The following is a 57,671-nucleotide window of genomic DNA, read 5'->3' as shown; positions in this document are numbered from 1 at the left end:
TCTTATTGACATTTTAAGTAAACCAAAAGAAGATAAACAAATAAAATTAGATGAAATTGGGCGAATAAGAGATTTATTGGATTATGGTAATTTAGATATGGAAGAAGCCCTAAATACAATGAATCTATTGGCTGAAAATGTTGTTTTACAAGAAGATAATGATATTAAAGAGGCCATGTTAAACGCAATTTTAGAAGGAGAAAGTTCGTATGATTTAGATGTGGAAATTGATTTGAAAGATATCTTAGCCAATCTATCCATGTTTAATGACGAGTGTATAAGTTATATTTTAACGATGTTAGGCTACACTGGGAAGGAGGAATATAGAGAAATAATTCAGTCATTCAGTAATAATCCGAAATTATCCAGTGATGTAGAAGAAGCTTTATTAGAGTTGAACCACGCATTAAAAAAATGAATTAATACATTAGTCATAGAAAGGTTTTTCGTAAATTAATTAAACCAAGAGGGTTACGTACTCTCTTGGATACATAAGAATGACATCAAAACAAGCGACAGCTGCAGCGAAGAAATTAGGGAAAGCTTTATTAAAAGAAGTGGAGAGCGTTATATTGGATGAGCTTATAGCAATGTTGGAGTGTGCAATATCCAATAAAGACTTTGTCTGGATTGCAGATGAGTAAATAAAAGATGATGTAATTCATTCATAGACAAGAAGAAATGGTTAAAGAAAAATAATTTTAACACCAAGGGAAGTTTTATACTTCTCTTGGATACATAAAGAATGGACAGGTAAGATCAATGGATGGCGTGTTATTACCTAGATAAGATCAGTTTTACAGAAAGTGTGATTCATAAACAAGAAAGGAGCGGTTATCAGTGATAAATAAATTATTTCTATCCGTAAATGATCAGGATAGTCTAGAACTACATATACCAAGTACAGAAATTGATATTCACAGGTATGATGAAATCAAGATATTGCTAAAAACTCTTCACGATACCTTTACATTGTACAGTGATGATTTCATTATTGAAGCTATAGTGGCTCTAAAAAATCTTCTTGAAAAGGTATTAAATAACGAACTTGAAGTACCAGATTCATTATCAGAGCTAGAGATTGGAAGATTGAGCAATGATAGTTATCAAGATATAGAGGATGACTTGATTTATGAAGGCGCTAATTGGATTGGTACAAAATATAATGTATGGAGTACGAATAACCTTGAAACATGGCTATACAATAAAAAAGGAGAAATATATATACAAGTAACACCAGTTTACAGATGGCATTATGACGCGCCGAAAAGTAATGATAAATTCAGCTGCTATTCGCAATTTGTAAAAGAATATAAGATTATTTATAAAGCTAAAATAGAAAGAGACAACGCAATTCAGTGGTTAAATAAATGTAAAGAGATAATTAATATTATTGAAATGAATCAGAGGAAATCGGAGAAAGGAAGATTATGATGTCATATTTCATAGATTCTAATATTTATGTATATCCAGAATCTTTTCGGAAAATTGTAGAGTTAAATCTGGTAAATTTTGATCTCTGGTATCTATTAGAGTCAGAAGAAGTATCAAGGAGATATTATGATTTAAAACTTAGGTATCCCAAAAGAAATCTAGTGCCATTTGCTAAAAGAGATGATAATGATGATATTGTATGTTTTGAAATTGGAAAAGGAAACAGAGTTCAATTAGTCCATGATTTTTCTTCAGAAGGCTATGAGCAACGAGGAGAATATGAAGATTTTTGGTCATGGGTTAGAGTGGCGGTTAATGAAATGATAGAGTTTAATCGGGAAGATGGAATTGAGTGAACAGTAAGGCGTATTTGAAAAAAGCTACTCGATGCCTTTTCAGACTTCTTAAGTTCCAATAATGCTGAAAGAAATTCAATATTTTAAATTTGATTGAGGTGAGAGGGGATTTTACAAATGGAAGAGTTAGTCTTGGAAACAATAAACAGAATTTATCACAATAAAGATTATGATTTCTTTAAGCGGCAATGTGAAGCTGAATTAATTATCACAGACGATTTAGTTCGTTTAATCGAGTATGAAGAGTTTAAAGTTATGGTTCAAGATGTTGGGGTAGGACCTTCAATTAGATTTGCTATTGACTACCCAGAATTTGAGAAGGATGAAATGAAGGTTTCCTACAGTACGATGATTGATGTTTCAAAGATTATTCCTATTTTTTATGTTCAGCATGAATTTGAGGTAGAGAATATTGATGAAAATCGTATGGGGCCTGTGTTAGATGGATTTGGTGGACAGTCTTATACAATGAGTCAAGCTGATATATATGATAAAATCGTTACATTTTTGGAGAAGCAAGGCTATTCTGAGGTTTCATATGCAGAAATGGATATTGCGATTCCAGATATAAAAATGCCAGAAGATGTTTGGCTATTTGGGCCTCAATTTACAGTCCGAACTTGCTTGTTTCATGATATTCTAGATATTTGTGAGCTTTATGATTAATCTTATGTGGAGTATCGATATTTATATGCAGAAGAGCTAATATCCTTGTATCAAAGTATAGAAGATTGCGCTAGTGTAGACGCAAGGTGATATTTTATTTAGAGATGTGTTAGAAATCCTGCCTGATTAAAATTTGAGGTGAGCATAGATGAATTCATGCGACATAAAAATACAGTATGATTTTGCTGTGAAATTGGTAGTTTTAGATTGGAGTTTTATTCATTTCGGTATTAAAAATGGCTTCTTTGATGAAAGTGTTGCAATTGAATATGCAATATCGGAGGTAGAGGACGGAACAGTAACATTTGATAAGGTTTTAGAAATCAGCTTTTTGCTCAAAGGGGAATCGGTTTTTCCTTTTATTGAGGAATTGGCGAGTAGCGAATGCGTTCATGAAGACGAATTGAAAGAAAAGCTGCTATTCATCATAATGCAATGGTTGTTTGATACAAGACAGGAATTTGAAGATCCATTGGGAATGGTAGAAGAAATATACGCGGATTTTGATTATCCAGAGAAGATCGCGACAATTGTTCGATATATGCCAGGTTCTGAGGGAGAAACAGGTTTTGGAAAGGATAATCTTGAATTAAGATGGATCGAATATTTGGCTGAGGCGTGCGTTGAATATGGAAGGGAAAAGTAGAGACATCATTTCTTAAAACAACTAAAAGTCAGCCCAATATCCGAATTAATCTTGTTTGCAAGGAATAAATCTAAGTGAGAGTGCGGCAACGATTCTTCATATTCACTGTCATCGGTGTTTGATAAAAAGAAAATCATATCATTGTATAAATCAGTGTAGACGGTAGAACTTCCGCTGAGTAAAAGATAATTATTTACGTGATCTATATCTATTTTTATGCTTGTATCTTTATAGTAGTATTTGTCGTAAAAGACTTTTTCGGGTTCTAAAGTATAGTTTAGGCGAAATGATTCAGGCTTGATATACTTGATTTGGTTTAGCAGCTCTCTTAATTCCTTAAAACTGACTTGTTGTTTGCGATGCTTAATGATGATGTTCGTCGATTCCCAATCTTCTGGTGTTGAAATTAGTGGTGACTCCAGGTTTATGCCTTTTGGAGTTGGTATTATGAAGATTCCTGTTGTTGATGTGCTGAGATATTTTAATATACCGGCTAAATTGGTGTAAAATGATGAGGTTCCGCTAATCCAATAATCTGTCTTTTTATTGAGATACCATTCTTGTTGAAGGGAATCGGGAATATATAGATAAGTTTTTAAAGATTTGATGTAGTATTTTTCGCCTTGTAATGTGATTTTGATAATGTTCAACCCCTGAATGTGTTTTATCTTAGGGAAGAGCTAGCTCATGAATATATTTTACTACACACGTTTTAAATGAGCTAGAATTAAAAGGAGTGCTGACGCAATGCATGAATATCGAATTACAAAATATAATCCAAAGTATAGAAATGCTAAGGGAATTTTTGAACGAGAAGAATGAACCTCGTATTCTGACATTGGGCAAGTTTTTAATGGTACGAAATTAACAGCGAACGAAAAGTCCAATAATTCATGATTTTTCTTCGGAGGGATTTGATGAGCCAAAACCTAATATAATGCCAATGTAAAGGGAATAAGTCTTAAAAAATATTTAATAAAAAGGAGCACAAAATGCAAAGCAACCAAACAAAAAATAACCAATACCTGCTGAAAAAATGGATACCTGCAATCTTATCAGTGATTGCGGTTATTGCTATACTAATCTTGCTAATTGTAGTAAAATCAGATTTTCTGTATTTTTTTATCGCTATCATAGCTATTACAACGGGGTATGCGGTTATCATGAATAAATACCAATATCGAAAATACAAAGAAGCTTGGCTGAAACCAACAGCGACAGAGGCGGCGAATGCGATGAATCGGCGGCTTGTGGGGCTGAGGGATAAGAAACTCAAAGATGTAATTATGGCTGCCAATACTGGGATTGTTTGCTTGGTTTACGGAGAGCGTGATAAGGCGCTTACGATTATTGATAACTTTAACTGGGGTGCCACGACTCCATATCAGCATTCATTTAAGTATACGATGATTGCACTGGATAATTATTTGTATGCAGATAATCACCATAATGGCCTATTTGCCGCAAATAAAGCCAAGGAATTAGCTACGATTTCCACTAAATTTCCGGGATCAAAAGAGACTATAGCAATGTACAATTTGTATGTCGTCATTGGAAAAATATTGACTGAAGGTACCGCTAACGAAAGTTTAGCTGAATTAGAGGAACTATATCACGATTCGAAACCAAATAAAAAACCAAATATGATTGCAGAATGGGCGCTGGCAAACGCTTACTACGAACTTGGCGACCATGCCAAATCCGCCGAAATGCTAGAACGATGTAAAAAAACTGCCCCATTCGGCGTTATGCTACACAAAATAAAAGCTTAAATTTTAAATAACAAAGGGGCAGCGGAATGAAAAATAAACAAAAGACAAACAACGCATATTTATTAAGAAAATGGATATTTAGGATAATTTCATGGTGCTTTGGATTAGCTATTGTGACGTTCCTCTTTAGCTTAAACACTTTTATAGGGTATATGCTTGGAGGTCTAATTATCATCCCATATATACAGGCTGGAATTACAATTATATATCGTAAACGAAAGCATAAATCAACTTGGCAATATCAATCAGCGGAGGATGTTATCAAAGAATCTAATCGCAAAATGCCGAAAATTGAAGATGAACAGTATGCAAGAGTAGCGTCTGTCTATCAGGATTCTTTGGTGTACTTATTTTATGGAGAGCGTCAGAAGGTAAGTGCTGTGCTTGAAACAATCGATTGGAGTATTTGTGATTCCTATCAGCAGTCACTTAAATATATCATTATTACACTTGATAACTATCTTTATGAAGCTGGAAATTTCGAAGGCCTAGTGGCGGCAGAAAAAGCCAAGGAACTAGCAACTAGTATGGACTCTCCTTTAGATGAACGCGCGATAAGAACTCTTGATACGAATATTATGATTGGAAAAATATTAACGGAAGGCAGCTCTAGAGAATACGTAGTGGCATTGGAAAGGCTTTATTATGAATCCAAACCGATGTATAACCCAAATATAATTGCGGAATGGGCGCTGGCGATTGCGTACAAACAAATTGGAGAAGATACAAAATCCGCCAAAATGTTAGCACGATGCAAGGCTAGCGCACCATATGGCGTTATGCTACACAAGGTTTCCTAAATTACCCGATCTTCAAAATACCCCAACAAAAAATCACGGAACAGTGTCTCAGACGGCGACATGTTCCGTCTTTTTGTCGTGATTATCCCAACCGACCGCCGTAATTCCTGGTCCATCAACGCAATACTCCGCGTCTCTTTAAATATCGCCCCATCCAAAATCATCTCGGGCAAAATGCTGATGCCGAGTCCTGCACCAACCAATCCCTGAATTGTGTGGAAATCGCGGCTTTGAAAAATTGTCTCGAGTTCAATGCCTTTCATCCGCGCTGTATCTTCCACTAAATGATACAAATCGAAATCTTGCGGGTACAAAATAAATTTCTCGTCTGCCAAATCCTTGAGCGCAACGGAATGTTCCCCAGCTAACCGATGCCCACTTGGTACAATCAATCGCAACTTCTCATCAAAAAAGCGATGCGGCATAATCTCGTCATCTTCTTCTGGCACCGGCGATAAAAACGTCACATCAAGCGCGCCAGTCACCAACATCTGCTTCAAATCGCGATTCGAACCTTCCATAAAACGATACGTGATTCGCGGATACTTCTCCCGAAACGCAGAAATAACGGCGGGCAGAACTTTTGTAGCAATCGAGTTTGGCAGTCCAATCCGAATCTCACCAATCGTCGGATCCGCGTACTCCTCCACGATTGCCTGGGCTTTTTGCAATTCCTGTAGGCCGATTTTGGCTTGGCGCAAGAAATCCTGACCTACCGCTGTCAGTTGCATGTTGCGGCCAATACGGTCGAACAGCTTGATTCCGAGCTCTTCCTCGAGTTTCGTTATCTGTCTACTCACGGCAGATTGGGCGACGTGTAAATTTTCCGATGCTTGGGTCATATGTTCGACGCGCGCGACTTCAATAAAGTACTTTAATTGTCGTAATTCCATTGCTTGTCTCCGATCTATCTCGAAATGAGATTGTTTTATTCTATTATATATATTGTTTCGATAAATGAAAAGGATTAAAATAGACATTACACCAAAACGTTACAAACTAGAAATTAATGGGTAGAATATAGAACAGGATACATAATTATAACTTTAATTATCTGAAATCTTAAATAACGGCACGAGGAGGAATTAGGATGAAACAGACGAATATGCCTGAAAAACATGGGTTGTACGATCCGAAAAATGAACATGACGCTTGTGGTATTGGTTTTGTAGCGAATATTAAAGGGCGTTCTTCGCATAAAATTGTCGAGCAGGGAATTCATATGCTTTGTCAGTTGAAACATCGTGGCGGCGAGGTTGGCGGCGATACGGGCGATGGTGCGGGGATTCTTCTGGAAATTTCGGACGACTTCTTCCGCGATGCTTGTGCGCACATCGATATTGTATTACCTGAAAAGTATCATTATGCGGTGGGGATGTTTAATTTCCCACAAAACACGGCACAACGTAAAATTTTACAGGCGGCGACGGAGTGTTACATCGAACAAGAAGGGCAAACATTCTTAGGATGGCGCAAGTTGCCAACGGACGTGACGAAGGTTGGGCTGGGGGCGCAAAAAACGGAACCGGCGGTGTATCAACTTTTTATCGCGAAGGATGAGACGTTGGATGAGGAAGCTTTTGAGCGGAAATTATACTTAATTAGGAAACAAGTCGAGAATTTTGCGATGGGCGATGCACGGATTACGGAAACGTTTTATGTGCCGAGTTTGTCGACGCGGACGGTTATTTTTAAAGGGATGTTGACGCCGGAGCAAATTAATCAGTATTATTTGGACTTGGCGGATCCTGCTTATACGTCGGCTTACGCGCTGGTGCATTCACGTTTTAGTACGAATACGTTTCCGAGTTGGGAACGGGCGCATCCGTATCGTTATTTGATTCATAATGGGGAAATTAATACGCAGCGCGGGAATTTGAATTGGATGAAGGCTCGTGAGAAGCGCGCGGAATCGGATTTGTTTGGCGCGGATTTGGCGAAGCTAATGCCTGTCATTGATGAGGATGGAAGTGATTCGGCGACGCTTGATAATGCGCTGGAATTCTTGGTGCAGACGGGGAGGACGTTGCCTCACGCGGCGATGATGTTGATTCCGGAGCCTTGGGATAAAAATAAGGCGATGACGGATCCGAAACGGGCGTTTTATGAGTATCATAGTACGCTGATGGAGCCTTGGGATGGGCCGACGTCGATTTCGTTTACGAACGGGCGCGTGATTGGAACCATTTTGGACCGGAATGGCTTGCGTCCTGCGCGTTATTATGAGACGAAAGACCACACGATTATTTATTCTTCGGAGACTGGCGTTGTGCCTGTTGCGCCGGAGGAAGTGATCCGCAAAGTGACGGTTGGCGCGGGTACGATGCTGCTGATTGATTTGGAAAAAGGCGAGATTATTTCGGATGATGTGATCAAATCGGAGTTGACGACGAAAAAGCCTTATCGTGAATGGCTGGACGCGGAGTTGACGGAGATTGGGACGTTGACGGACAAGGATCGTTTGGAATATATTTCATTGAATAAGAAGGACTGCTTCAAGTTGCAGCGGGCGTATGGTTATACGCAGGACGAGCTCAGCAAAATCTTGATTCCGATGGTGACGGAGAAAAAGGATCCGATGGGGGCGATGGGTTACGATGCACCGCTTGCTGTGCTTTCATTCCGACCGCAGTTGTTGTTTAACTATTTCAAGCAATTATTTGCGCAGGTGACAAATCCACCGATTGATGGTTTGCGTGAGGAGTCAGTTATTTCGACGATGACGTTGCTTGGAAATGAGGGCAATATTTTAAATCCGACGGCGCAAAATGCGAACCGAATCCGTTTGGAGACGCCGATTTTGTCTCGGAAACAATACGCTTCGATTGCGCTTCAGAAGAAATTTGCGAAACCGACGGCGTTTATTAATGCATTATTTAGAGCGGAAGAAAAAGAGAATTTGGCGGAAGTACTGGATCGACTTTTTGCGGAAGCCGATGCGAAAATTGAGGCTGGCGCGGAGTTGCTTGTGCTTACGGATGACGGCACAAACGATGAGTTTATCGGGATTCCGGCGCTGCTCATGACGAGTGGATTGCATCATCATTTGGTGAGACGGGGTACGCGGATGAAGGTGAGCTTGATCGTGAAAACAGCGGAGGCTCGCGACGTGCATCATTGTGCGATGTTGGTTGGCTACGGTGCGGACGCGATTTTCCCGTACTTGGCGATCGATATGTTTGCGAATTTGATTAAAGATGGCCGGATTAAAGGTTTTACGGTCGATGAGGCGGAGTCGCGTTACATTCAGGCGATTACGGACGGGATTTTGAAGGTCATGTCGAAAATTGGGATTTCTACCGTGCAAAGCTATCGGGGCGCGCAGATTTTTGAAGCGATTGGTATTGGTAATGATGTGATTGCGGATTACTTCCCAGGAACGGCGTCGCAACTCGGCGGGATTCCGCTGGAAGTCATTGCGCAAGAGTCATGGTTGCGTCATCGCGAGGCGTTTCACGATATCGGTTTCCAAGAGTTCACGCTGAACACGGGTGGCGAGTATCAATGGCGCTCGAACGGCGAATATCATGTTTTCAACCCGCTCGCGATCCATTCTTTGCAACAGGCGACGCGTGAAAATAATCGCGAAACGTATGATTTATATTCCGATTTAATGCAGAATCAAAATAACGCCTTCCTTCGTGGTTTGCTGACATTCAATTCGCTCGGTCGCAAGCCGATTCCAATCGAAGAAGTCGAGCCTGCCGAAGCCATTTTCAAACGCTTCAAGTCGGGCGCGATGTCTTACGGTTCCATCAGTCAAGAGGCGCACGAGTCGCTCGCGATTGCGATGAACCGAATTGGCGGGAAAAGCAACAGCGGGGAAGGCGGCGAAAATCCAGACCGGTTCGAGCGTGATGCAAACGGCGATTGGCGTCGGAGTGCGATCAAGCAAGTCGCATCTGGTCGGTTCGGCGTGACGAGTCACTATTTGGTAAACGCCGACGAGCTGCAAATCAAGATGGCGCAAGGCGCGAAACCAGGCGAGGGCGGTCATTTGCCAGGCGAGAAAGTATATCCGTGGATTTCGAAAACCCGCGGATCAACGACGGGCGTAGGGCTCATCTCTCCACCACCACATCATGATATCTATTCCATCGAGGATTTATCCCAACTTATTTTTGACTTGAAAAATGCCAACAAAGACGCGCGAATTAACGTGAAACTCGTATCGAAAACGGGAATTGGCACGATCGCAGCGGGTGTTGCGAAAGGATTTGCCGACGTGATCTTGGTCAGCGGTTATGAAGGCGGAACAGGTGCGGCGGCGCGGAGCAGTATTCGCCATACAGGTGTTCCGTGGGAAATTGGCTTGGCGGAGACGCACCAAACGTTGCTGCTGAACGGTTTGCGTAATCAAGTGGTCGTGGAAACGGACGGCAAACTGATGACAGGAAAAGACGTACTAGTTGCCGCTATGCTTGGCGCGGAAGAATACGGTTTTGCGACGGCACCGCTTGTAACGCTCGGTTGCGTGATGATGCGCGTGTGCCATATGGATACGTGTCCCGTCGGAGTGGCGACGCAGAACCCAGAACTTCGTAAAAAATTTGGTGGTTCCGCAGATTACGTCGTGAATTTTTTCAACTTTATTGTTGCTGAAATGCGTGAAACGATGGCCGAACTTGGTTTCCGCAGCCTTGAGGAAATTATCGGGCACAAAGAATATTTGGAGACCCATGAACGCAAGGAATCGCATTGGAAAGCGAAACATCTCGATTTTTCCAATATGCTATACACGGACGAATTTTACCAAAAACAAGTCCAGTTCTGCACGAAAGAACAAGACCATAAAATCGACCAAACGCTGGATATGCGCGAGTTGAAAGCCGTTGTGGCGCCTGCGATTGAACGCGGTGAGAAAGTCACTGGACGCTTCCCAGTTCGCAATATTGACCGCGCGATTGGCACGATTACCGGTTCTTATATCAGCAAGAAATACGGCGCGGCTGGCCTCCCAGAAGATACGATCGACCTAACCTTCACGGGCGCGGCTGGTCAAAGCTTCGGTGCCTTCGCTCCAAAAGGCATGACGCTGCGCATTGAAGGCGACGCGAACGATTACTTCGGAAAAGGGCTATCCGGCGCGAAACTCATCGTATCACCAGACGCGAAAACACCGATTGTAGCGCATGATTCCGCGATTGTCGGAAACGTAACGCTTTACGGTGCGACAGACGGTGAAGCGTACATTCATGGAAAAGCCGGTGCACGTTTTGCCGTCCGTAACAGTGGCGCAGACGTGGTCGTCGAAGGAATTGGCGATAACGGCTGTGAATATATGACTGGCGGAACCGTGGTTGTCCTCGGCGAAACCGGTGAGAATTTTGCAGCAGGGATGTCCGGCGGTGTGGCTTACGTTTACGCCCCAGACCAAGCCCATTTCAACGCAAAAGTGAATCCAGAACTCGTGACGTGTCGAGGGATTACGACACCGCGCGAAGAACGGAAACTACGCGAACTTGTGGAAAATCACGTGCGCTATACTGACAGCGAATTTGCCCGCCAACTACTTGCAAACTGGGAACGCGAAATCACGAATTTCGTTTACGTCATCCCGAACGAATTTGAAATCATGCTAACCCGCATCGAAAAACTAGAAGGCGAAGGCCAAACCCACGATGCCGCGGAGTTACAGGCTTTCTATGAGCACAAAGACGGACTTTTAGTTGAGGTAAGCAAATAGGAAGCAGAATCCGCTCGTTCAGCTCTGAAAAAAACTGGAGCGGCCGAGATGAACGAATGCTCCTTTCGGTCGCACTCATATTGATGTTCTAAGAAAATAAAATACTTTTCTAAGAACCTCAACAAGTTTTCGAAGAGCTAGCGGATGAAGCTAGACTGAGAACACTTGAAAGAGGCGCAGAGCTCAGAATAATTTCAAAATAAGGAGCTGAAAAACAATGGGAAAAGCGACAGGATTTATCGAATATGACCGAATTCCAAGCCCAGTCCGCGATCCACTAAAACGGACGCGCGACTGGAACGAATACAATTTACCGATGCCCGTAGTCGATTTACAAATACAAGCCGCGCGTTGCATGGACTGCGGCGTACCATTTTGCCACACAGGCGAAGAAATCAAAAACGGCGTGTCTGGATGCCCGCTACACAACCTGATTCCCGAGTGGAACGACGCCGTGTACCGCGGAGAATGGCGCGAAGCCTTAGATCTCCTTTTAAAAACAAATAACTTCCCAGAGTTCACCGGCCGCGTTTGTCCAGCACCATGCGAAGGCTCCTGCACAGTCGCAATCTCAGAGCCCGCAGTCGGCATTAAATCCATCGAAAAAGCGATTATCGACCGCGGCTTTGAAGAAGGCTGGATCAAAGCCCAAGCACCACAAAAACGAACCGGAAAACGCATCGCCATCATCGGCTCCGGTCCAGCAGGACTCGCGTGCGCTGACCAACTAAACAAAGCCGGCCACAACGTCACCGTTTTCGAAAAAAGCGACCGAATCGGAGGCTTGCTCATGTACGGCATCCCGACGATGAAACTCGAAAAAGACTCGATTAACCGTCGCGTCAACCTGATGGCCGAAGAAGGCGTCGAGTTCGTGACCAACATCGAAGCCGGGAAAGACATCCCAATGGCGCAACTAAAAGCCGAATACGATTCCGTCGTGCTAGCAACAGGTGCTGGAAACGCCCGCGACGTCAAGCTTCCAGGCCGCGACGCAAAAGGCATCCATTTCGCCGTTGACTACCTCACACAAAGCATCAAAGACAACCTCGACAATGGCGGCGTCCAAACCCTGTCCGCAGAAGGCAAAAACGTCATTGTGATCGGCGGCGGCGACACAGGCGCCGATTGCGTAGCCACAGCTTTGAGACAAGGCGCGAAAAGCATCTACCAATTCGGCCTACGCGACAAACTTCCAGATTTGCGAGCCATTCAAAACCCGTGGCCACAATATCCAAAAGTGTTCCAAATGGATTACGCCCACAGCGAAGCAGAAGCAGTCTACGGCGCCGATCCACGTCAATACTTAGTAAACAGTACCGAATTCATCAAAAATGAAAAAGGAGAACTCACAGGATTACGCACTATCGACGTTGACCACGTTGACGCCGAGCGAAACCTCGTTGAAGTTCCCAATTCCGAGAAGATTTGGGATGCCGACATCGTGCTAATCGCAATTGGATTCGCCGGTGCGACCCCATCCATTTTCAAAGATTTCAAAGTGGCCAAAACAAACCGCCACACCATCGAGGCCGCCAAAGGATTTTACCGTACCGACGTCGAAGGCATCTTCGCATGCGGCGACGCAAGATATGGCCAAAGCCTCGTCGTAACCGCGATCAACGAAGGACGCGAAGCCGCCCGAGAAGTCGATTTCTACCTAATGGGCGAAACATTCCTACCATAAAAAAACAAGAAGGCTCAAAAATCTGTCGACCCCCAGTAGCGCAAAAACTACCGGCGATCGACAGATTTTCTTTATCGATTGGTATGACTAGGATTAGACCGGTTTTGCAAAGAACGAGAGCAAGGTTAAGCTAACGAAAAAAACGATTTTGTTGTCGATCGACAGATTAGGGCTCTTGAGGTATGATGGGAGTAGGGCTAAAAAGGCACGGGTTTTATCTAAGTAATGTGAAATGTAAATTTTGTCACTAAGGGAGGTCCAGATTCTTCTCCCCGTTTTATCTAAGTAATGTGAAATGTAAATATAACATTCCTAATGTGGATGATTATTGACTCAAAGTTTTATCTAAGTAATGTGAAATGTAAATATAGCTGCGATGGTCGCTGTTACAGGGTTTAGCGTCGTTTTATCTAATGTGAAATGTAAATAATACTCATCTTCCGCGTCGTGTTCGGCAATAAAGCGTTTTATCTAAGTAATGCGAAATGTAAATACTTTCCATGAAGTCAATTGGTTAGATGGTTATATAGTTTTATCTAAGTAATGTGAAATGTAAATGTCGTCCCTTGCGCTGTCGCTGTTGCGCTATCGAAGTTTTATCTAAGTAATATGAAATGTAAATTATAGTGATGATGAACGTTGATATAGAGCCATTCGCGTTTTATCTAAGTAATCTGTAATGTAAATCCTATACGAGTTAGCAGAAGGTATAGCGCTACCATTAGGCTTTCTTAGCTATCGGGTTCATTCAACGTAAACCGAGAAGATACAAATGATACTATAACATACAAATAAGAATAAAATACCTATAATCTTTTTGTTGCGTTTTCCGCAAGTATTGTGTAGTCTAAGAAAGGAAGCAAAATAGCATCAATTTGGTAATCTAAATGGTGGGATAGTTATCAAAAAAATGCAAACATAGTCAAAGGTGGGATCGATATGAAAAAAGGGACGCCGGCTTGAACAGATCTATTTACAATCCTAATTTATAAAATAGTACTATTTTTCCTAGCGATCATCTCATGTATTATTTTTGTATTTTCAAGAAGAAAAGGTAAATAAAGTCATAAAAATTGGTACGAATCAATATAAAAATAATAGAATCCATAAAGGAATAAAATAGGCTCATCGAAATCTGTCGACCTCTAGTAGCGTAAAAACTACAGGAGATCGACAGATTTTGTTTAACGACTTGTATAACTGAGGTTAGGAAGGTTTTTTCGAATATTTCTACAGACTGAGACTCTAAAAATTATGGTTTTGTTGTCGATCGACAGATTAGTCTCTTTGAGGTATGATGGGAGTAGGGCTGAAATGGGTACGGGTTTTATCTAAGTATTGTGTAATGTAAATAGTGCACGGGTAATGTTTATAGCACCGAAGGGACAAGTTTTATCTAAGTATTGTGTAATGTAAATACGAAAGCGAGCCGATTCCGTCTTGGAAGTCACAGTGTTTTATCTAAGTATTGTGTAATGTAAATTCCTTCGCTTGTGTTCGTCTCTATCATATGATCGACGTTTTATCTAAGTATTATGTAATGTAAATAAGGGATTTGCCATTTTGTTTGGACGGTGGGCTCAGATTTTATCTAAGTATTGTACAATGAAAACCGGAGATAGCGATTTATAGCTATCTTCTTTTTTGTTTTATCATAATGCGAAATGTAACATACAAACTACAGAAGAGTCATATGTAGTGATCAGCCCAACAGTTTTGAGCAAAAAAATATTCCATCATATAGTAGTATTTCTTTCAATTATCATTTGATCTTAAAATCCAAATTATGGTATAATAAAATCGCGAAAGTATCTATATTATAACTATTAATAACATTAAATTACAAAATAAGGAGACTTGCTAGAAAATCGTGAGTATATACAGAATGAGAAATATTAAGAGGTGTTTCAGGTGAGAGTAAGGATATTGTGTTGCTACGTTCCGTTTGTTTTAAGCCTAATACTGTTCATCATATCAGGAATTATGGGAAACGAATGGTCTTCATTTGAAATGGTTTGGGATGCACTTGTCTCTCTAGAAGCAAGTTTGGGAAAAGGTTACATATTTGTTCTGTACGTAGGTATACCATTAATAAGTGTTTTAACATGCCTTTTTGCAAGTATCCGGTATAAGGAATACAGATGGTTGTCGTTGTTATTTTTCTTTATATCCAGTGTGATACTACTCGCACAGTTTGTAGTTTTTATGATCGGGTCATTTTATTAAACGAATGAAAGGGTTGTAATCATGAGAAAAGTTTTACGATGGATGACAATACTTCTGTGTGTTGGGATGATTTTTCCATTCACTGGAGAAGTACAAGCGCAGGACAATAAAAATGTAACAGCCGAAGAGTTATATAGTATAGGTGTGGAGAAGGGTGCGATAGATGCCCATAAATATCCTTTAAATGAATGGTTAAAGGACGAGAAAAACACATTTAAACCGACGTATGACCTGTCTGTTCAAAATGATATTTTTGAAGGCATGTCTTATGAAGCGTGGCTAGTTTTAAATAACTTTGGTGTTATGAAGGGATCTAATGAGCCGGTTGGGGGCGAAAAGAGTACCGTAACAGGAACTGGGAGGTCTGCAGCGGATAACATTGAGAAGTTCTGTGCCACGGTTAAAGCCGGTGATATTCTGATTGTATCTGAAAAAACAAGTTCAGGATTTATAGGTCACGCGGCTATCGCTAACGGAGATAATCATATTTTAGAAATGACTGGTGGAGCTAATTGGAAAAACGGCATAAAAGATAATAATAATCAGTATACAAAAAGAGAGTGGATCAATAAAAATATTAAATACTGGACAAGTGTCTACAGACTACAAAATCAGTCCCTTGCTAAAACGGTAGCAACGTATGCTGATAAAAACTATTATTCCTCAAAAGGAGCAGCAGTAAAAGATAGGCATATCGATTATAAAATTACATCCGCATTGAAAAGCACAGATCCAAACTATTGTTCAAAATTAGTTTATCAAGCCTATTATTTTGGTACGGGAAGCCTACCTGTCATGATGCCTGTTGCCTTACCAACGATTCTTCCACCAACAAATCTACTGGGAATGTTTCAAAATAGATATCTTCCACAGTTTGTAGGGAGATATTGAGAGCCAGGCAGAAGCTAATAAATGAAAAAAGAGTAAACTGTGTCCACAATGGTGCCTAAATAGAATGGATTCATTAAAATCTGTCGACCTCCAGTAGCGTAAAAACTACAGGGGATCGACAGATTTTTGTTAATGACTGGTACAACAACGATTAGGCTCTTTTCATAAAATATTTTTGTAAAATCAAGCGCTAGAAATCCCGATTTTGTCATCGGTCGACAGATTAGCCCCTTTGAGGTATGATGGGAGTAGGGCTGAAATGGGTACGGGTTTTATCTAAGTATTGTGTAATGTAAATAGCGCTTCGCTTGCTTCTGTGGCAGGTATAACACCGTTTTATCTAAGTATTGTGTAATGTAAATTCATTTTCGTCACTACTTGCGAACACTCGAAACACTGTTTTATCTAAGTATTGTGTAATGTAAATTCGTCATCACCTGCCTTTGCGGCTTTCGCATCAAGGTTTTATCTAAGTATTGTGTAATGTAAATTGTATTTTGCCAGTTGCGCATCTGTAACATCTGCGTTTTATCTAAGTATTGTGTAATGTAAATTCATTAGATAATGTAGTCGGTGGCATGAAAGCATCGTTTTATCTAAGTATTGTGTAATGAAAATGAAAATTCCCCGTTTAATTGTTCTTTGACGTTTTATCTAAGTATTGTGTAATGTAAATGCTTCTAACAGTTTCGATATCTGATAAGCAAATCTCGTTTTATCTAAGTATTGTGTAATGTAAATCTACTTGGCTGTAAGTTTGCCAATCCCTCTGAAATCGTTTTATTTAAGCAATTTATGATCCAGATATCCTCAAAACCGCGATTTTTCACAACAACAATCTTCATCAACCAAAATTCTGTCGCTCTCAGTAACTCAATCGTTACCGCAGAACGGCAGGTTTTTTTATACCTGCTCCTCGCATGAAATTTGACTTGGAGTGCACTCCAATCTTTATACTGTTAGATAAAGGAGGAGGTAGGAATGACTGCTAGTAATGTGGCACAAGATAATCAGAATTACTTATTTCCAAATCAACAAATGAAACTAAGACTGACGGCGCTAATCATGAGGCAACGTGTGAGTGAATACAAAAGGATGCTAAACAAGGCGCTTCAGATCGGCATAAAACCGGAAGAGGTGAAAGAACTTATCTATCGGGCGGCACCACATATTGGTCTAGAGCGGGTTTTCGATTTTTCGCAAATAACAAATGATATACTGGTAGCACACGGTTTACTACGAGTGAGCCAGTGCACACTTGAGAATGGATATGGGGGAAAGTAAATTGAAGAAAACACTATATTTAATGAGACATGGCCAAACATTATTTAACGTACGTAAAAAAATTCAAGGATTTTGCGATGCACCGCTGACCGAATTAGGAATCCAACAAGCTAACATCGCGAGCAGTTATTTCAAAGATAATGGTATTGTATTTACGAAAGCCTACAGCTCCACATCCGAGCGGGCTTGCGACACGCTAGAACGGATTACGAATATGGACTACACACGACTAAAAGGACTGAAAGAATGGAATTTCGGCACGTTCGAGGGTGAGAGTGAGGACTTGAACCCGCCGCTCCCATATGGCGACTTTTTCGCAGGATTTGGCGGCGAACGAGAAATGGATTTCCGCGCGCGGCTTGTCGAAACGATGGAGTCCATCATGAGCCAAGAGAATCATGACGTCGTTTTGGCAGTTTCACATGGCGCAGCTTGTGCCCAGTTCGCGCGGAATTGGGAAGCGACCAGCCAAATCGGGCCAATAAGTGGACTCAAAAACTGTTGTATTTTGAAATTTGAATATGAAAATAGTGCATTTACATTAGTGGACTTTATAAATCACGATTTTGCAAACGCCTAACCAATCTCTTCGCAAATTTTCCGGTTTTCCGCTATACTAAAGAGGAGAACATATGAGGAAGGGAAGTTTTGTGATGAAGCTTGGTATTATGGGAACGAATTGGATTACAGACGCATTTGTAGAAGGCGCGATTAACTCGGGAGATTGGGAGCTTTCAGCGGTTTATTCTCGCACACTCGAAAAAGCATATGCCTTTGGTGAGAAATATAAAGTGGAAAACTATTTTGATGATATTGAATTGATGGCGGCATCGGATGTTGTAGACGCGGTTTATATTGCTTCGCCAAACGCGATGCATTACGAACATGCCCTACATTTCTTGCGTCACAAAAAACATGTCATCGTCGAAAAACCGATTTTCTCGACGGTTGCAGAATTAGAAGATGCGCATAAAATAGCAAAAGAAAATGGCGTTTTTCTTTTCGAAGCGGCGCGTCATATTCAAGAACCAAACTTCAAGATTCTCCAAGATAGCATCCAAAAAGTAGGGAAACTGCACGGTGCGACGCTTGCTTATATGAATTATTCGTCGCGTTACGATAACGTGCTTGCAGGCGAAGAACCGAACATTTTCTCACTCCAATTTTCAGGTGGTTCGCTCGTGGACTTAGGTGTCTATCCGATGTACACGGCGGTTGCGCTGTTCGGAGTTCCTGAAAAAGCGACTTATTTTGCGACGAAATTGCGGACAGGCGTCGATGGTGGCGGTCCGGTTATTTTTGAATATCCAGACTTTACGGTGACAATTTTGCAAGCGAAGATGTCTCAATCTTTCTTACCAAGTGAAATATATGGCGAAAAAGGTACGCTTGTCGTCGACCCGTTGACCGGCATCCAAAGCATTCAATACGCCGATAACCACACGAAAGAAATAGAGGAGCTCGCGATGTCAACGATTCCAAACGACATGGAATTCGAAGCGACCGAGTTTGCCAGAATCATCACCGAAAAGGACACATTGGCGTACGAGGACTTAGAAGATCTAAGTAAAGCTGTACTCCAAATTTCGAATGACCTGCGCCATCAAAATGGTATTTGGTATAAAGTCGAAAAATAATAATTTGAAACCAGATGATGCGAATTGTCTGGTTTTGTTGATTCTGCGAAAACATGGTATGATGGTACTAGCTAATTTAGAGGAAAAAGGAGTTTACTATGAATATAAATGAAGTACCTGAAATCTGGGCCGAGCAGTGGAAAGCCCATAACTATGAAGCGATGACGGAGATTCAGCAGCAGTTATATACGCCGATTAAAGAGGGCCAAGACGTGATCGCGGTTTCGCCAACGGGAACGGGAAAAACGGTCGCATACACATTGCCGGCTATTGAGAAATTGGAAGTAAAACCACATACGCAATGGCTTATTTTAGCACCTTCGCATGAACTCGTGATGCAGATCGCCGATGTGGTACGTTCGTGGTTACCGGCTGGACTGAAAGTAGTCGGGATCATCGGTAGCGCCAACATCAAGCGCCAAATCGACAACCTCAAAAAGAAACCACAAGTCATTGTGGGGTCACCTGGTCGTGTTTTGGAGCTGATTAAACAGAAGAAAATCAAGATGCATGAAGTGAAAATGATTACGCTGGATGAATGTGACCAGTTGCTCATTCGTGAAAATGTTCCGACTGTGCTTGAGATTGTGAACAGCGCCATGCGTGATCGTCAATTAGTGATGGCTTCAGCGACGAAATTGGACGATCCGATGATGTTTTACCGCAACAGTGAGATCGAGCCAGTCATGATTGAAGCGAAGGCTGAGGAAAGCAACGCCAATGTGAACCATCTTTACATGGATGTGGAGCAGCCGCGTGATAAAGCGATTTTACTGCGCCGGATATCTAATGTAGAAGGAATGCATGCGCTTGTTTTCGTGAAGGACAAGGTTCGGATGGACATCATTTTGGAGAAACTGCAATATGATGGTGTTGCAGCAGCTGGAATACACGGAGAAGTGGACAAAGAAAAGCGTAAAAAATACTTAGCGGCCTTCAAAAAAGCAGAATTGACGTACTTGATTGTTACCGATGTCGCCGCGCGCGGTTTGGACATTCCAGATTTACCGTTCGTCATCCACTGTGACGTGGCGATGGACGCGAAACAATACACACATCGCTCGGGGCGTACCGGCCGAATGGGTAAAGCAGGAACCGTCGTCTCATTTGCTAACGAGCGCGAAGCCCGCACACTGCGCCAATATTTGAAAGAACTGAACAAAGATCCGATTAAAGTTCGCTATTACGAAGGTGTTTTGACGGATGATTTTGAAACTAAGGCTAAACGTAAATAAAAAGAAACCCATGGAACCGAGTTTGCCAATGTGATGCGCTTTGTTTCATGGTTTTTTTGCTTATAATACCATTCATGAAGCTTCTTTCCTGAAACTGCAAATGTGGCAGTATATTTTACAAGCTATTGATTTTTTAGTTTGCCGAATCACCCTGATTACAGGTATAATGAGAAGTATAGAGCTTTTTAGTAAGGAGTCGGAACGCATGCTTAGTAGAAAAGATGAAGTTTTTAAGCTTCTTAATAGTGTGAATGGTAAGTTGACAGCAAATGATGTTGCTGAAAAATTACAAATGGATCGTGCTAATGCAAGTCGTTATTTAAATGAGCTTTTTAAAGAAGAGCAGATCGAAAAACTTCCTGGCAAGCCGGTTCTTTATCAAGCGTTTACAGAAGCGGACGTAAAGTCGGGGATTGGGGGGACTCACTCCGCTTTTGATCGTTTAATTGGTTCTGCGCAAAGTTTGAAAGTAAGTATTCAACAAGCGAAAGCGGCTATTCTTTATCCGCCAAATGGTTTACATACACTGATTCTTGGGAAAACAGGTACAGGGAAGTCCTTATTTGCAGAATGCATGTATAAGTTTGCTCGGGAATCCGAGATGGTGGGCAAAAAAGCGCCGTTTGTATCATTTAACTGTGCGGACTATGCGCAAAATCCACAACTGCTTTTTGGTCACATTTTTGGGGTGATTAAAGGGGCTTATACCGGCGCGGAGCAAACACGTGAGGGCTTGCTTGCTAAGGCAGATGGCGGAATTTTATTCTTAGATGAGATTCACCGCTTACCACCGGAAGGCCAGGAAATGCTATTTACGTTTATCGATAAAGGCGAATATCGGCCGCTCGGGGAAAGTCAGGCAGTGCATACCGCGCAAGTACAAATCATTGGAGCAACGACGGAATCGCCAGACAATTTCTTGTTGGAAACTTTTACAAGGCGGATTCCAATGACGATCACGTTACCGCCACTCGCGGAACGGCAGTTAGAAGAACGCTACCAGTTAATCGAGTTTTTCTTAGGGCAAGAAGCGACGCGGTTGCACCAAACGATTCGAGTGCATCGTCAGGCGTTGATGGCATTTTTACTCTATCATGCTAGCGCCAATGTTGGTCAGCTACAACGCGATTTGAAACTGGCTTGTGCGAAGGCATTTTTGCATTATAAGACGAAGGCAACGAACTACATTTTAATTGAGCAGGATGATTTGCCGATCTATGTGCAAAAAGGTTTGCTTCATTTGAAAGACGAGCCGGAGAAGATGAACCGGTTGATTGATGTGAACAAGACGATTTTTAAATTTTATGATACGAGTGAAGCGAATGATATCGCGATTGAAGATGTGGATGATGTGTACCAAGCGATTCAGACGAAGGCCGATCAGCTGATGAAAGAGGGAAAAGATCAGTCGGAGCTTGAGGAAGCGCTCTACATGGATGTTGATCAATATTTTCACGAATATATGGGACAACTTCCAACGCAACAATCGGCCAAGGACATTATTGGTCCTGAGGTGTGGGAGCTCACCGATCAAGTTTATCATTTGGCCGAGGAACGACTAGACCGTAAATACAATGAAAAAATGCGATTCGCGTTTGCACTTCATTTACAGAGCACGATTGAGCGGATTCGAGAACAAAAACATATTGTCCATCCTGATTTGAATAATATCCGTAAGAAATACTCGAAGGAATTCCAGGCTGCGATTGATATTTCGGGATTACTTGAACAAGCCCTAGGCATCGAGATTCCCTTTGATGAAATTGGTTTTTTGACGATGTTCTTAACAGAAGAGGTCGTGGAATCGATTTTTACACAGGAGGCGCAAGTCGAGGTCATCGTGATGATGCATGGCCGATCTACTGCCACGAGTATGGTCGAAACGGTGCAGGAACTTCTGAATATCGAAACAGGCACCGCGATGGATATGCCGCTATCGATGGAAGTAAAAGTGATGTACGAGAAAGTAAAGGCAAAAGTGAAGCAACTAAATCCGACGAAAGGCGTCCTCATTTTATCAGATATGGGTTCGCTGACATCGTTTGGGAATATGATGACCGAAGAACTTGGGATTCGCACGAAGACGGTCAGCATGACGAGCACACCAGTTGTGCTTGAAGCGATCCGCAAAGCCTCACTTGGACGTGGGCTCGAAGATATCTATCAGAGCTGCCAACAACTTTTTGAAAATAAATATAAGGCGCAAATTTTGCGAACAAAACCGACGAAGAATGCCGTTATCTTTACTTGTTTTACAGGAGAAGGCGTTGCAGAGCAATTACGAGCCCGCGTGGCGCCAGTGATTGATGAATCGAAAGTCGAAATCATTGTTTTGCAGTTTTTGCATAAAGAAGCTTTCCGCGAACGCATCGACCAATTGATGGAGGAATACAACATCTTGGCGATCATGGGTTCCGTTGCGTTCCAATATCGCGATATTCCGTATTTTAGCGCGTTGGAAGTATTTTCTGATGGCGGCTTGGACATTGTGAAACGCATTATCAACGATGAAGTTCCGTACGAACAACTGATTTCTTCATTAGAAGGCAACCTAAAAGAGGTGGATTCCCCAGAACAACTCGTGTACTTCTTGCGCAAAATCATTTCGGAATTACAAGTCCAAATGAACTTAGTGCTCGAACCGGGTGTTGATATCGGCATCATCTTACATTTAGCGTTTCTGGTGGAGCGAATGAAGCTCGGTGGCGTGGATCGTGAATTCCCGAATATTGATGAATTCACGAAGAAACACATGATTGAAATGCAGATTACCCAACAGATGATGGAAAATATAAATATTGAGTATAATATTATTGTCCCTCAGTCAGAAATCGCTTATTTGACGCAAATGATGACGGCGAACAAAGTGATCACAAAAGAACAGTGACGCAACAAGAGCAAGTGTGTACATATTTTACACACTTGCTCTTTGTGCATGTGTAAGCAACAAAACCGCGATTTGACGCATTTTCTGCCTAATTTAAAGTTGGCACGGAACTTGCATTTATAGATAGTGAGGTTTAAGAAATAGCGTTTAGGGAGGATGAATCGAAGTGAAAACAATCATGTTAGTTTGTTCCGCGGGAATGTCAACCAGTTTACTCGTCACAAAAATGGAGAAGGCGGCCGAGGATAGGAATCTCGAAGCTACGATTTTTGCAGTATCTGAAGCGGAGGCGCCAGATAATATTGACAAGATCGACGTCTTATTACTTGGGCCACAAGTGAGGTTTTTAGAAAGCAAGTTCAAGAAAAAACTAGAGCCGTTTGGAAAACCAGTTGCAGTCATCAACAGTATTGATTATGGTATGATGAACGGTGGCAAAGTATTAGATCAAGCTTTACAATTACTTGGGGAATAAGCGGTACATCGTGACTGCTTAAATATAGGAGGGGACGATTGTCTCATCCAAATTAAAAATTATTGGGGGAATTACAAATGAATGGTTTTATCGCATTTATGGAAAAATATTTTATTCCGTATGCAGCCAAAGTTGGAGGGCAGCGCCACTTAGTCGCTATCCGTGATGGTTTCATCTCAACTATGCCATTAATGATCTTGGGGTCATTAGGGACATTGATCAACAACTTACCAATCCAAGCTTACCAAGACTTTATGAATAATTTATTCGGGGAAGCACTTTGGAAATCTTTTGGGGGAAATATTTGGAACGGTACTTTCGCGATTCTAGCACTTTTAACTGCTTTTACCGTAGCGTACAATTTAGCGAAATCGTATGATAAAGATGCTTTATCAAGCGGTGTTGTATCTGTTTCTTCTTTCTTTGCCATTGGTGGTTTGACTGGGCTTAGCTCATCAGGACTATTTTTAGCACTACTTGTTGCACTTATTTCAACAGAATTATTCACACGTTTAAGTGGCAATCAAAAACTTATCATCAAAATGCCAGACGGTGTTCCGCCTGCAGTATCTAGATCTTTCGCAGCACTTTTCCCAGCGATGATCACAGTGAGTATTTTCGCGATGTTTACAACGATCCTTTTCGGACTTGGTGTAAAAGATATCGTTGGCGAGTTCTACAAACTAATTCAAGAACCATTCATGGGTCTTGCTAATACTTTACCAGCAGCATTGTTACTTGCTTTCATTTCTTCATTCCTATGGTTCTTCGGACTTCACGGTGCGAATATTATCGAGCCATTCATGCAAACGATCAACGTGGATGCAATCGCTAAAAACGTTGAAGCATTAAAATTAGGACTAGACGCTCCTTATATCGTTAACAAACCTTTCTTTGACTCTTTCGTCAACTTAGGCGGAACTGGTGCAACAATCGCGATTATTATTTCGGTATTCCTATTCGGCCGCCGACATAAACAATACGTGACAGTATCAGGACTAGCCTCAGCTCCTGGACTATTCAACATCAACGAACCATTAATGTTTGGTCTACCGATTGTGTTAAATCCAATCCTATTCGTACCTTACATTTTGGCTCCACTAGTGCTGGTTACAATCGCTTATTTTGCAACATCACTAGGCTTGGTTCCAGCAGCAACAATCGTAACACCATGGACTACACCGCCGATCATTGGCGGGGTATTAGCAACACAAAGCTGGACAGGTGGGGTACTAGCCGCGGTCAATATCGCCGTTGCCGTACTAATTTATGCACCATTCATTAAAGTAGCAGAAATCCAAGAAATCCGTCGCGAAAAAGCAGCAGCGGCCGGAGAAGAAACAAAAGACAACTTTTAATATGAAGTGCTGACAACGCCCGTTAGCTTCGACAGAAATTGTTAGAGGGCGCAGAAAAAGCCTTCCTTTGGCTTTTGCGGAGGTCACGAAATTTCCGAGAAGCTGGCGTTAGGAAGCTAGACACCGAACAAGACACTTCGATAAATGCATGAAGAAAGTAACATTTCTTAGAAGATCAATAATAATACTCGAGGATGTGGAACTAAATGGAAGAATTAGAACTAACAATTATGAATCTAATCATGTTTGGTGGCAACGCGAAAAGTGATGCAATGCTAGCGATCGACGCAGCCAAAAAAGGTGACTTTGCTTTAGCGGATGAACAAATCCAAAAAGCAGAACAATCTTTACTTGAAGCGCATCATTCACAAACAAAACTAATTCAAGGCGAAGCTCGTGGTGAGAAAACAGAAGTATCATTACTTCTAGTTCACGCACAAGATCACTTGATGAACGCTATTACGTTTAAAGATTTAGCGATCGAAATTGTAGAATTATACCGCGTTAAATAAGTATCAAAACAGGGGTGAGGAATTTTCCTCGCCCCTGTTTTAAATACATTTAGAGAGGAAGTTTACTTATTATGAGAAAATTAGGTATTTCAGTATTTCCACAACACGCACCACTGGAGGATTCTTTAAACTACATCGAGACAGCCGCCAAATATGGTTTTAGCCGTATTTTCACGTGTTTGATCTCCGCTAATGACGAGGCTGAGTTCGCGAAACTAGAAACGATTTGCCAAACAGCGAACAAATTAGGTTATGAAGTTATTGCCGACGTTGATCCTGGAGTTTTCGCTTCACTTAATTTGACATATCAAGACTTAGGTCGTTTTAAAGAGTTGGGCTTGTCCGGTCTGCGTTTAGATTTAGGATTTTCTGGTTCTGAAGAGGCCGCAATGTCTTTTGATGATAATGATTTGCAAATTGAACTAAACATCTCGAACGGAACGAAATATGTGGATAATATCCTTTCTTATCAGGCGAATGTGTCTAATATCATCGGGTGCCATAACTTCTATCCACGTCGTTATACAGCGCTTTCTCGCGAACATTTCCTTCGTACAAGCGAGCAATTTAAAAAATATAATTTGCGTACAGCGGCTTTCGTTTCTTCTAATGTTGGTAAATTCGGCCCATGGTTTGTAGTAGATGGTGGTCTTCCAACGCTCGAAGAACATCGCGGTATGCCAATCACTGTGCAAGCGAAAGACCTTTGGAATACAGGGTTGATCGACGACGTTATCATTGGTAATATGTATGCGTCAGAAGAAGAATTAAAAGCATTGGGTGAACTAAATCGTAACGAATTAGAGCTTGCTGTGACATTCCTTGATGGCGCAACAGCTGTGGAAAAAGAAATCGTAACGACACAAAAACACTTCAACCGCGGTGACGCATCCGAATATGTTTTACGTTCCACAATGACGCGTGTCAACTTCAAACAACATGATTTTCCAGCACATGATACAGACACAATCGAACTTGGCGATGTGACAATCGACAACAACGGTTACGAGCGTTATAAAGGCGAAATGCAAGTAGCACTACGCGAAATGGAGAACTCAGGAAACACGAATATCGTTGGCCGAGTGATTCCAGAAGAGCGCTACTTACTAAAAACCATCCAACCGTGGCAACATTTCCGTTTAAAAGAAGATAAATAAATACCAATAAATACAAGCCAGGCGCTGTAAAAGTGTCTTGGCTTGTATTTTTTTATACCAGGTGTGTTTTTCTTCTCGTTTGCAGTGGCTTTCCTCAGCCTGTATAATCGAACGTGAGGAAATACATAAGGGGTGTGAAGAATGAAGAAAATTTGGGGTATTTTTATACTCGATTGGCGTAGACTTTTTAAAGCGCCAATTGCTTTGATGCTAGTGCTCGCGCTAGTCATTTTGCCATCTCTATACGCGTGGTTCAACATCGAAGCGCTTTGGGATCCATATTCTAACACATCAGGCATTAAAGTGGCGGTCGTCATTCAAGATAAGGGCTCCGAAATTACAGTACCCGGCAAAAAACCACAAAAAATCAATGTTGGTACGCAACTGAAAGATCAGCTAAAGAAAAATGATTCGCTTGGCTGGACGTTCACAAACGAGGATGATGCAAAAGAAGGTGTGAAAAAAGGCGATTACTATGCTGCTATTTTTATTCCTGCTGATTTTTCTAAAGATATTGTCTCAGTTGTCGGTGGGGACCCAACGAAGCCAACGATTAATTACACTGTCAATGAGAAAATCAACGCGATTGCACCGAAAATTACCGATAAAGGCGCGTCCACAATTGTTGATCAAATCAGCTCGGAGTTTGTTGATAAGGTCAGTAGTTCGGTGCTTTCTGAGCTCAACCAAGCTGGGATTGATCTTGAAAAGGAACTTCCAACTTTGCGCCATATGAAAGATAAAGTTTTCCAAGTGAAACAGAGCATGCCACAGATTAAAGAAATGGGCAAGCAAGCTGTTATTTTGGAAAGGAAATTACCAGATCTGCGTGAAAAGGCGAACCAAGTAAGCGAACTAAACAAGAATATGCCACAAATTAACGCGGCGGCAGGTGACTTGCTCCGAATCGAATCGCAATTGCCACAACTCGATAAACTAGGAGAAGACATCTTAGTACTTCAACAAAAAATCCCTGAAATAGAGCAAATCGCCGCAGATGTGAAAACAGTCGATGAAAACTTTGGAACGATCCAAAAAACGGTGGGTGATGCATTGGCAGAATCGACAAAGGCGCTCGGTATTATTGCAGAGGCTGAAAAAGCACTACCAACTGTGAAAGAAATTGCGGATGACGGCTCGAAATATGCTGATAAAGTCGCAGATTTCACTAAACAGGTAGACAAGTCTTTTCAAACGGTGGCACCAGCTATCAAGCAAAACCTGATTTTGTTACAACAAGTCACGAACAATGTCTATGAACTGACCGAACAGCTCAAAAACGGGAGTATTGACCCAGATAAAGTTGGGGATGTCATTGATCAAATAAACCATCAGCTGACAAGCGCAAATAGCATGCTGACCAAACAAATTGAATTGCTGACATCCTTAAATGAAACACTTCCAAACAAGCCGCTAACAGGCTTTATCGACGATCTGAAAGCAATGCAACAAGATTTGAGAGCACAACAACAAACGCTTGCGCAAATACAACAAATCATCGAAGAGGGCAAAGAACCAAGCCAAGCGCTACTCGACAAGTTAAACGCTGAATCAAAAAAAGTGCGTGATGATTTAACGGCAGTGATTGACGCATACGACTCGAAGATTGTGCCGGCAATTAACGCCGCGCTGAAAGAAATAAGGTCAGATCTCGCTAAAAGCAGTACTCTACTGAGCGGCGCTAAAAATAAGCTTCCAGATATTACAGCCATTCTTCAAAATGCGAATCAAACACTCACAACAAGCCAAAGGTACCTTCGAGAATTCCAAAAACGGCTACCAGAGTTGCGACAAACGTTAACTGATGCGACTGCGTTTATCAATACGAAGTTAGACACAGTCATTGCTGGTATCAATACTGCTGCGGACTTTTATAAATCTGATTATCCAGATGTCAAAGCGAAAATTCATAAAGCTGGCGATTTTATACGTGAAGATTTGCCGACCTTAGAATCAGAAATAGCCAACGCAGCTCAACTAATCCAGAAAAAATTTCCTGAATTTGAAAAAGCAGTCAAAACCGCGGCAAACCTGTCGAGAGAGGAACTGCCACAATTCGAGGAAGCAATCAATAAAGCGGCATCAAAGATTACGGAATTCGATCAAAACTATGATATGAAGCAAATCATTGCCTTTCTTAGAAATGATGTTGCCAAAGATAGTGACTTTATCGCCCATCCTATCCAGCTAAAAGAGACGAAGGACTATCCGATCCCAAACTACGGATCTGCGAGTTCTCCGTTTTACACGGCGCTATGTTTGTGGGTAGGAGCCTTGCTACTCATTTCGCTACTACGAGTAGACGTTGAGGTACCACGAGGTATCTTTAATCACCACCACGTTTATTTTGGTAGACTGCTGACCTTTTTATCGATTGGCTTAGCTCAGGCGCTTATTGTCACACTCGGGAATATTTTCTTACTCGGCGTATCGATTGCAAGTCCAATCTACCATGTCCTTTTCAGCATGTTTATCAGCGTTATTTTCATGATTATCGTTTACACACTTGTATCTTTATTCAACAACGTCGGAAAAGGCATTGCGATCATCCTACTCGTTCTACAAATCTCAGGAGCTGGTGGGAATTTCCCAATTCAAGTATCGCCACCGTTTTTCCAAGCAATCTACCCATTCTTACCATTCACATACGCGGTTGGGCTGATTCGCGAAAGCGTCGGCGGCATCTACTGGCCAAATGCTATCCATGATATTATCCTTCTCACCGTTTTCGGCATTATTTTCATCCTTCTAGGACTACTACTCAAAAAGCCATTAGAAAAAATCATCCCAGGACTATCAGCTAAAGCTAAAAAAAGCAAATTAATTCACTAATACACGCATAAAAAAGGATCTGGCATCAAAACCAGATCCTTTTCGGCATTAAAAAACGATGAAAGTAATAGTAAAGAAATCATTTCGTAACATTATAGTAAAAAAAGACGATTTAGGCTTTATTTTTGACACAAAAAAAGCTATAATGAAATAGTACATAAGAAGAGGGTAGTTATTCATTGTACTTTCGTATCAAATATAGTAAGATTGTTATCAATTATAGATGTTTCGGATGATACAAGTTTCTATTTTTAAAGAATGTCCTGAGAGGGAATCGAACCCACGACCTACAGCTTAGGAGGCTGTCGCTCTATCCTACTGAGCTATCAGGACATGATTTATATCAGCTTTATCATTCTAACATAAAACAGAGGCGGGGAGCAATCTGTTTGCAAAAATCAGAAGAGAGGAAGGAATGGATTGAAGAAATTTATAACAGTATTGGCAGGAATATTATTTCTAATTGGTTTAACAGCATGTGGTAAAGAAGGCATAGACAAAGTTCTCAGCGATAATTCATTAACTGTTATCCAGAACGTCAAGACAGATCTAAAAGACTATAATTTAGCTTACGTGAAGGATAATGAGGACACAACAGGGGTGCTTGAGTACTATAAAGATACGAATGGAAAAGATGTTTCGAATATACAGTTGGACTCCGCGCTAAAAAAGAAAGATAATAAGGTCAAAATTAACCTAATGAATGGCTTAAATGGCTTGATTGCAATGGTCGAGATTAATGATAAAACACTCGCAAGCGAAGTCACGGATCTTATTTTGGAGGACAATAATAAAGAAGCAGACGAGGCTATCAGTGTCTCTTTATCCAATAAAAGTAAAACGGAGAATGGCAAAACAGTAGCCATTGTTGAAATACCATCGCTTGACCCGACAACTGCCAAAGGGCTAAAAAGCATCCAGCTACAGAGTAAAGACGGCAAATCGATTTATAAAAATGGCTTACTATCTGAAAAAATAAAAGCCCAAGCGAGCTCTGAACGCGCGAAAGCAAATAACTTCTTTCCAGCAGTGAATAAATATATTGCCGATAAGAAATGGAAAGTAGTGAGTAGCGCAACACAGAAAAAAGGCGGTTACTCCGCTATTTTACGCGATGAGCAAGGTAAATACCGCCTAGCTGAATTCACCTATCCTGATAATAAATTGGCAGTTAAAGAAACAGATAAGAACACCAATCCGCAACAAGATAATGAGGTGCTACTACTTCAACTCCAAGGAGATAAGAGCCAATATATTGGTATTGTCGCAGAGATTGAAACAATTATCAGAAGTGGGGCATCAGTTGTTCTAAAATCTACAGATGGGAAGGAATACAAGCAATCCTTGCACACAGGGTATAACGATAAGAATGCGCTTATTCAACTCACGAAGAAAACCGATATGAAGATGGAGGACATTGCTTCTGTCACGATTCAAGATGAGAAGGGGCAACTTCTCTACAGCATGGAATTAAAATAAGCACAAAAAAACTAGGAATCTGCGGAAACCTAGTTTTTTTGTGCTTTCAATTTATTTTTTTGGATAGCTTATCAATGTACTCAAGAGATAGCCCTGTTCCAATTGCGACGGATTCTAGCGGACTCGGTGCCATATGTACAGGGACGTCTATTTGTTTGACGAGCCATTCTTGGAAACCGTGTAAGAGGGAACCGCCACCAGTTAAAACGATACCACGATCTACGATATCGCCACTTAGTTCCGCAGGGCATTGCTCGAGTGTCATTCGTATAGCTTCTAAAATCCGATTTAATGTTTCTTCTAATGCTTTTTGGATTTCAGTGGATGTGATGGTGAGTGTTTTTGGTAGGCCAGTCAAAAGATCACGACCACGCACGTCCATTGTTTGTTCTGTATGTGGAATTGGCGCATAGCCAAGCTCCATTTTAATACGTTCGGCAGTTGCTTCACCGACGAGAAGATTGTAATTTTTACGAATATGTTGAATGATTTCTTCATCGATATGATCGCCACCAGTTCTAACAGATGTGCTGGATACGATGCCTCCGTAAGAGATGATGGCGATTTCACTGGTCCCACCGCCGATATCGACAATTACATTTGCAATTGGTTCATCGACAGGCAAATCCGCACCGATAGCTGCTGCGACAGGTTCTTCAATTAGGGAAACAGATTTTGCGCCCATCATTTTTACCGCATCTATAATGGCGCGGCGTTCTACGGAAGTTGCTCCTGTAGGTGCGCATACGACAACGTCAGGTCTTTTAACCGAATTTCCAACAGCGGTAGTGATACGACGCATAATTTCGCGCAATAGACCAGCTGTGACATCAAAATCAGCAATGACACCATCTTTAAGCGGTCGAACCGCAATAATATTCGTAGGTGTTTTCCCGATCATTTCTTTTGCTTCGTGGCCAATGGCAAGCACGGACTTGGTGTCAACATCCATGGCAACTACAGAAGGTTCGCTCAAAATGATTCCTTTAGATTTGCTATACACAAGGATGTTCGCAGTACCTAAATCGATACCAATAGTAGTATTTCCAAACATTTTTTTACCCTCCATATTTCCTTTTTCATGCTTTTTATCGGCACAGTTTCTAGTATAAAGTAGTTTTGGATATAAGCGAAGTGTATAAAGATAATGATATAAAAAGGTAATATAGGAATCGCGTGGGAATAGGATTCAGCCATAAACTCGTAAATAATGTGCAATGAACTTAATACAACTCCAGAATTTTACTCAAGAGAAAAATGGTAAGTTCAGGCGTGGTGTTGTAAGCTCAAGGTCACCAGAAATCGCGCGTTGGCTATACAAATGAATTTTTCCAGTGCCAATGGCTATTGACTCAAAGGGGTTCGGATCCATAATTACTGGAAAGTCGACTTGATTTGTGAGCCATTCCTTGAAGCCGTTTAATAAAGAACCGCCACCTGTCAAAATAATACCTTGATCCATAATATCGCCACTGAGTTCGGCAGGGGATTGTTCCACCATCGCATGGATAGTTTTCACGATTTTTGCTAAAAACTCTGTAAATAATGGCTGAATTTCAATGGAAGATATTTTCGTGATTTCGGGTAGGCCAGTTAATAGAGAACGACCGCGTACTTCCATGTTTTTGAGCACATGTGGCACTGGTGCAAAGCCGAGTTCGATCTTAATTTTTTCAGCGGTGAGGTTGCCAATCAACAGATTATGTGATTCGCGTAAATATTGAATAATTTCAGCATCGAGTGAGTTACCAGCAGAGCGGACAGACATATTGGCGAGCACGCCGCGATAAGAAACGATCGAGATTTCTGTTGCTCCAGCTCCGATGTTTACGATCATATTGGAGATCGGTTCATTGATGGGCAAGCCCGCACCAATCGCAGCAGCAACAGGAGCTTCCACAATCGTCACAATTTTTATTCCAGTTGCGAGGATAGCGTCGCGGATAATATTGCGTTCCACGATTGTAGCGCCTGCGGGAACGTTCACACTCGCCGCCGTTTTACGAATAGGTACATTTGTTATGTTTGTAACACGATCTAGAATGCTTTCTAGCAATCTCACTGTATTATCAAAGTCAGCGATGACACCGTCTTTTAATGGTTTGATAGCAGTTAAAGTTGTAGGTGTTTTTCCGTACATTTGTTTTGCCTCGGTACCAACTGTATAGACTTCATTTGTTTTTGCGTCTAACACAACAACGGCGGGTTCATTAAACATGATTCCTCGCAATTCATTGTAAACAACAATGTTCGCTGTCCCTAGATCGATTCCAATCGAAGAATGACTAAACATAAGCACACACCTTACTTTCCTTTCAAATTTTAAAAACAGATTCTTATTGTCATAATTGCCTTAAAATGATAAATATAAACATAAAATCAAAAAAAGTTATGCGTCAGAGGCATAACTTTTTTGATTTATTGTGCGCGATCTTGCTTTTCGTATAGGCTATACATGTAAAAATAAATAAAACCACTGATAACAGCGAGTACGGCAATCGTTGCAAATGTTGCAAAATAGCCAACGAGTGTGGATAGTGTAATCGCGAGTGGGGCAATGACTTTTCCGAATGTATAACGAAGACCAGCTGCAGAGAAATACATCGCACGCTTATCATCTGGCGCAATTTTAGCAACAAAATTTTGTTGGATTCCCACAGTCATTAATTCTGCAAAACTGAATAAAATAATGGCTAAAATGGCGCCCCACGGTCCAGTAGTGATACCGAATAAGATAATCGCGATTCCGTATAAGAAAGAGGAATTCATGAAAACCAGTTTTTCACGGTAGCGACTCATCATTCGAGTGAAGAATACGGTCAATAAGGCAACGCAGAAGCCATTGATGGAAACAATTAAGCCGAAAAGTTGTTCTCCTGTAAGTTGTAGCGAGAAAATGGACGCATTTCCGATCACTTCTGTAATATATAACGGGAACAAAAGATCCAGTTGCATGAAGGATTGGGAAATAATAACACCTGCAATAATATACAAGAAGAAGACTTTATCGGTAAAAATAAGTTTATAATTGCGCAGTTGCTCCATGAGGACAGTACTGACTTTTTTCTCGCGCTGTGCTTTGCGTAACTCAGGGTTAAGAGCCATAGGCGCCGTTTCATGCCCGAATTTTGTCAATAGAATTAGAAGCAAGAGGTCGGCTAGAACGATCGCGATTAAGGTTTGCGATGTATAATTATTGAATACTAGCGCTCCAATAATCGGCCCAATTACGACGGCAATATTGATCATCATGTAAAAGATCGAATAGACGTGACTACGATGTTCTGGCTTCACCACGTCCGCAATCATTGCTTGACTTGCCGGTTGGTAAAAGGACATGAAAATACTTGCGACCATAAATCCGAAAAACGCCACATAAGGAGAATAAAACATAGTTGTCGCAGCAATCGCAAAAATCAGAAAGCCAGCGCCTTCTCCGATTACCGATATACTCATCATTCGTTTACGCCCGTATGTATCAGCGAAGTAACCACCAAGCAGAGCCGTTATAACAGACAAAGCTTGCGACAATATAAGCAACAGACTCGTGGTTTGCCTACCAATCGAATCTGAGAAATAAATTGTTAAAAAAGGAAATACCGCCCAAAATGAAATATCGAGCAAAGCCTCCCCGAATAATCGCACCTTGAGGTTGATATCCCACGTTTTAAATTTCATAGGAAAAACACCTTCTTTAAAAGAGCTATAGATTTAAGAAATGCCCATGAAACAACGATTCCATGGGCACGGCTATTGTATAATTAGTAAAGTTGAAGCGGGAATTAGAATGCCCAGTCGCCGTTGCGGAAAACGGGAACTTTTTCACCAGTTGTTGTGATTCCGTCGATGTTCATTTTGTCGGAACCGATCATGAAATCAACGTGTGTCATGCTGGAATTGACGCCAGCTTTTTCTAATTCTTCGCGGCTCATACTTTCGCCACCTTTGATGTTAAACGCATAGGCGCTACCGATCGCTAAATGATTCGATGCATTTTCGTCAAACAGGGTGTTGTAAAATAAAATTCCTGATTGAGAAATAGGGGACGGATCAGGTACTAATGCTACTTCGCCAAGGTAATGTGAACCTTCATCGGTGGCCACTAAATCTTTTAGAATGGCCTCGCCCTGCTCTGCAACGACATCGACAATACGACCATCTTGGAATGTGATTTTGAAGTTATCGATGATATTTCCAGCATAGCTCAGCGGTTTTGTACTAGATACATAGCCGTTTACGCTATTTTTTTCAGCGCATGAGAAAACTTCTTCTGTCGGCATATTCGCCATGAATTCTTTGCCTTGTTTGTTATAGCTCCCCGCGCCAACCCAGACATGGTCTTGCGGAAGGCCGATCGTTAAATCAGTTCCAGGCGCTGTATAATGCAACGCTTTATATTGTTGCTTATTTAAATAATCCGCTTTGCTATTCAGTGTGTCATCATGGTTTTTCCATGTTTGAATTGGATCTACGGTATTAATACGAGTCGTTTCGAATATCGTTTCCCAAAGTGCAGGAACTTGATCGGCATGCGGTAGGTCAGGGAATACTTTAGCAGCCCAACCTTCTGAAGCGGCACCAACGACCGTCCAGCTGATCGCGTTGGACTGAATCATTTGACGGAATTCTTCCAGTGCTTGACCCATTGCTTTTTGATTTGCCGCGATTTTCTTGCTGTCTACACCTTTAAGTAAATCTGGATTTTCAGAAACAATCGAGATAAACACTGCGTTTTCATGGGCTAATTCGATACGTTCAGCAGCACGATGAAGCGCGGCTTTCTCAAAAATTTCAACTGGTGAATGTTGATAGCGAAGTAATGTGACTTCCTCATCTGCCCAGTTAATAATAACATCACTAGCACCGACCTCATAAGCCTTTTTCGTGATTAATCGGCTTAGTGGCGCGCTTTCAATCGAACTGTTTACGACTACTTTTTGGTTGGGTTGAACGTTTACCCCAACCTTGACGATCAATTCTGCATACTTTTCTAATTTCTCATTAAATGTTGTCATATGTAGCACCCCTCTTCTATTCAATAAAAGCATTGTATCTTAAAAAAACGCGTAAAGCAACTGTTTGCAATGACCAAAAGGAAAGCCTATCTAAACCATTGTTGATGCATCGCACTCAAAAATTCTCGGCTGAGTGGTGGCATATTCGACTCAGGTAATACCGCATCAATCATGCAATACGGACAAAGCGCTGTATCCTCAATTTCAAGCCAGTCCGTAATTTCAGAAGGCGCAAAAATCTCCAGACAAGAAAAACAACCACACCGCTCAGCTGTAGCAAGCCATATTTTGTTATTTGAAGCATATGTATGTGCGCTTTTTAGGCTATTCAAATTCAATCTCCGACAAAGCTTCATCCATGGATTCTAAAATACTATACTTCACAAAATAATCTAGCCAAGCTTGGCGTAAATCAGGGGCATCGCGTTTAATGGACGGCTTGATTTTGTCATACATCGTTTTCATAATATCTTGCCACATCGCATTCACCGCACGATCGAGTTTGGTTTCTTTCCAACGTTTCGCGGGCGGGCGCTTTTTATTTTTCTCATTTTGAAATTCCATTGCTTTTTGGTAAAAGCTATCCTTGGTCGTCAAGTTTTCAGACATATATACAGAAAATTCATTGAAAGTCATCGTAACACTCCTTAAAATAGTCAATCAATTAACAGTAACATATCCAAAAGAGGGCGTCTACTCCACTCCATGATGTAAAATAAGTTTATCTAATACTTTGGTAGATTTTATAGCGTGAAAAAGGATTTTTTAAGGATAATTGTTTAGATTTATGAATTTAGAATAAAGACAACGAAAGCATTGCAGGAGAAGAGAGGCGCGTTTCAATCAATGACATCTAAAAAGCCATTTTGAAAATATTTTAGCAATCAAAAAAATACGTAACAGCCATCGCAACTGTTACGCATTTTGGGAGATTTCGTAAGGATTTTACTTGCCAAGCAGTGCATCAGCAAATGTTTTTGCATAAGCTTCTGCGCGAACAACGTCTTCTTCGTCAGGATCTAGATCGACTTTCAAGCCCTCAACTGGAACCGTCGCGCCTTGCTCTTTCAAGCGTTTCTCAACAAGGTCAACCGTGAGGCAAAACTCGTCGTAGAAAGTATCACCAGAGCCGAAAGAAGCACATACTTTACCAGAAAAATCAACGTCGGACATATCTTCATAAAAATCCACGAATTCATCAGGAAGCTCACCATCATCATATGTGTAGCCACCGATAAGCGCGCCGTCATACGCTAATAATTTCTCAGGCTCCACCGAGATACATTCCTCGATTTCCACTTCAATATCGTATTTCTCTAATTCTTCGCCTAGGATATCTGCAATTTCTTCTGTGTTACCAGTCATGCTGGCATATACGATCATTACTTTTGCCATTATTTACATCACCATTTCTTTCTATGAGTTCTAAGTTAATACGCTAAAAAAAGCACACTTGCGAACGCGGAATATGCTTGTTTCATCAATCACTAATACTTCCATTATAAAGAATTTCAGGAAAACTGCAAGAAATTCCGTCAAATTTAGCAAAAACGTCATATTCATACTTTCAAAATGAGGCGAATAAAGCTATAATGGTAGAAGTGAGAATTTCTGGCGGATCAGGGATAAGGTATATCCGTGCAGAAGTAGAGAAGGGATGGAAAAATGATTACATTGAAGTCAAGACGCGAAATCGATGAAATGAAACGCGCAGGAGAAATCCTTGTGGCGACACATAAAGAAATTAAAAAGTTGATTAAACCAGGTATTACGAGCTGGGATCTAGAAGTCTTCACGGAAGAATTTTTACGAAAGCAAGGGGCGACTCCAGAGCAAAAAGGCTTTGAAGGTTATGAATTTGCTACGTGTGCAAGTATCAATGATGAGATTTGCCACGGCTTTCCGCGTAAAAAAATCTTAAACGAAGGCGATATTATTACGGTGGATATGGTAGTGAATTTTCATGGCGCCCTTGCTGACTCTGCTTGGACGTATGGCGTTGGGCAAGTATCACCAGAAGCGGAGCGTTTAATGGAAGTGACGCACAAATCTTTGTACTTAGGCATTGAACAAGCCCAAGTTGGGAATCGTATCGGTGACATTGGTCACGCTATCCAAACTTACGTAGAAGCGGAGAAGCTAGCGGTTGTTCGCGAATTTATCGGTCACGGAGTTGGGCCAACGCTTCATGAAAAACCAGAAGTACCACATTTCGGTGCAGCGGGTAAAGGACCACGTTTGAAAGAGGGTATGGTCATCACGATCGAGCCAATGGTAAACACGGGCGGTTGGAAAGCGAAGATGGATGACAACGGTTGGACGGCGCGCACGGCTGACGGCTCACTATCCGCACAATATGAGCACACGATTGCAATCACGAAAGATGGCCCAGAAATTTTAACATATCAAGGTGAAAACGACTAAATAGGACTTAGGTGTGTTGCTCTGAAACGCGACACACCTAAATTTTATTAAGGGGAGAAGAAGAACGATGGGGGAAAAAAGAGCGATTCGTAGGACGACAGTGCCGCATACAGTAGATTCGGTTTGTCAGGAGCTACATAATCTGGGCATTACAGCAGGAGATACGGTGATTCTTCACTCCGCGCTCGGCCAAACAGGTTGGGTTTGTGGTGGTGGAATTGCGATTATTAAAGCCTTTCAACAAGCGTTAACAAAAGAGGGGAATCTGGTCATGGCGACGCAGAGCAGCAATGTTTCTGATCCAGCAAAATGGAGAAATCCGGCGGTGCCAAAAGAATGGTGGCCGACGATTTATGAAGAAATGCCAGCGTATGATCCAGACGAAACGCCAACTTTTTTTATGGGCGTTATTCCAGAAACATTTCGGAAAATGCCAGGCGTATTGCGGAGTTCTCATCCAAAGTATTCTTTTTGTGCGTGGGGCAAAAGTGCGGCGTTCATCACGGAAAAGCATGCGCTCAATTTTGGCTTCGGGGAGCAATCTCCGCTAGGAAGGCTCTATGAACTTGGCGCCAAGATAGTGTTAATGGGGGTTGACCATAATAAAAATACGTCATTACATCTTGCGGAACATCGTGCGAAAACGTTACGAATTCAAGAGGAGAAGTCGCCAGTATTCGTAAATGGTGTGAAGATTTGGCGGGAATACGACGAGTTGGCGCACAATAGTGAGGCATTCATTGAAATCGGACGTCAATATGAAAAGGAAATAGCACACCAACCGACCACGCTTGCTGGTGCGCCTACAAAAATATTTGATATGTGTAGTCTGATTGATTATGCGACGGAGTTTATTTCCGGATAGTGCTTAATTCCTCCGCAAAAAGCTGCATCTCACGCATACTAATATTGTTTTTGCGATGAATCAAAGTATAGATTTCAAGCAGCAAATCATAATGGATCGCGTCTAAAGTTAGATTTTCGAAGACAGAAGCGTTGACCATCTTTAATTTTGCTGTGATTTCATTTAACATGTACGCAACATTTTCTTGCGTTGGATTTTCTAAGTTCATGTGAAGCCTCCTTTTCAACTTGCAAAAATTGTAGCATAAACTTTGGAGTGACGCCACAATTAGCATTTATTTTTAGAAAGAAAGGAGATGCCGATGTTTAAAAAAATACAAGAGAACCGTCTCGTTCGTTTTGGAATGGCGGTAGGGAAGCGTTTCACCAAAAACGATGTATCTGGGAGCGCGTCACAATTAGCGTACTATATGCTTTTTTCGATTTTTCCTATTTTATTGATTGTGGCCTCATTACTCCCATATTTCAACATTAATCAGGATCAGTTGTTTACGACCATTAAGCAGTTTGTGCCAGAAGAAATTTATGATTTTATTAATAATAACTTAGACCAATTGCTCAACAACAACTCAGGTAGTGCGTTGTCACTCGGGATTTTAGGGACGTTATGGTCTGCTTCTAATGGCATGAACGCGACAACGAAAGCCTTAAATAAAGCCTATGGCGTGAAGGATCGGCGCAATTATTTTGTGAAGCGTCTGTTGTCTGTTGTCTTTACGATGGGCATGCTTGCGGTTGTGGTTGTGACGCTGCTACTTGTTGTTTTTGGACAGCAAATCGGGATGTTTATCTTTAATCATCTCAATGTGTCACAGGATACGTTGGATATTTGGAATAACTTCCGCTGGATCGTGACGCTGGCAGTGATTTTCATCGTATTCTCCTTCATCTTTTGGATTGCGCCGAACCGCAGGAGTACGCTGTTCAGCATTTTACCAGGGGCTGTTTTTGCGACAATTGGTTGGGCTGCAGCGTCGATCGGATTCGCTTATTACGTAAACAATTTTGCCAACTATTCCGCAACATACGGCAGTATCGGCGTCATTATTATTTTGATGTTATGGTTTTATATAACAGGAACGATTTTGATGATCGGTGGCGAAATCAACGCCACACTTAGTATAGTACGACAGAAAAAGCTGGTTGGGGAAATAAATTAGATTCCAACCATAAGGAGAGAATTATTTTGAGCGAAAATCCAGTAACAGAAGGTCAACAATTCCCGCTAACGATAAAACGGATCGGTATTAACGGCGAAGGAATCGGCTATTTCAAGCGTTCCGTCGTATTCGTTACCGGCGCCTTAACGGGAGAAGAAGTCGTGGTTGAGGCTACCAAAGTAAATCCACGTTACACAGAGGCAAAAATCCGCAAAATTCGTAAAAAATCACCACATCGTGTGACACCACCATGTCCAGTCTACGACGCGTGTGGCGGCTGTCAATTACAGCATTTATCCTATCCAGAACAACTTAAAATGAAAAAGGATCTAATCGTGCAATCCATTGAAAAACATACACGCTTTCACCTAGAGCAAATCGCGATCCGTGATACAATCGGAATGGGGAATCCATGGGGCTATCGTAATAAGAGCCAATTTCAAGTCCGTGAAATAGATGATGTTGTGGAAGCCGGGCTGTTCGGTGCAGAAAGTCACGAACTTGTTCCTATCGAAAATTGCATCGTACAACATCCTGATACAGTCAAAGTTACCAATTTCGTCCGCGATTTATTAGAAGAACTCGAAATTCCGATCTACGAAGAACAGCGCAATAGCGGAATTGTTCGTACCATCGTGGTTCGTACGGGAATCAAAACCGGCGAAATCCAACTTGTACTCGTAACGAATAGCAAGAAGTTGCCGAGAAAACGTGAGTTGTTGGAGCGTATCCAAGCCGCATTTCCAGAAGTAGTATCGATCATGCAAAACGTGAATCAAGCGAAAACATCGTTAATTTTCGGGGAAGAGACGCTGTTCCTAGCTGGTAAAGAGAAAATCACCGAAAAATTAGGCGAAATCGAATTCGACTTATCAGCACGCGCCTTTTTTCAATTGAATCCGTCACAAACGGAGAAACTATACCGTGAAGTAGCACGTGCTATTCGCTTGACTGGAAACGAGAAAATCGTTGACGCTTATTGTGGTGTCGGAACCATTGGACTTTCTTTAGCCGCTCGAGCTAAGGAAGTTCGTGGCATGGATACAATTGCAGAATCAATTGATGATGCCAAAGCCAATGCCGCGCGTGCTGGTGTGACCAATGTGACTTTTGAAACAGGCAAAGCAGAAGAAATTTTCCCGAAATGGATTAAGGCCGGCTTTAAACCAGATGCGATTGTTGTCGATCCACCGCGTGTCGGTTGTGAAGACCAGTTGTTGCAATCGATCTTGCAAACAAATGCCAAGCAGATCGTTTATGTATCGTGCAATCCATCGACCCTTGCCCGCGACATTCAAGTTTTGTCGAAGAAATATAATGTGAAGTATATCCAACCGCTTGACATGTTCCCGCATACAGCACACGTTGAGAGTATCACTGTTTTAACGCTAAAAAAATAAATGAGCAGGGGCGAAAGACCGATGACAGTAACCTTACAGAAATTCATAAAAGAAGCATCGCAAACGGAGGCTCTCAGAAATTACACGCTAGAGAATGACACGTTCTGCGCGCATCCATTAACTTTTTTAGATCGAGAAGGTTACCACTGTGTCCTTGTTTGCGATAACGAGGAGGTCGTTGGATTTTTCGTTTTGGATAATGGGCCCGATTTGGCAACCTACGTAGCGGAACCACATGCTTTACTTTTGCGAGGCTATTCGATTGATTCAACCATGCAAGGTCAAGGATACGGGACGCGTTCTCTCGCTGAACTAAAGGCTTACGTAAATGCTCATTTTACCATGATCGATCAGGTTGTTTTAGCTGTGAATAAACGCAATATCCCTGCACAAAAGCTGTATTTAAAAAGCGGTTTTCGAGAAACGGCAAGAACCGTCTTAGGCCCGCGCGGCGAACAATTCGTCTATGAAATGAAAATGTGACAAACAACAATGAAAAAAGGAAGAGCGTGCGTATGGTCCTCGTTTTTCCTTTTTAATTACCTTGCAATAATGTAAGGTGTAAAAGGCGTCACAGTGCTTTTCATTGTGCACGTTATTTGTTAAACTAAGGAAGACTATTAGTCGATAAGAAAGTGTGGCAGATAAATGAAAAATGACAAAATTCGGTTTCTTGTTCTTCTGATTCCGGTTTTATATATGGGGTACGGTATATTTTTGGCGCTCGATTTTGGTAGCAAAGCAGAGTTGATAAACGTTCTTGTTAACGGTGTGATCCTCGGCGCCATCTCGATCTTCCTCATACAAAAAGCACAGCTAAGAAGTTGGGCAGACATTATTTGGTTAGCAGCTTTTATTTTATATTTATTTATTTTGCATCATTTGGTTACATATATAGCGGTTGGGGATATTATCAAAAGCACCTATACCGGCAGTTTTCATATCCAGCAGGAAATGGTGAATCTTGTGCCGTTTACGACGATTGAAAACACGCTACAACAGACGCTACCGACGATGCCGACGATCATTCAATTAATCGGAAATTTCCTATTACTCGCGCCATTAACCTTTTTTCTGCTCTATTTTCGAATTATTCAACGGGGTTGGACAGCGCTTTTGGTAGCATTGCTCGTTTCGACAGGCATCGAATTGATCCAGTTTCTTCAAACAACGATCATTACTGGCTTTAGTGGGATCACATTACCTGAGAACCGTTCCACCGACATTGACGACATTATCTTAAACACGCTAAGTGGTTTACTCGGCATTCTTGTTGCTGTTTGTTTACCGAGCGTTCGCAAACGAAAAAAATAACAGCAGCGCAATAGTCAAAATTGGAAATAGTGAAGGAGATTGGTATGATGAAAGAAAGATTTGCAAAACTCGTAGCATGGTTCCAACAAAACAGTCTGAAAGCCAAGATAATCTTTATCGTTTTCGTGCTGGCGTTCGTCGTATACGAAGTGATCAGCATTGGGACAACCACCGATTTTGGCGCCTTAAAAGATAACTTAACATCACAGAGCCCAGAAAATATCTTAATTATGATTGTAGTCGGACTCATTGCCGTGACACCGATGCTCATCTATGATTTTGTCATCGTCAAACTCTTACCAGGTAAATTCCCAACCAGCCACATTATCACATCTGGTTGGATTACCAATACATTTACCAATATCGGCGGATTTGGCGGCGTGCTAGGAGCTTCCTTACGTGCCAATTTCTACGGCAAAAACGCAGACCATAAACAAATTCTTCTAGCGATCTCAAAAATTGCCTTATTCCTCGTATCCGGTTTATCTATCTATTGCTTAATCGGCCTAGTTACACTATTTATTCCCGGTTTTGCGGATCATTTCCGCAATTATTGGCCGTGGTTACTAGGTGGGGGATTATATTTCCCAATCTTATTTTTCATTACGAAGTGGAAAAGTAAAACCTTATTTGAAGATTTACCGCTAAAACGTGAGTTACTACTGGTATTAGCATCCTTATTAGAGTGGGCGTTCGCATTTGGTTGCTTCATCATTATTGGCGTTTTAATGAACGAGCCAGTCGACGTTGCCAAAGTATTTCCGCTATTTGTTATTGCGTCCGTCATCGGGATTGCATCGATGGTACCAGGTGGGGTAGGAACATTCGATGTTGTTATGATCCTCGGCCTCGAGCAGCTTGGCGTTCCAACAGATCTAAGTGTGGCTTGGTTGCTATTTTACCGGATTTTCTATTACATTATCCCATTTGCCGCTGGGCTACTATTCTTCGTTCAAAAAGCAGGGAAGAAGTTCAACGACTATTTAGAAGGCCTGCCGCTTCTTTTCTTGCAAAAACTCGCGCACCGTTTTCTCGTTCTATTCGTTTATTTCGCAGGGCTGATGCTCATTATCTCCGCTGCGATTCCCAACGCGATTTATCATTTACCATTGCTGTATAAACTCGCGCCGTTTAGCCTTTTCTTCGTGTCACAAATCACGATGATCGCTTTCGGATTCCTACTATTAGGGCTGGCTCGCGGGATTGAAAGCAAAGTCACCAAAGCCTACGTAACGACGATTGTTGTGCTTGGTTGCGCGATTTTCAACACGCTTGCCCAAGGTTTTTCGATTAAAGCAGCGATTTTCCTAGGTATTGTCTTATTCTGTGTCTATCTTGCCAGGCACGAATTTTATCGCGAAAGGCTGGTATACACGTGGAGTAAAATTATTTTCGATAGCTCGTTATTCCTCGTATGTTTGGTCGGGTATGTCCTAATCGGTATTTACAATTCACCAAAAGTACCACATCACAAGAAAATTCCCGACTTTCTCCTTATTCCATCCGAACATGTTTGGATTACTGGGTTTATCGGCGTGGCCATTGCCGTTTTGAGTCTCATCGTGATTTTCTACTATTTCTCGATGACCAACGTGACGATTGGCGAACCGTTTGACGCAAGACGTTTACGCGCTCATTTGGCGAAATATAAGGGCAACGAAGTAACCCATACCATTTTTATGCGTGACAAATTGCTTTTCTGGTCTAAAGATGATAAAGTACTGTTTCCATTCCGAATTAAGGCGGATAAAATGGTCATCATGGGTGAGCCGATTGGGGATAAAGAGTATTTAGAAGAGGCATTGGAAGAATTGATGATTTATGCCGATCGCTTCGGTTACCGTCCAGTCTTTTATGAAGTAGACGTCGACATGCTAGCATTCCTTCACGACCATGGCTTTGACTTCATGAAAATCGGTGAAGAAGGCTTTGTATCTTTACCAGAGTTCACACTAACCGGTAAAAAACGAAAAGGCGAACGCGCATTGATGAACAAATTTGAGCGCGAAGGCTATACATTTGAAGTCATCGAACCAGACTTTGATGAACCAACCATCCAGCGGCTACGCGAAATTTCTGATGATTGGTTGGACGGCCGCACTGAAAAAGGTTTCTCATTAGGCTACTTTGATGTTTACTATTTGTCACAAGCACCCGTCGCAATTGCCCGAGATGAGAGCGGTGAAATCATTGCCTTCGCTTCCATGATGCCATGTTATAACGATGAAATGACATCCATCGACTTAATGCGCTATGGCAAAGATGCGCCAAGCGGAATCATGGATTTCCTATTTATTAATCTCTTCCAAAAAGGGCAGGAAGAAGGTTTCCAAATTTTCAACGCCGGGATGGCGCCACTTTCAAACGTTGGAGCTTCCCAGTTTGCCTTTTTAGGAGAACGTTTAGCTGGCCTCGTTTACCGCTACAGTCAAGGTTTCTACGGCTTCCAGGGCTTACGCAACTATAAATCTAAGTACGTCACTACTTGGATTCAAAAATTCGTTGCCTTCCGCAAAAGAAGCTCAATCGCCTTTACGATGCTACAGCTGATGGCGCTTGTTGGCAAAAAACGACCACTATCCAGAACACAAATTGTAGAGGATATTCCAGAAGAACCAGAACCGGTTTTAGAAGAAATAAAATAAAAAATAAGCGCTTAGGATCTGAATTAAGACAGGTCCCAAGCGCTTATTTTATGAGTCACGTATTAAATCTGCCAGTGCATCCTCGATTTTAGGGAATGCAAACGCAAAGTTTTGATTGAGTAACTTTTGCGGGTAGGCACGTTGACCTTCTAAAAGCAGGATCGCGCGTTCTCCCATTGCCAAACGGACGATCGTCTTTGGTGTCGCTACTTTTGCAGGTCGATTCATTGCCTGACCAAGTAACTCGGCGAACTTTTTCTGCTGTACGGGATGCGGAGCTGTTACGTTCACTGCACCCTCGATATTTTCGTGATCCATAACGAACAACAGCACGGCGATCACATCGTCAATATGAATCCATGAGTACCACTGATTCCCATCGCCAAGCGGCCCACCAATCAAAAAAGCAAACTGTTTCGTAAGTAGTGGCAAGGACCCGCCGTCTTTCCCAAGAATTAAGCCAAAGCGCGTAAACACCGTCCGAATTCCCGCTGCCCGCGCTGCCTTTTCCCATGAAATAACCGTTTCCGCGAGAAAATTGTCAGCCGCAGCATGTTCTTCTGTATCCAAGAAAAAAGTGGTCTGAGATGTAGGATAAACCCCAATGGCGCTCGCGTTAATCAAAAGGCGTGGCTTCGGATGCAGATTATGAATGATTTTCACAAATTCTGTGGTCGCATCGACACGACTATCTAAAATTAATTGCTTACGTTGAGCAGTCCACCGTTTATCCGCAATACCAGCACCCGCAAGATTCACACATATATCAATAGCAACCCCATCCAAATGAGGAACAGAACCATCTAACCATTTTAAATAATGCACGCCAGTCGTATCTTCCTTGTCTTGACGCGTTAAACAATAAATAGTGTGGCCCTTACCCAAAAGCGCCGCCATAAGGTGACTGCCTACAAAACCAGTACCACCTGTCATTAAAATATTCATTTTTGTATCACTCCTGACGTATTAGATTTATATTACTTTTCCCTTTTAGATAGCTTTAAAACGGTTTTTTGCGTATGATAAGAGTAGAGAAGAGGAGGCGATAATGATGAAAATAACATCCATTTCGCAACAACAAAAAAATAAAGAACGATATAACATCTTTGTTGCCGGTAAATATTTATTCAGCGTAGACGAGGTCGTGCTAACAAAATACCAGCTGTTTAAAGATCGAGAATTAAACGAGGCCGAGCTTGCCGAAATACAAGAAGAAGACGCAATACGTCGTGGATTGAATAAAGCCATCCAATATTTAGCCCACCGCGTACGCTCCGAAAAAGAAATTCGCACGCATCTCGCGAAAGCAGAGATGGAGCCAGACGAAATCAGCCTTGTCATCCAACGCTTAGCCGAAATGAAATATATCAATGATCTCGAATTTGCGCATCTATACGTCCGCACGCAGGTTAACACGACTTCTAAGGGTCCCCGCCAAATCGAGAGGGAACTCGTAACGAAAGGTATCACCCGCGAGTATATTGAAGAGGCGCTGGTCGATTTTAAAGAGGATACGCAACTAGAAAATGCCGTGAAGCTAGCTACCAAAATTGTCAACCGTAGCCGCAAATCTGCCAAGCGCCAATTGCAGCAAAAACTGATAACGGAGCTCATCCAAAAAGGCTATACAACAGATCTTGCAAAAGAAGCAAGCAGTATTGCGCTCGAAGATTTCTCAGAAGAACAGGAACAAGATGTATTAGGCGAACAACTAGGCAAACTATTGCAACGGAATCGTCGACTAGGTCCAGCCAAATGTCGTCAAAAAACGATCACATCCCTATTGCAAAAAGGGTTTTCCTATGATACTATTCAAGACTATATGCGTGAACATGAATTAGATTTCGAAGAGGAGCAAGACTAATGCAAACTTATTTTGAGAAATTAAAACAAGAATTACTAGAAATAAACCCTAATTTAACGGAAGATGAGGCGTTATGGTGGGTCGAGATGTTATGGACTGATTTTGAAGCAACGTATGCAAAAGCAGGTTATCCGTACCGCGGCGTTGAATATGCAAACGACTATGTATCCAAACAGATTAAGCAACACGGGGCCTCGCTTCACTTAGTTGAAAGAAAAGAGAGGTAACGCAGGGATATTAAAAGGCCTTCTCAGACAAAAAACGAGAAGGCCTTTTAAATTAATTGGTTGCTGGATGTAGCTTCTTGTGTAGTTTTTCGTCGCTGAAAATCCAGCCGGTGTATGAAGAAACGATTTCTAAGTCGTCGTCGAGTTTCACAACAGCGACAAATGGATAGTGTCCGTTACTCCGATATCTTAAATCGGTATAGGTGACGTAGGTGCCATCCATTTTTTCTTCAATACGCCAATTATACACTTTGGAAAAGGATACAAATGCCGTCAAGTTCTTATCTTTCATCGCTGCATGGATAATATCGTTATCAGGAACCGGCAAGCGATCGAACTTCTCATAAATCGAGATCGTACGTTTAAAAGCTCGGCCGACATAATAATGATCTTTTGTAGTTACTGCGACGCGCCATTGGAAAAAGCGAATCGTAGAAGCTACAATGATTTCCTCTGCATCAGGAATAAGATTTTTGACCGCGTGGGTAATAACTTTCTGCGTAATAAATCTTGCTACATAATAAAGTGCCAAGATCGCGTACAGCGTGAAGAATGTAGGCAAGGCAGGAGCCCCGAGTAACCAAAGGATGATGGCCACAACGTGAGAACCAAAAATAAAGATATCAAACGTGTTGATAAAGCCAAAAGCGACCCACGTATCTTTAAATGGCCTCAATGCCTGCGTTCCATACGCATTGAAAATGTCGACAAATATATGCAGCCCAACCGCGACGAAGGTCCATAGCAAGAGATGCCAGAACGGTGCAGCTGGAAAGATTAAATAAAGAATAACAGAAAGGAGTAACGGCCAAATCGCAAGACCTGGTAGGGAATGTGTGATTCCCCGGTGATTACGAATATAATCCGCATTATTTTTAAGTTTAAGAACAGTATCAATGTCTGGTATTTGTGACCCAATAATAGTGGCTGTCATGATACCAATGGCAGCGCCCCCGCCTACAATAGCAGGGTCGATCGCTGTAGCTACAGCGCCGAGTGCAATTCCCATAACAACATGTGTGCCAGTGTCCAAGAGACTTCCTCCTTAAATAAAACCAAGCGTACAGTTTTATTTTCGATTTGTGGAAAAACTTCTGTGCAAAGGCAATTGGCTGTCCAATCACCGCTCAATTCTGTATAATGGTAACGTTGCTTAAAATCGAGAATGAGAAGTTTTTTTCATATCTATATTATACTACAGAATACCCGAAAACAGGCATTAGAAAACCATGAGAATATAAACATAAAACGAGGAGTAAACATATAATGGAGTGGGAAAATGAAAAGATTGCTGCTTTCAGATCAGCGCTGATTGACTGGTATGAAGCGAATAAAAGAGTATTGCCTTGGCGTGAAAATACAGATCCATATCGTATTTGGGTATCTGAAATCATGTTACAACAAACAAAAGTAGACACAGTTATGCCATATTTTGAGCGTTTCATGACCTGGTTCCCAACGATGCAGGACTTTGCAGATGCGCCAGAGGAACGTATTTTAAAGGCATGGGAAGGCTTAGGTTACTATTCGAGGGTTCGCAATTTGCAGGCCGCGATGAAGGTAGTTGTGGCTGAACATAACGGTGTCGTACCTAGTGATCTGGAAGGGATTCTTGCTTTAAAAGGCGTGGGTCCTTACACGGCGGGCGCAGTTCTAAGTATCGCTTATGAAAGAGCAGAACCAGCTGTCGATGGCAACGTGATGCGCGTTATTTCGCGTGTTTTGGAAATCGATGACGACATTATGAAGCAGAAGACACGGAAAAAATTCGAAGCCGCATTGTATGACCTCATTGATCCCGAAAAACCTGGCGAATTTAATCAAGGTTTAATGGAAATCGGCGCGCTTGTCTGTACACCGAAAAAACCGATGTGTCTAGTTTGCCCGCTACAAGAATTTTGCGAGGCGCACCAAGTTGGAAAAGAAGAAGAATACCCAGTCAAAATCAAAAAAACAAAAGTGAAGAAAGTGTTTCTAACAAGTGCGATCGTGCAAACGGGGAGCGATCAATTTGTGATAGAACAGCGGTCGGATACAGGTTTACTTGCGAATCTATGGCAATTTCCGACGGTCGATCAGTTAGAAAACCGGGAAGCGATGAAGCTTGCCTTTTTGCAACAATATGGTTTGGAACTCGAACTAGGCGCAGAGCCAATAACGCACGTCAAACATATTTTTTCACATCTGGTTTGGGAAGTAGAGGTTTTCGTAGCGCAAGCGATTACCGCACAACCATCCGAGCTAAAATTAAAAACAGTCACAAAAGCTGAGATGGAGCAGTTGGCATTTCCAGTTCCATATCAAAAAATGTGGCAAGCATTCCAAAAGGGGGAAACAGTACAATGAATAAAGTAGCGTTAGTAACAGGAAGTAGTCGAGGGATTGGACGAGAAATCGCATTAGAACTCGCCAAACAAGGATATGATATTGCGATTAATTTTGCTAGAAGTAGAAATAAAGCAGAAGAGGTGGCGAAGGAAGTCGAAGCGTTGGGGCAAAAGGCAGTGCTCGTACGCGCGAATGTCGGCGATGTTGCGAAGTTGAAGACAATGTTTGAAGAAATTGATGAAGCATTTGGCCGACTAGATGTGCTGGTGAATAATGCTGCGAGTGGTGTTTTGCGCCCGATTATGGAATTAAACGAGTCCCATTGGGATTGGACGATGGATATCAATGCAAAGGCGCTACTTTTTGCAAGTCAAGAAGCGGCGAAACGGATGCAAAAAACAGGCGGTGGCAAAATCGTTAGTTTGAGTTCAGTTGGAGCCATTCGCTATTTGGAGAATTATACGACAGTGGGGGTTTCTAAAGCAGCAGTTGAATCACTGACGCGTTATTTAGCGGTAGAATTAGCACCACTAGGAATTTCTGTGAACGCTGTTTCGGGCGGGTTGATTGAGACGGAAGCATTGGATCATTTTCCAAATCGGGAGGAGCTGTTGGCGGATGCGATTGCTAAAACTCCGGCTGGGCGTATGGTTGAAGCGCAAGATTTAGTAAAGGCTGTTTCGTTTTTGGTTAGTGATCAGGCGGATATGATCCGTGGGCAGACGATTATTGTAGATGGTGGGCGGACGTTGTTGGTTTAAAGATAGAGAGAGATAGGGAATAGTGTTGTGGTAGGTCAAAGTGTAGCAATCATGCACGCGGGAATGCTCCTTTTTTGGCGTATCATCGCTTTCAGATCTAGCTTCAAGAGCCAGCCTCTCGGAAATTTCGTGGCCTCCGCAAAAACCAAGAGAAGGTTTTCACTGCACCACCTAACAATTTCTGTCGAGGCTAAACGGTCTCTTTCAGCTTTTCGTGTCTTTTCAGTTTTTTTGCAACGGATTGCATGGTATAATGGAAAAGGATGTTAGATCGATAGTACATGAAGAAAGTAGGATATTGGATGTACTTACCTAAAGAGAAAGAAATAATTCAAATCAAAAGCTACAAACACGACGGCTCACTTCATCGTACTTGGAAAAAAACGGTTGTATTGAAATCAACGGAAAATGTTATTATCGGTGGGAATGATCACACTTTGGTAGTAGAATCAGATGGGCGTAAGTGGGTAACTCGCGAGCCTGCCATTTGCTATTTTCATAGTGAATACTGGTTTAACGTGATTTCAATGATTAGAGAAGACGGGATATACCACTATTGTAACTTAGGTACGCCTTTTGCATCAGATGAAGAAGCGGTCAAGTACATTGACTATGATCTGGATATTAAAGTATTTCCAGATGGGCGCTTCCACTTGCTAGATGAGGGCGAATACGAGCAGCATAGACGACAAATGAAGTACCCAGACTCGATCGACCGTATACTGCGTCATAATGTAGATGTCCTTTCACACTGGATTCTGGACAAAAAAGGTCCATTTTCCAAAGATTACATCGACATTTGGTATGAAAAGTATAAAGAATACCGCTAAATTTGTAGCAAAAAACACGCAAAACAAGCTCCCGTTCTAGGATCTTGTTTTGCGTGTTTTGCCGTTTAATAAACGGTTTGGACGTGAGCTTCTAACGATTGGCGTGTCTTTTGGCGACTAGGTTCATCTTTTCGATAGCCAAATGCGAGCATGGCAGAAACACCAAATGTGTCAGTATCCAGCAAGTTTTCGGCGATTAAGAGCTGCTCGATGGCTTGTTTATCAAAACCTTCAATCGGACAAGAATCGATACCAATGGCGGCAGCACTTGTCATCATGTTTGCCATCGCTAAGTAAGCTTGCCGACTAGCCCATTCAAAAACAAGTCGGTCATGCGCAAGTAAATCAAAATCGTTTTCCAAAAAATGGCGAAAATGATGCGTGTATCCTTGCACTACATCAGCAGGCATTTGTGCCACGTTTTTAAGGTGGTTTTGAATATAGTCTGATTCAGGTAATAGACCGTTTTTCGTGCGAGACAACACGATCACAAATTTATCCGCTGTCGGTAGTTGTGTTTGGGCACCCCAAGCGTGAGGCATAAAGGCTTGGCGTAACGCTGTATTTTCGACAATAAGCAATTTCCATGGTTCGAAACCAAAAGAAGAAGGGGATAGTCGCGCTGTTTCTAAAATAAACTCAAAATCCTCATCCGTCATTTTTTTCGACATATCGAATTCCTTACAAGCAAAGCGGTAATGAAAGGCGTTTAAAATCTCTTGTTTTTTTGTCATCTGAAAAATTCCTCCTAATTGTTTGACTTCCTCAGTATACCAAGTACAATAAAAAAAGGAAGTATGCACATTTATGTCAGGTAGGCACATTTTTTATACTAGCCAAAAGGAGCGTCATTATGCAAAAACGCAAAACAAGCTTTTCCTGTGGGGCGGATGTCACCTCGTCGGTCATCGGAGGCAAGTGGAAGCTACAAATTTTATTTCAACTCATGGATAAGACAATTCGTTTCAATGAATTCCGCCGTCTTATGCCAGAAATAACACAACGAATGCTTACATTGCAACTTCGAGAATTAGAAGAAGATGGCGTTGTGCACAGAGAGATGTATCATCAGATTCCGCCGAAAGTAGAGTATAGTCTGACTGATTTAGGTGAAAGTCTCGTGCCAATTGTGCGCGCAATGTGCGACTGGGGTCTTGCAAATGAAGGGGCCATCATCACGAACAGAACGATTTTAACCCAAACAAAAGAACCGAGCCAGCCTTAGAAGCCACTCGGTTTTTTGCTTGTCCATCACGATTCATGAACATCAATATCGATTTTATTTTCTTCATTATGACGAAGCTTAAAGCTATGCATTAATTTTTCCAAATAATCCACGGTTTCCTGATAAGCAAAGATACAAGCGATAATCCGCATCAAATGGTACTGATCAATGCCAACATCCTCATCAACCTTATCAAATTCCTCCATCTCATTCAAAAATAATTTCATCAAATCTTTCGGGTCCTGTGAAAAATGCTTCTCCGCATAATTCAAATCGACAGAGACCTTATCAATATATGTGAGTAAGAGTTGCTCATGTGTATCCGTCAAATAATCGATCTGCCTTCGAATGAGCTCCTGTTTGTCAGGAGGTAATTGAAGAAAATCATTTTCATACCGGTGTAGTATTTTTAATAACTCGTAACCTTTCTGTGAACAAAGAATCATTTGCCGATAGACGGCGATTTTTCGAGATTTCGAGATCTTTGTTCGTCGCAAAAACGTTCGCTCTTCGCGGTACAATTCGTAGTAGCTACTCATTTGTGTAATCTGCTTTTGCATCCATTTCATGTCTTTTTTTAGCAATGGGAAATCTGCTGCGTGTCGCAAGTTAAGTTTAATCCAGCGCATAATCTCATCATTTGTACTATAAATGAACTGGAATAAAGTCACCTCATATTTTGGTGGCAGGAAGATCAAGTTCACGATAAAAGCAGCGACAAGACCGAGCATAATCGTTCCGAATCGCGTGAGAGCAACCATCAAGAAGTCACTGTTCGGCGAATCCATCACGATGACAAGTGTCACAAGTGCTAGTCCAATCGTGTTTTCCAGTTTAAATTGAATCAATAGTGCCACACAAAGAATGGATGCAATCCCAATGAGAATGAAATCATTGCCAATATAAAGTCCGAATCCGATTGCAATTGCCGCTCCAATCACATTCCCTTGCGCTCGTTGCAAAATCTCTAAATACGACCGGTAAATCGATGGTTGCACTGCAAAAATTGCGGAAATCCCTGCTAAAGAAGGAGATGGAGAATGACAAAGCTGCGCAATAAAAAGTGCTAAACTAATCGCAATACCTGTTTTTAGAATCCTAGCCCCGAATTTCATCGCTGGTTATTCCTTTCTTTCATGTAATTGAGTACAAAAAAACCTAACTCGTTTCTCCTATTATAACCGTAAAACCAGGTTTGCAAACAAATCATCGTGCCATTTTTTCAAAAACACGTGATACAGCAACGAGTGTAGCATCAATATCTGCCTGTGTGTGCGCGGTTGTAATAAACCAAGCTTCGTATTTCGAAGGAGCTAGCATAATCCCTTCTTCTAGCATAAGTTTAAAGAACCGGCCAAACTGTTCGCCATCTGTTGATTGCGCATCCGCATACGTCACAATTTCTTGATCAGTGAAGTAAACTGTTAGGGCACCTTTAATCTGATTGACTGTAATGGTGATACCGTACTGCGTTGCTGCTTCTAAAATTCCCTTTTTAAGCGCTGTACCGAATTTTTCAAATCGATCGTATATACCGTCTTCTTGTAAGACTTCTAAACAAGCGATCCCAGCCTGAATGGAAGCAGGATTTCCGGCCATCGTTCCAGCTTGATACGCCGGACCAAGCGGTGCCACTTTTTCCATAATATCAATGCGACCACCGTAAGCCCCGATTGGCAAACCGCCACCAATAATTTTGCCGAGTGCCGTCAGATCAGGCGTTACATTTAGCAGATTTTGTGCACCTCCATACATAAAACGAAATGCTGTGATGACCTCATCATAAATAACCAGCGCCCCAGCCTCGTGTGTCAGTTCATTCACGGTCTCCAGGAAGCCATCCACAGGCCCAACAATACCAAAATTCCCAATAATAGGTTCCACTAAAACGGCCGCAACTTGATCTCCCCAAACGCGCAACGCCTCTTTAAAACTCGCGATATCGTTGAAAGGAACAGTGATCACTTCCTCCGCAGTAGCTTTCGTAACCCCAGCAGAATCAGGTGTACCAAGTGTTGAAGGACCCGACCCAGCTTCCACTAACACCAAATCAAAATGACCATGATAAGAGCCAGCAAATTTTATAATTTTATCACGTCCAGTGAAAGCTCGCGCCACACGAATCGTCGTCATCACAGCCTCTGTCCCAGAATTTGTAAAACGCACTTTCTCTAAAGAGGGGATAGCTTCTTTCAACATTTTCGCAAAAGTAACCTCATGCTTTGTTGGCGTTCCATATAAAATCCCGGTTTCCGCCGCATGTGTAATGGCCTTCGTAATATGAGGATGAGCGTGCCCTGTAATAATTGGTCCATAAGCCGCCAAATAATCAATGTACTTATTACCGTCAACATCCCAGAAATAAGCACCGTTCGCGCGTTCCATTGTTACAGGAATACCACCACCAACACCTTTGTAAGAACGCGAGGGGCTGTTAACACCACCAACAATATGCGAGAGTGCCTCCGTATGTAACTTTTCCGATTCTGAATGGTTCATTTTTTGATACATCTCCTTCATTAAACTATCTTCCCTTCCATTTTAGTAGAAATAGCCACGAACTGCAATGAATAGAAGCAAGTTCTTTGTTTCCTAAACAAAAAGAAGCTAAAATAAAAGAGACGACACGCGAAGAAAGTGAAGTGATTTTTTTGGAAATTTTATTTACGATGCCAATTCCAGATGATTTAAAGAAACAGCAACAGGAGGCATTTCCCAATCACAATTATTATTACACAGAGGACTTAGTAACTTATCCCCAAATAGTGAACATAGACTGTCTTGTTACGTATGGCTCTGACGTAACAGATGCTATTATTGAAGAGGCACGAGCACTGCGCTGGCTTATGGTTTTCTCAGCAGGGATTGAAGAACTTCCTCATGAAAAGCTACAGGAACAAGGAATTCTTGTCACGAATGTTCGAGGAATTCACGCAATCCCGATGGCGGAATTCACAATAGCCTACATGCTTTCCCACGTGAAACGCCTAGCCAATTTTGCCATCAAACAATCAAAGCACAACTGGGAGCGAGATAAGGAAATAAGCGAGCTGGCAGGAAAAATAATCCTTATCGCAGGTACAGGGGCGATAGGAAGTCAGATTGCTCGCTTTGCCAAGGCTTTTCAAATGCAAACGATCGGTATGAACACCACAGGTAATTCTGTGGAACCTTTTGATCGCGTTGTTTCTATAGAAGAAATGCATACAGCGCTACCCGATGCTGATTTCGTCGTATCCATTTTACCTGAGACACCTCAAACAAAGGGAATTTACAAGTTCAAGCATTTCGAAACAATGAAAAAAAGCGCAGTATTCATTAACATAGGGCGAGGCAGCGCCATTTCAGAAGAAGTTTTGCTAGAGGTAGCAACAAAGCAGCCTATTGCACATCTATATCTAGATGTAACACCGCAAGAGCCATTGCCAAGCGATCACGTATTATGGACTTTTCCCAATATCACGATTACTCCACACGTTTCCGCGCACTCACCAAAATATCTCTACAGAAGCTTTGAGATTTGGCTTGAAAATGTAGGAAGGTTCCAAAAAGAAGAATCATTATTAAATACGATTGACTTGAATCGAGGCTACTAAACCCTGTTTAAAAAAAGAATATGCGCCTAATGTTGACAGACCAAGCGATTGTTCGGTAGAATAGGGTTATATGTACAATCTAAATTAAGCGAGAAAGGAGTGCATGACGGTGTCTAATTCTCATTCTCATTTACGAGAAGCAATAGATGTCTTGAAAAAAACTGGAGTCAGAATAACTCCTCAACGTCATGCTATACTTGAATTCTTAATTAATGCTGATACCCATCCTACCGCCGACGAGATTTACAGAGCGCTTGAAGGGAACTTCCCCAATATGAGTGTAGCTACAGTTTACAATAATCTACGCGTATTCCGAGAAGCAGGACTAATTAAAGAATTACCATATGGCGATTCATCCAGCCGATTTGATTTTTCTACATCCGAGCATTATCATGCCATATGCAATGAATGCGGAAAGATAGTAGATTTTCATTATCCCGGTTTAGACGAAGTAGAACATTTTGCCGCAAGTGTAACAGGCTATGAAGTAAATAAACATCGACTAGAAGTTTATGGAGTTTGTCCAGAATGCCAAGCAAAGAATAACACTTAAAATATATAAAACACCCAGCAAAACCATCATATCAGCCGATCTGGTGGTTTTCTTTTTTAGTGGATGCATAAAAGTATAAAAATTTATGCAAAAAAATTTATAAAAAGAAAAATGGCTTCACGGCAATGTTTAACGCATACATTTTTGCGGAATTAGACTACCGTATGAAAAAAAACTCAAATAATATGGATAACTTGGTTGACATTGCTTGGATAAATTGATATATTAGTTCTCGGCGCTACTAATTCAACGTTTTTACACAGAAAAATATCACAAAATAAATTATTTAAAATTGTTGACAGATAAGTGCTTGAATGGTATGATTTAAAAGTCGCAAAAACAAAACAACTTGAGTGATAGCAACGCGGAAATGACCTTTGAAAACTGAACAGAAACAAAGATAAAACCAAGAAGACAGCAATGTTTTCGGGTAAGAATCACAGGA

General features: G+C 41.6%; 52 protein-coding genes, 1 tRNA gene and 2 CRISPR repeat arrays (1 of these 55 running past the window's edge). Of the genes, 37 read left to right on the top strand and 16 right to left on the bottom strand.

Annotation, left to right across the window (positions count from 1 at the left end; all coding sequences use genetic code 11):
* The 6 genes from HCJ54_RS12785 to HCJ54_RS12760 all read left to right on the top strand — a co-directional run.
* Positions 1-418, top strand: partial view of a hypothetical protein gene (locus tag HCJ54_RS12785; protein ID WP_187137922.1) — the 3' portion only. It extends 5 nt beyond the left edge of the window; only the last 418 of its 423 coding nucleotides appear in the window; the start codon falls outside the window, past its left edge; its stop codon occupies positions 416-418.
* Positions 419-497: 79 nt separating this feature from the next.
* A complete protein-coding gene (locus HCJ54_RS12780) occupies positions 498-644 on the top strand; it encodes a hypothetical protein (RefSeq protein WP_187137921.1) in 147 nt (48 codons plus the stop codon).
* 196 nt (positions 645-840) lie between these two features.
* Positions 841-1,434, top strand: a complete 594-nt coding sequence (locus tag HCJ54_RS12775) for a hypothetical protein (protein ID WP_187137920.1) — start codon at positions 841-843, stop codon at positions 1,432-1,434.
* On the top strand, positions 1,431-1,790 hold the full coding sequence (locus HCJ54_RS12770; RefSeq protein WP_187137919.1) for a hypothetical protein: 360 nt from the start codon (positions 1,431-1,433) through the stop codon (positions 1,788-1,790). The genes HCJ54_RS12775 and HCJ54_RS12770 overlap by 4 nt, the downstream gene beginning before the upstream one ends.
* A gap of 117 nt (positions 1,791-1,907) precedes the next feature.
* Positions 1,908-2,456 carry a hypothetical protein gene (locus tag HCJ54_RS15510; protein WP_244966953.1) on the top strand — a complete coding sequence of 183 codons (549 nt, stop codon included), beginning with the start codon at positions 1,908-1,910 and terminating at the stop codon, positions 2,454-2,456.
* 187 nt (positions 2,457-2,643) lie between these two features.
* Positions 2,644-3,102, top strand: a complete 459-nt coding sequence (locus HCJ54_RS12760; protein ID WP_187137918.1) for a DUF2247 family protein — start codon at positions 2,644-2,646, stop codon at positions 3,100-3,102.
* Positions 3,103-3,107: 5 nt separating this feature from the next.
* On the opposite strand, the gene HCJ54_RS12755 is transcribed toward HCJ54_RS12760, so the two are convergent.
* On the bottom strand, positions 3,108-3,752 hold the full coding sequence (locus tag HCJ54_RS12755; protein WP_187137917.1) for a hypothetical protein: 645 nt from the start codon (positions 3,750-3,752) through the stop codon (positions 3,108-3,110).
* 342 nt (positions 3,753-4,094) lie between these two features.
* Between HCJ54_RS12755 and HCJ54_RS12750 the strand changes: the two genes are divergently transcribed.
* Together HCJ54_RS12750 and HCJ54_RS12745 are read left to right on the top strand one after the other, a co-directional pair.
* Positions 4,095-4,874: a hypothetical protein gene (locus HCJ54_RS12750; protein ID WP_187137916.1), complete on the top strand. Its 780-nt coding sequence runs from the start codon at positions 4,095-4,097 to the stop codon at positions 4,872-4,874.
* Between the two features lie 26 nt (positions 4,875-4,900).
* Entirely contained in the window at positions 4,901-5,674 is a 774-nt protein-coding gene (locus tag HCJ54_RS12745) for a hypothetical protein (RefSeq protein WP_187137915.1), read from the top strand.
* Here the strand turns inward: HCJ54_RS12745 and HCJ54_RS12740 are convergent.
* Complete coding sequence (locus tag HCJ54_RS12740) at positions 5,671-6,567, bottom strand: LysR family transcriptional regulator (RefSeq protein ID WP_187137914.1); 897 nt, start codon at positions 6,565-6,567, stop codon at positions 5,671-5,673. The genes HCJ54_RS12745 and HCJ54_RS12740 overlap by 4 nt on opposite strands.
* A 197-nt stretch (positions 6,568-6,764) precedes the next feature.
* On the opposite strand from HCJ54_RS12740, the gene gltB reads away from it, so the two are divergent.
* The 13 genes from gltB to HCJ54_RS12675 all read left to right on the top strand — a co-directional run bounded on the left by gltB (position 6,765) and on the right by HCJ54_RS12675 (position 29,541).
* Positions 6,765-11,360 (top strand): glutamate synthase large subunit, encoded by a 4,596-nt coding sequence (gene gltB / locus HCJ54_RS12735; protein WP_187137913.1) that lies wholly within the window; start codon positions 6,765-6,767, stop codon positions 11,358-11,360.
* 217 nt (positions 11,361-11,577) lie between these two features.
* Positions 11,578-13,047, top strand: a complete 1,470-nt coding sequence (locus tag HCJ54_RS12730) for a glutamate synthase subunit beta (protein ID WP_187137912.1) — start codon at positions 11,578-11,580, stop codon at positions 13,045-13,047.
* A gap of 1,323 nt (positions 13,048-14,370) precedes the next feature.
* Positions 14,371-14,660: direct repeats of the CRISPR family, unit length 29 nt; unit sequence GTTTTATCTAAGTATTGTGTAATGTAAAT.
* A 634-nt stretch (positions 14,661-15,294) separates the two neighbouring features.
* The gene (locus HCJ54_RS12725; RefSeq protein WP_187137911.1) at positions 15,295-16,164 is read left to right on the top strand and encodes a C40 family peptidase; all 870 of its coding nucleotides are present in this window, start codon (positions 15,295-15,297) and stop codon (positions 16,162-16,164) included.
* Between the two features lie 269 nt (positions 16,165-16,433).
* A CRISPR array of direct repeats spans positions 16,434-16,905; the repeat unit is 29 nt; unit sequence GTTTTATCTAAGTATTGTGTAATGTAAAT.
* A 240-nt stretch (positions 16,906-17,145) separates the two neighbouring features.
* Positions 17,146-17,448 (top strand): carboxymuconolactone decarboxylase family protein, encoded by a 303-nt coding sequence (locus tag HCJ54_RS12720; RefSeq protein ID WP_187137910.1) that lies wholly within the window; start codon positions 17,146-17,148, stop codon positions 17,446-17,448.
* Position 17,449: 1 nt separating this feature from the next.
* The gene (locus HCJ54_RS12715; RefSeq protein ID WP_187137909.1) at positions 17,450-18,028 is read left to right on the top strand and encodes a histidine phosphatase family protein; all 579 of its coding nucleotides are present in this window, start codon (positions 17,450-17,452) and stop codon (positions 18,026-18,028) included.
* 73 nt (positions 18,029-18,101) lie between these two features.
* A complete protein-coding gene (locus tag HCJ54_RS12710; RefSeq protein ID WP_185411224.1) occupies positions 18,102-19,085 on the top strand; it encodes a Gfo/Idh/MocA family protein in 984 nt (327 codons plus the stop codon).
* A 98-nt stretch (positions 19,086-19,183) separates the two neighbouring features.
* Positions 19,184-20,320, top strand: coding sequence for a DEAD/DEAH box helicase (locus tag HCJ54_RS12705; RefSeq protein ID WP_187137908.1), 1,137 nt, complete (start codon positions 19,184-19,186; stop codon positions 20,318-20,320).
* 205 nt (positions 20,321-20,525) lie between these two features.
* Entirely contained in the window at positions 20,526-23,207 is a 2,682-nt protein-coding gene (locus HCJ54_RS12700; protein ID WP_187137907.1) for a sigma-54-dependent transcriptional regulator, read from the top strand.
* Between the two features lie 166 nt (positions 23,208-23,373).
* Positions 23,374-23,682, top strand: coding sequence for a PTS sugar transporter subunit IIB (locus HCJ54_RS12695; RefSeq protein WP_077914631.1), 309 nt, complete (start codon positions 23,374-23,376; stop codon positions 23,680-23,682).
* 77 nt (positions 23,683-23,759) lie between these two features.
* Entirely contained in the window at positions 23,760-25,040 is a 1,281-nt protein-coding gene (locus HCJ54_RS12690; RefSeq protein ID WP_187137906.1) for a PTS sugar transporter subunit IIC, read from the top strand.
* A gap of 206 nt (positions 25,041-25,246) precedes the next feature.
* Complete coding sequence (locus HCJ54_RS12685) at positions 25,247-25,552, top strand: PTS sugar transporter subunit IIA (protein ID WP_036067278.1); 306 nt, start codon at positions 25,247-25,249, stop codon at positions 25,550-25,552.
* A 71-nt stretch (positions 25,553-25,623) separates the two neighbouring features.
* Positions 25,624-26,709, top strand: a complete 1,086-nt coding sequence (locus tag HCJ54_RS12680; RefSeq protein WP_185411125.1) for a DUF871 domain-containing protein — start codon at positions 25,624-25,626, stop codon at positions 26,707-26,709.
* 141 nt (positions 26,710-26,850) lie between these two features.
* Entirely contained in the window at positions 26,851-29,541 is a 2,691-nt protein-coding gene (locus tag HCJ54_RS12675; RefSeq protein ID WP_187137905.1) for a YhgE/Pip domain-containing protein, read from the top strand.
* A 259-nt stretch (positions 29,542-29,800) separates the two neighbouring features.
* Here HCJ54_RS12675 and HCJ54_RS12670 read toward each other — a convergent pair.
* Positions 29,801-29,874 (bottom strand) — tRNA-Arg (locus tag HCJ54_RS12670).
* Between the two features lie 87 nt (positions 29,875-29,961).
* Between HCJ54_RS12670 and HCJ54_RS12665 the strand changes: the two genes are divergently transcribed.
* A complete protein-coding gene (locus tag HCJ54_RS12665) occupies positions 29,962-31,020 on the top strand; it encodes a hypothetical protein (protein WP_187137904.1) in 1,059 nt (352 codons plus the stop codon).
* 46 nt (positions 31,021-31,066) lie between these two features.
* Here the strand turns inward: HCJ54_RS12665 and mreBH are convergent, their stop codons facing one another.
* The 7 genes from mreBH to HCJ54_RS12630 form a co-directional block, all read right to left on the bottom strand.
* On the bottom strand, positions 31,067-32,074 hold the full coding sequence (gene mreBH, locus HCJ54_RS12660) for a rod-share determining protein MreBH (protein ID WP_187137903.1): 1,008 nt from the start codon (positions 32,072-32,074) through the stop codon (positions 31,067-31,069).
* 192 nt (positions 32,075-32,266) lie between these two features.
* A complete protein-coding gene (gene mreB / locus HCJ54_RS12655; protein ID WP_187137902.1) occupies positions 32,267-33,313 on the bottom strand; it encodes a rod shape-determining protein in 1,047 nt (348 codons plus the stop codon).
* Positions 33,314-33,438: 125 nt separating this feature from the next.
* Complete coding sequence (locus HCJ54_RS12650) at positions 33,439-34,698, bottom strand: MDR family MFS transporter (protein WP_187137901.1); 1,260 nt, start codon at positions 34,696-34,698, stop codon at positions 33,439-33,441.
* A 104-nt stretch (positions 34,699-34,802) separates the two neighbouring features.
* Complete coding sequence (locus tag HCJ54_RS12645; RefSeq protein ID WP_187137900.1) at positions 34,803-36,035, bottom strand: aminopeptidase; 1,233 nt, start codon at positions 36,033-36,035, stop codon at positions 34,803-34,805.
* Between the two features lie 86 nt (positions 36,036-36,121).
* The gene (locus HCJ54_RS12640) at positions 36,122-36,367 is read right to left on the bottom strand and encodes a cytoplasmic protein (RefSeq protein WP_244966952.1); all 246 of its coding nucleotides are present in this window, start codon (positions 36,365-36,367) and stop codon (positions 36,122-36,124) included.
* Complete coding sequence (locus HCJ54_RS12635; RefSeq protein ID WP_185411113.1) at positions 36,360-36,671, bottom strand: hypothetical protein; 312 nt, start codon at positions 36,669-36,671, stop codon at positions 36,360-36,362. The genes HCJ54_RS12640 and HCJ54_RS12635 overlap by 8 nt, the downstream gene beginning before the upstream one ends.
* A gap of 309 nt (positions 36,672-36,980) precedes the next feature.
* Positions 36,981-37,430: a flavodoxin gene (locus tag HCJ54_RS12630; protein ID WP_036067287.1), complete on the bottom strand. Its 450-nt coding sequence runs from the start codon at positions 37,428-37,430 to the stop codon at positions 36,981-36,983.
* 270 nt (positions 37,431-37,700) lie between these two features.
* Here HCJ54_RS12630 and map point away from each other — a divergent pair, with 270 nt between their 5' ends.
* Complete coding sequence (gene map / locus HCJ54_RS12625) at positions 37,701-38,459, top strand: type I methionyl aminopeptidase (RefSeq protein WP_036067308.1); 759 nt, start codon at positions 37,701-37,703, stop codon at positions 38,457-38,459.
* A 67-nt stretch (positions 38,460-38,526) separates the two neighbouring features.
* Positions 38,527-39,324: an AAC(3) family N-acetyltransferase gene (locus HCJ54_RS12620; RefSeq protein WP_036067289.1), complete on the top strand. Its 798-nt coding sequence runs from the start codon at positions 38,527-38,529 to the stop codon at positions 39,322-39,324.
* Here the strand turns inward: HCJ54_RS12620 and HCJ54_RS12615 are convergent.
* Positions 39,311-39,532 carry a DUF1128 domain-containing protein gene (locus HCJ54_RS12615; protein ID WP_036067290.1) on the bottom strand — a complete coding sequence of 74 codons (222 nt, stop codon included), beginning with the start codon at positions 39,530-39,532 and terminating at the stop codon, positions 39,311-39,313. The genes HCJ54_RS12620 and HCJ54_RS12615 overlap by 14 nt on opposite strands.
* Positions 39,533-39,625: 93 nt before the next feature.
* Here HCJ54_RS12615 and HCJ54_RS12610 point away from each other — a divergent pair, with 93 nt between their 5' ends.
* From HCJ54_RS12610 to mprF, 5 genes are all read left to right on the top strand, one after another.
* Positions 39,626-40,483, top strand: coding sequence for a YihY/virulence factor BrkB family protein (locus HCJ54_RS12610; RefSeq protein WP_187137899.1), 858 nt, complete (start codon positions 39,626-39,628; stop codon positions 40,481-40,483).
* A gap of 26 nt (positions 40,484-40,509) precedes the next feature.
* Positions 40,510-41,883, top strand: coding sequence for a 23S rRNA (uracil(1939)-C(5))-methyltransferase RlmD (gene rlmD, locus HCJ54_RS12605; protein WP_187137898.1), 1,374 nt, complete (start codon positions 40,510-40,512; stop codon positions 41,881-41,883).
* Positions 41,884-41,904: 21 nt separating this feature from the next.
* Complete coding sequence (locus tag HCJ54_RS12600) at positions 41,905-42,366, top strand: GNAT family N-acetyltransferase (protein ID WP_036067293.1); 462 nt, start codon at positions 41,905-41,907, stop codon at positions 42,364-42,366.
* Positions 42,367-42,531: 165 nt separating this feature from the next.
* Positions 42,532-43,197: a VanZ family protein gene (locus HCJ54_RS12595; protein ID WP_187137897.1), complete on the top strand. Its 666-nt coding sequence runs from the start codon at positions 42,532-42,534 to the stop codon at positions 43,195-43,197.
* Positions 43,198-43,244: 47 nt separating this feature from the next.
* On the top strand, positions 43,245-45,842 hold the full coding sequence (mprF, locus tag HCJ54_RS12590) for a bifunctional lysylphosphatidylglycerol flippase/synthetase MprF (protein ID WP_187137951.1): 2,598 nt from the start codon (positions 43,245-43,247) through the stop codon (positions 45,840-45,842).
* 48 nt (positions 45,843-45,890) lie between these two features.
* Here mprF and HCJ54_RS12585 read toward each other — a convergent pair whose 3' ends face one another.
* Positions 45,891-46,787: a TIGR01777 family oxidoreductase gene (locus HCJ54_RS12585; RefSeq protein ID WP_187137896.1), complete on the bottom strand. Its 897-nt coding sequence runs from the start codon at positions 46,785-46,787 to the stop codon at positions 45,891-45,893.
* 106 nt (positions 46,788-46,893) lie between these two features.
* Here HCJ54_RS12585 and recX point away from each other — a divergent pair, with 106 nt between their 5' ends.
* Complete coding sequence (gene recX, locus HCJ54_RS12580; protein ID WP_187137950.1) at positions 46,894-47,706, top strand: recombination regulator RecX; 813 nt, start codon at positions 46,894-46,896, stop codon at positions 47,704-47,706.
* A complete protein-coding gene (locus HCJ54_RS12575; RefSeq protein WP_036067302.1) occupies positions 47,706-47,933 on the top strand; it encodes a YfhJ family protein in 228 nt (75 codons plus the stop codon). Before recX ends, HCJ54_RS12575 begins: the two co-directional genes overlap by 1 nt.
* A 52-nt stretch (positions 47,934-47,985) precedes the next feature.
* Here the strand turns inward: HCJ54_RS12575 and HCJ54_RS12570 are convergent, their stop codons facing one another.
* Complete coding sequence (locus tag HCJ54_RS12570) at positions 47,986-48,966, bottom strand: metal-dependent hydrolase (RefSeq protein ID WP_187137895.1); 981 nt, start codon at positions 48,964-48,966, stop codon at positions 47,986-47,988.
* 233 nt (positions 48,967-49,199) lie between these two features.
* Between HCJ54_RS12570 and mutY the strand changes: the two genes are divergently transcribed.
* The 3 genes from mutY (at position 49,200) to ntdP (ending at position 51,852) form a co-directional block, all read left to right on the top strand.
* Entirely contained in the window at positions 49,200-50,279 is a 1,080-nt protein-coding gene (gene mutY, locus HCJ54_RS12565) for an A/G-specific adenine glycosylase (protein WP_185411097.1), read from the top strand.
* On the top strand, positions 50,276-51,022 hold the full coding sequence (fabL, locus tag HCJ54_RS12560; RefSeq protein WP_036067304.1) for an enoyl-[acyl-carrier-protein] reductase FabL: 747 nt from the start codon (positions 50,276-50,278) through the stop codon (positions 51,020-51,022). The genes mutY and fabL overlap by 4 nt, the downstream gene beginning before the upstream one ends.
* A gap of 302 nt (positions 51,023-51,324) precedes the next feature.
* Positions 51,325-51,852, top strand: a complete 528-nt coding sequence (gene ntdP / locus HCJ54_RS12555; RefSeq protein WP_036062731.1) for a nucleoside tri-diphosphate phosphatase — start codon at positions 51,325-51,327, stop codon at positions 51,850-51,852.
* Positions 51,853-51,917: 65 nt separating this feature from the next.
* Here ntdP and HCJ54_RS12550 read toward each other — a convergent pair whose 3' ends face one another.
* Complete coding sequence (locus HCJ54_RS12550; RefSeq protein ID WP_187137894.1) at positions 51,918-52,586, bottom strand: NAD(P)H-dependent oxidoreductase; 669 nt, start codon at positions 52,584-52,586, stop codon at positions 51,918-51,920.
* Between the two features lie 119 nt (positions 52,587-52,705).
* Between HCJ54_RS12550 and HCJ54_RS12545 the strand changes: the two genes are divergently transcribed.
* Complete coding sequence (locus tag HCJ54_RS12545) at positions 52,706-53,077, top strand: winged helix-turn-helix transcriptional regulator (RefSeq protein WP_187137893.1); 372 nt, start codon at positions 52,706-52,708, stop codon at positions 53,075-53,077.
* Positions 53,078-53,103: 26 nt separating this feature from the next.
* Here HCJ54_RS12545 and HCJ54_RS12540 read toward each other — a convergent pair whose 3' ends face one another.
* Both HCJ54_RS12540 and HCJ54_RS12535 read right to left on the bottom strand, forming a co-directional pair.
* Positions 53,104-54,192 carry an aromatic acid exporter family protein gene (locus tag HCJ54_RS12540; protein WP_185411092.1) on the bottom strand — a complete coding sequence of 363 codons (1,089 nt, stop codon included), beginning with the start codon at positions 54,190-54,192 and terminating at the stop codon, positions 53,104-53,106.
* 91 nt (positions 54,193-54,283) lie between these two features.
* Positions 54,284-55,576: a glutamate-1-semialdehyde 2,1-aminomutase gene (locus HCJ54_RS12535; RefSeq protein ID WP_187137949.1), complete on the bottom strand. Its 1,293-nt coding sequence runs from the start codon at positions 55,574-55,576 to the stop codon at positions 54,284-54,286.
* A gap of 152 nt (positions 55,577-55,728) precedes the next feature.
* Between HCJ54_RS12535 and HCJ54_RS12530 the strand changes: the two genes are divergently transcribed.
* Both HCJ54_RS12530 and perR read left to right on the top strand, forming a co-directional pair.
* On the top strand, positions 55,729-56,673 hold the full coding sequence (locus tag HCJ54_RS12530) for a D-2-hydroxyacid dehydrogenase (RefSeq protein ID WP_187137948.1): 945 nt from the start codon (positions 55,729-55,731) through the stop codon (positions 56,671-56,673).
* 103 nt (positions 56,674-56,776) lie between these two features.
* Positions 56,777-57,226 (top strand): peroxide-responsive transcriptional repressor PerR, encoded by a 450-nt coding sequence (gene perR / locus HCJ54_RS12525; protein ID WP_187137892.1) that lies wholly within the window; start codon positions 56,777-56,779, stop codon positions 57,224-57,226.
* Positions 57,227-57,671: the final 445 nt, after the last annotated feature.

This window comes from Listeria grandensis (genome assembly GCF_014322885.1).
Taxonomy (GTDB): domain Bacteria; phylum Bacillota; class Bacilli; order Lactobacillales; family Listeriaceae; genus Listeria_A; species Listeria_A grandensis.
This window is presented reverse-complemented; position numbering and strand designations above follow the sequence as displayed.

Excerpts from the sequence above, each read along its gene's own strand:
- HCJ54_RS12780 (WP_187137921.1), top strand. The coding sequence starts at position 498 with ATGACATCAAAACAAGCGACAGCTGCAGCGAAGAAATTAGGGAAAGCT.
- HCJ54_RS12770 (WP_187137919.1), top strand. The coding sequence starts at position 1,431 with ATGATGTCATATTTCATAGATTCTAATATTTATGTATATCCAGAATCT.
- HCJ54_RS15510 (WP_244966953.1), top strand. The coding sequence starts at position 1,908 with ATGGAAGAGTTAGTCTTGGAAACAATAAACAGAATTTATCACAATAAA.
- HCJ54_RS12750 (WP_187137916.1), top strand. The coding sequence starts at position 4,095 with ATGCAAAGCAACCAAACAAAAAATAACCAATACCTGCTGAAAAAATGG.
- HCJ54_RS12745 (WP_187137915.1), top strand. The coding sequence starts at position 4,901 with ATGAAAAATAAACAAAAGACAAACAACGCATATTTATTAAGAAAATGG.
- HCJ54_RS12740 (WP_187137914.1), bottom strand. The coding sequence starts at position 6,567 with ATGGAATTACGACAATTAAAGTACTTTATTGAAGTCGCGCGCGTCGAA.
- gltB (WP_187137913.1), top strand. The coding sequence starts at position 6,765 with ATGAAACAGACGAATATGCCTGAAAAACATGGGTTGTACGATCCGAAA.
- HCJ54_RS12730 (WP_187137912.1), top strand. The coding sequence starts at position 11,578 with ATGGGAAAAGCGACAGGATTTATCGAATATGACCGAATTCCAAGCCCA.
- HCJ54_RS12725 (WP_187137911.1), top strand. The coding sequence starts at position 15,295 with ATGAGAAAAGTTTTACGATGGATGACAATACTTCTGTGTGTTGGGATG.
- HCJ54_RS12720 (WP_187137910.1), top strand. The coding sequence starts at position 17,146 with ATGACTGCTAGTAATGTGGCACAAGATAATCAGAATTACTTATTTCCA.
- HCJ54_RS12710 (WP_185411224.1), top strand. The coding sequence starts at position 18,102 with ATGAAGCTTGGTATTATGGGAACGAATTGGATTACAGACGCATTTGTA.
- HCJ54_RS12705 (WP_187137908.1), top strand. The coding sequence starts at position 19,184 with ATGAATATAAATGAAGTACCTGAAATCTGGGCCGAGCAGTGGAAAGCC.
- HCJ54_RS12700 (WP_187137907.1), top strand. The coding sequence starts at position 20,526 with ATGCTTAGTAGAAAAGATGAAGTTTTTAAGCTTCTTAATAGTGTGAAT.
- HCJ54_RS12690 (WP_187137906.1), top strand. The coding sequence starts at position 23,760 with ATGAATGGTTTTATCGCATTTATGGAAAAATATTTTATTCCGTATGCA.
- HCJ54_RS12685 (WP_036067278.1), top strand. The coding sequence starts at position 25,247 with ATGGAAGAATTAGAACTAACAATTATGAATCTAATCATGTTTGGTGGC.
- HCJ54_RS12680 (WP_185411125.1), top strand. The coding sequence starts at position 25,624 with ATGAGAAAATTAGGTATTTCAGTATTTCCACAACACGCACCACTGGAG.
- HCJ54_RS12675 (WP_187137905.1), top strand. The coding sequence starts at position 26,851 with ATGAAGAAAATTTGGGGTATTTTTATACTCGATTGGCGTAGACTTTTT.
- mreBH (WP_187137903.1), bottom strand. The coding sequence starts at position 32,074 with ATGTTTGGAAATACTACTATTGGTATCGATTTAGGTACTGCGAACATC.
- mreB (WP_187137902.1), bottom strand. The coding sequence starts at position 33,313 with ATGTTTAGTCATTCTTCGATTGGAATCGATCTAGGGACAGCGAACATT.
- HCJ54_RS12650 (WP_187137901.1), bottom strand. The coding sequence starts at position 34,698 with ATGAAATTTAAAACGTGGGATATCAACCTCAAGGTGCGATTATTCGGG.
- HCJ54_RS12645 (WP_187137900.1), bottom strand. The coding sequence starts at position 36,035 with ATGACAACATTTAATGAGAAATTAGAAAAGTATGCAGAATTGATCGTC.
- HCJ54_RS12635 (WP_185411113.1), bottom strand. The coding sequence starts at position 36,671 with ATGACTTTCAATGAATTTTCTGTATATATGTCTGAAAACTTGACGACC.
- HCJ54_RS12630 (WP_036067287.1), bottom strand. The coding sequence starts at position 37,430 with ATGGCAAAAGTAATGATCGTATATGCCAGCATGACTGGTAACACAGAA.
- map (WP_036067308.1), top strand. The coding sequence starts at position 37,701 with ATGATTACATTGAAGTCAAGACGCGAAATCGATGAAATGAAACGCGCA.
- HCJ54_RS12620 (WP_036067289.1), top strand. The coding sequence starts at position 38,527 with ATGGGGGAAAAAAGAGCGATTCGTAGGACGACAGTGCCGCATACAGTA.
- HCJ54_RS12615 (WP_036067290.1), bottom strand. The coding sequence starts at position 39,532 with ATGAACTTAGAAAATCCAACGCAAGAAAATGTTGCGTACATGTTAAAT.
- HCJ54_RS12610 (WP_187137899.1), top strand. The coding sequence starts at position 39,626 with ATGTTTAAAAAAATACAAGAGAACCGTCTCGTTCGTTTTGGAATGGCG.
- HCJ54_RS12600 (WP_036067293.1), top strand. The coding sequence starts at position 41,905 with ATGACAGTAACCTTACAGAAATTCATAAAAGAAGCATCGCAAACGGAG.
- HCJ54_RS12595 (WP_187137897.1), top strand. The coding sequence starts at position 42,532 with ATGAAAAATGACAAAATTCGGTTTCTTGTTCTTCTGATTCCGGTTTTA.
- mprF (WP_187137951.1), top strand. The coding sequence starts at position 43,245 with ATGAAAGAAAGATTTGCAAAACTCGTAGCATGGTTCCAACAAAACAGT.
- HCJ54_RS12585 (WP_187137896.1), bottom strand. The coding sequence starts at position 46,787 with ATGAATATTTTAATGACAGGTGGTACTGGTTTTGTAGGCAGTCACCTT.
- recX (WP_187137950.1), top strand. The coding sequence starts at position 46,894 with ATGAAAATAACATCCATTTCGCAACAACAAAAAAATAAAGAACGATAT.
- HCJ54_RS12575 (WP_036067302.1), top strand. The coding sequence starts at position 47,706 with ATGCAAACTTATTTTGAGAAATTAAAACAAGAATTACTAGAAATAAAC.
- mutY (WP_185411097.1), top strand. The coding sequence starts at position 49,200 with ATGGAGTGGGAAAATGAAAAGATTGCTGCTTTCAGATCAGCGCTGATT.
- fabL (WP_036067304.1), top strand. The coding sequence starts at position 50,276 with ATGAATAAAGTAGCGTTAGTAACAGGAAGTAGTCGAGGGATTGGACGA.
- ntdP (WP_036062731.1), top strand. The coding sequence starts at position 51,325 with ATGTACTTACCTAAAGAGAAAGAAATAATTCAAATCAAAAGCTACAAA.
- HCJ54_RS12550 (WP_187137894.1), bottom strand. The coding sequence starts at position 52,586 with ATGACAAAAAAACAAGAGATTTTAAACGCCTTTCATTACCGCTTTGCT.
- HCJ54_RS12545 (WP_187137893.1), top strand. The coding sequence starts at position 52,706 with ATGCAAAAACGCAAAACAAGCTTTTCCTGTGGGGCGGATGTCACCTCG.
- HCJ54_RS12540 (WP_185411092.1), bottom strand. The coding sequence starts at position 54,192 with ATGAAATTCGGGGCTAGGATTCTAAAAACAGGTATTGCGATTAGTTTA.
- HCJ54_RS12535 (WP_187137949.1), bottom strand. The coding sequence starts at position 55,576 with ATGAACCATTCAGAATCGGAAAAGTTACATACGGAGGCACTCTCGCAT.
- perR (WP_187137892.1), top strand. The coding sequence starts at position 56,777 with ATGACGGTGTCTAATTCTCATTCTCATTTACGAGAAGCAATAGATGTC.